General features: G+C 72.5%; 49 protein-coding genes and 2 pseudogenes (2 of these 51 only partly in view). 33 read left to right on the top strand and 18 right to left on the bottom strand.

Annotated features, from left to right (window positions below):
• Window positions 1-373, top strand: the final stretch of a protein-coding gene (locus tag OHA30_RS06760; protein WP_328912877.1) for a hypothetical protein. It extends 470 nt beyond the left edge of the window; 373 of the gene's 843 nt are visible here — the last part of the coding sequence; its start codon lies off the left edge, out of view; its stop codon occupies window positions 371-373.
• A 371-nt stretch (window positions 374-744) separates the two neighbouring features.
• On the opposite strand, the gene ybaK is transcribed toward OHA30_RS06760, so the two are convergent.
• The 3 genes from ybaK to OHA30_RS06745 form a co-directional block, all read right to left on the bottom strand.
• Window positions 745-1,242 carry a Cys-tRNA(Pro) deacylase gene (gene ybaK / locus OHA30_RS06755; protein WP_328912876.1) on the bottom strand — a complete coding sequence of 166 codons (498 nt, stop codon included), beginning with the start codon at window positions 1,240-1,242 and terminating at the stop codon, window positions 745-747.
• Window positions 1,243-1,347: 105 nt separating this feature from the next.
• Complete coding sequence (locus tag OHA30_RS06750; RefSeq protein WP_328917765.1) at window positions 1,348-2,067, bottom strand: LON peptidase substrate-binding domain-containing protein; 720 nt, start codon at window positions 2,065-2,067, stop codon at window positions 1,348-1,350.
• A 161-nt stretch (window positions 2,068-2,228) separates the two neighbouring features.
• Window positions 2,229-3,806 (bottom strand): oxidoreductase, encoded by a 1,578-nt coding sequence (locus OHA30_RS06745; protein ID WP_328912875.1) that lies wholly within the window; start codon window positions 3,804-3,806, stop codon window positions 2,229-2,231.
• Window positions 3,807-3,918: 112 nt separating this feature from the next.
• On the opposite strand from OHA30_RS06745, the gene hisD reads away from it, so the two are divergent.
• The 8 genes and pseudogenes from hisD to hisF all read left to right on the top strand — a co-directional run bounded on the left by hisD (window position 3,919) and on the right by hisF (window position 9,837).
• Complete coding sequence (gene hisD, locus OHA30_RS06740) at window positions 3,919-5,229, top strand: histidinol dehydrogenase (RefSeq protein ID WP_328912874.1); 1,311 nt, start codon at window positions 3,919-3,921, stop codon at window positions 5,227-5,229.
• Window positions 5,226-6,359 carry a histidinol-phosphate transaminase gene (locus OHA30_RS06735; RefSeq protein WP_328912873.1) on the top strand — a complete coding sequence of 378 codons (1,134 nt, stop codon included), beginning with the start codon at window positions 5,226-5,228 and terminating at the stop codon, window positions 6,357-6,359. Before hisD ends, OHA30_RS06735 begins: the two co-directional genes overlap by 4 nt.
• The gene (gene hisB, locus OHA30_RS06730) at window positions 6,356-6,949 is read left to right on the top strand and encodes an imidazoleglycerol-phosphate dehydratase HisB (protein ID WP_328912872.1); all 594 of its coding nucleotides are present in this window, start codon (window positions 6,356-6,358) and stop codon (window positions 6,947-6,949) included. Before OHA30_RS06735 ends, hisB begins: the two co-directional genes overlap by 4 nt.
• Window positions 6,950-7,001: 52 nt before the next feature.
• Window positions 7,002-7,154: a hypothetical protein gene (locus OHA30_RS06725; protein WP_328912871.1), complete on the top strand. Its 153-nt coding sequence runs from the start codon at window positions 7,002-7,004 to the stop codon at window positions 7,152-7,154.
• A gap of 12 nt (window positions 7,155-7,166) precedes the next feature.
• A complete protein-coding gene (gene hisH, locus OHA30_RS06720) occupies window positions 7,167-7,802 on the top strand; it encodes an imidazole glycerol phosphate synthase subunit HisH (protein WP_328912870.1) in 636 nt (211 codons plus the stop codon).
• Window positions 7,803-7,820: 18 nt separating this feature from the next.
• A complete protein-coding gene (gene priA, locus OHA30_RS06715; protein WP_328912869.1) occupies window positions 7,821-8,546 on the top strand; it encodes a bifunctional 1-(5-phosphoribosyl)-5-((5-phosphoribosylamino)methylideneamino)imidazole-4-carboxamide isomerase/phosphoribosylanthranilate isomerase PriA in 726 nt (241 codons plus the stop codon).
• Window positions 8,543-8,947 (top strand): annotated as a pseudogene (locus OHA30_RS06710) (Rid family hydrolase); the annotation flags it as partial. The gene priA and the pseudogene OHA30_RS06710, both read left to right, overlap by 4 nt.
• A gap of 134 nt (window positions 8,948-9,081) precedes the next feature.
• A complete protein-coding gene (gene hisF / locus OHA30_RS06705) occupies window positions 9,082-9,837 on the top strand; it encodes an imidazole glycerol phosphate synthase subunit HisF (protein WP_328912868.1) in 756 nt (251 codons plus the stop codon).
• A gap of 99 nt (window positions 9,838-9,936) precedes the next feature.
• Here hisF and OHA30_RS06700 read toward each other — a convergent pair whose 3' ends face one another.
• Window positions 9,937-10,608 (bottom strand): O-methyltransferase, encoded by a 672-nt coding sequence (locus tag OHA30_RS06700; RefSeq protein WP_328912867.1) that lies wholly within the window; start codon window positions 10,606-10,608, stop codon window positions 9,937-9,939.
• Window positions 10,609-10,715: 107 nt separating this feature from the next.
• Here OHA30_RS06700 and OHA30_RS06695 point away from each other — a divergent pair, with 107 nt between their 5' ends.
• A complete protein-coding gene (locus OHA30_RS06695; RefSeq protein ID WP_328912866.1) occupies window positions 10,716-11,330 on the top strand; it encodes a helix-turn-helix domain-containing protein in 615 nt (204 codons plus the stop codon).
• Between the two features lie 366 nt (window positions 11,331-11,696).
• Here OHA30_RS06695 and OHA30_RS06690 read toward each other — a convergent pair whose 3' ends face one another.
• Together OHA30_RS06690 and OHA30_RS06685 are read right to left on the bottom strand one after the other, a co-directional pair.
• The gene (locus tag OHA30_RS06690; RefSeq protein ID WP_328912865.1) at window positions 11,697-12,329 is read right to left on the bottom strand and encodes a TIGR03085 family metal-binding protein; all 633 of its coding nucleotides are present in this window, start codon (window positions 12,327-12,329) and stop codon (window positions 11,697-11,699) included.
• A 61-nt stretch (window positions 12,330-12,390) separates the two neighbouring features.
• Window positions 12,391-13,419 carry a hypothetical protein gene (locus OHA30_RS06685; RefSeq protein WP_328912864.1) on the bottom strand — a complete coding sequence of 343 codons (1,029 nt, stop codon included), beginning with the start codon at window positions 13,417-13,419 and terminating at the stop codon, window positions 12,391-12,393.
• Between the two features lie 125 nt (window positions 13,420-13,544).
• Here OHA30_RS06685 and hisI point away from each other — a divergent pair, with 125 nt between their 5' ends.
• Window positions 13,545-13,904, top strand: a complete 360-nt coding sequence (gene hisI, locus OHA30_RS06680) for a phosphoribosyl-AMP cyclohydrolase (RefSeq protein ID WP_328912863.1) — start codon at window positions 13,545-13,547, stop codon at window positions 13,902-13,904.
• Between the two features lie 28 nt (window positions 13,905-13,932).
• A complete protein-coding gene (locus tag OHA30_RS06675; protein WP_328912862.1) occupies window positions 13,933-15,471 on the top strand; it encodes an anthranilate synthase component I in 1,539 nt (512 codons plus the stop codon).
• Between the two features lie 57 nt (window positions 15,472-15,528).
• Here OHA30_RS06675 and OHA30_RS06670 read toward each other — a convergent pair whose 3' ends face one another.
• Window positions 15,529-16,761: a S53 family peptidase gene (locus tag OHA30_RS06670; RefSeq protein WP_328912861.1), complete on the bottom strand. Its 1,233-nt coding sequence runs from the start codon at window positions 16,759-16,761 to the stop codon at window positions 15,529-15,531.
• A 612-nt stretch (window positions 16,762-17,373) separates the two neighbouring features.
• On the opposite strand from OHA30_RS06670, the gene OHA30_RS06665 reads away from it, so the two are divergent.
• The 12 genes from OHA30_RS06665 to OHA30_RS06615 all read left to right on the top strand — a co-directional run bounded on the left by OHA30_RS06665 (window position 17,374) and on the right by OHA30_RS06615 (window position 32,878).
• The gene (locus OHA30_RS06665; RefSeq protein WP_328917764.1) at window positions 17,374-18,045 is read left to right on the top strand and encodes a TIGR02234 family membrane protein; all 672 of its coding nucleotides are present in this window, start codon (window positions 17,374-17,376) and stop codon (window positions 18,043-18,045) included.
• A gap of 120 nt (window positions 18,046-18,165) precedes the next feature.
• On the top strand, window positions 18,166-18,435 hold the full coding sequence (locus OHA30_RS06660; protein ID WP_328912860.1) for an HGxxPAAW family protein: 270 nt from the start codon (window positions 18,166-18,168) through the stop codon (window positions 18,433-18,435).
• An 81-nt stretch (window positions 18,436-18,516) separates the two neighbouring features.
• Entirely contained in the window at window positions 18,517-18,975 is a 459-nt protein-coding gene (locus OHA30_RS06655) for a DUF2752 domain-containing protein (protein WP_405785739.1), read from the top strand.
• A 159-nt stretch (window positions 18,976-19,134) separates the two neighbouring features.
• Window positions 19,135-19,944 (top strand): indole-3-glycerol phosphate synthase TrpC, encoded by an 810-nt coding sequence (gene trpC, locus OHA30_RS06650; RefSeq protein WP_328912859.1) that lies wholly within the window; start codon window positions 19,135-19,137, stop codon window positions 19,942-19,944.
• Window positions 19,945-20,148: 204 nt separating this feature from the next.
• Window positions 20,149-20,292: a tryptophan biosynthesis modulator TrpM gene (gene trpM / locus OHA30_RS33910; protein WP_405785742.1), complete on the top strand. Its 144-nt coding sequence runs from the start codon at window positions 20,149-20,151 to the stop codon at window positions 20,290-20,292.
• A gap of 97 nt (window positions 20,293-20,389) precedes the next feature.
• On the top strand, window positions 20,390-21,643 hold the full coding sequence (gene trpB, locus OHA30_RS06645) for a tryptophan synthase subunit beta (protein WP_328912858.1): 1,254 nt from the start codon (window positions 20,390-20,392) through the stop codon (window positions 21,641-21,643).
• Entirely contained in the window at window positions 21,640-22,458 is an 819-nt protein-coding gene (gene trpA / locus OHA30_RS06640) for a tryptophan synthase subunit alpha (RefSeq protein ID WP_328912857.1), read from the top strand. Before trpB ends, trpA begins: the two co-directional genes overlap by 4 nt.
• 115 nt (window positions 22,459-22,573) lie before the next feature.
• Window positions 22,574-23,416 (top strand): DsbA family protein, encoded by an 843-nt coding sequence (locus OHA30_RS06635; RefSeq protein ID WP_328912856.1) that lies wholly within the window; start codon window positions 22,574-22,576, stop codon window positions 23,414-23,416.
• A gap of 108 nt (window positions 23,417-23,524) precedes the next feature.
• Window positions 23,525-24,487, top strand: coding sequence for a prolipoprotein diacylglyceryl transferase (gene lgt, locus OHA30_RS06630; protein WP_328912855.1), 963 nt, complete (start codon window positions 23,525-23,527; stop codon window positions 24,485-24,487).
• Between the two features lie 793 nt (window positions 24,488-25,280).
• Complete coding sequence (gltB, locus tag OHA30_RS06625) at window positions 25,281-29,903, top strand: glutamate synthase large subunit (protein WP_405785745.1); 4,623 nt, start codon at window positions 25,281-25,283, stop codon at window positions 29,901-29,903.
• On the top strand, window positions 29,896-31,359 hold the full coding sequence (locus OHA30_RS06620; protein WP_328912853.1) for a glutamate synthase subunit beta: 1,464 nt from the start codon (window positions 29,896-29,898) through the stop codon (window positions 31,357-31,359). Before gltB ends, OHA30_RS06620 begins: the two co-directional genes overlap by 8 nt.
• Before the next feature lie 298 nt (window positions 31,360-31,657).
• Window positions 31,658-32,878 (top strand): hypothetical protein, encoded by a 1,221-nt coding sequence (locus OHA30_RS06615; RefSeq protein ID WP_328912852.1) that lies wholly within the window; start codon window positions 31,658-31,660, stop codon window positions 32,876-32,878.
• A 53-nt stretch (window positions 32,879-32,931) separates the two neighbouring features.
• Here OHA30_RS06615 and OHA30_RS06610 read toward each other — a convergent pair whose 3' ends face one another.
• Window positions 32,932-33,846 (bottom strand): hypothetical protein, encoded by a 915-nt coding sequence (locus OHA30_RS06610; RefSeq protein WP_328912851.1) that lies wholly within the window; start codon window positions 33,844-33,846, stop codon window positions 32,932-32,934.
• Window positions 33,847-33,944: 98 nt separating this feature from the next.
• Between OHA30_RS06610 and OHA30_RS06605 the strand changes: the two genes are divergently transcribed.
• From OHA30_RS06605 to OHA30_RS06595, 3 genes are all read left to right on the top strand, one after another.
• Window positions 33,945-34,160, top strand: coding sequence for a hypothetical protein (locus tag OHA30_RS06605; protein WP_328912850.1), 216 nt, complete (start codon window positions 33,945-33,947; stop codon window positions 34,158-34,160).
• A 49-nt stretch (window positions 34,161-34,209) separates the two neighbouring features.
• Complete coding sequence (gene pepN, locus OHA30_RS06600) at window positions 34,210-36,726, top strand: aminopeptidase N (RefSeq protein ID WP_328912849.1); 2,517 nt, start codon at window positions 34,210-34,212, stop codon at window positions 36,724-36,726.
• A 117-nt stretch (window positions 36,727-36,843) separates the two neighbouring features.
• Window positions 36,844-37,704 carry a LysR family transcriptional regulator gene (locus OHA30_RS06595; RefSeq protein ID WP_328912848.1) on the top strand — a complete coding sequence of 287 codons (861 nt, stop codon included), beginning with the start codon at window positions 36,844-36,846 and terminating at the stop codon, window positions 37,702-37,704.
• Window positions 37,705-37,788: 84 nt separating this feature from the next.
• On the opposite strand, the gene OHA30_RS06590 is transcribed toward OHA30_RS06595, so the two are convergent.
• The 9 genes and pseudogenes from OHA30_RS06590 to OHA30_RS06550 all read right to left on the bottom strand — a co-directional run bounded on the left by OHA30_RS06590 (window position 37,789) and on the right by OHA30_RS06550 (window position 47,202).
• A complete protein-coding gene (locus OHA30_RS06590; protein ID WP_328912847.1) occupies window positions 37,789-38,958 on the bottom strand; it encodes an acyl-CoA dehydrogenase family protein in 1,170 nt (389 codons plus the stop codon).
• Window positions 38,955-40,094, bottom strand: a complete 1,140-nt coding sequence (locus OHA30_RS06585) for an ABC transporter substrate-binding protein (RefSeq protein WP_328912846.1) — start codon at window positions 40,092-40,094, stop codon at window positions 38,955-38,957. Before OHA30_RS06585 ends, OHA30_RS06590 begins: the two co-directional genes overlap by 4 nt.
• Before the next feature lie 79 nt (window positions 40,095-40,173).
• Window positions 40,174-41,301 (bottom strand): LLM class flavin-dependent oxidoreductase, encoded by a 1,128-nt coding sequence (locus tag OHA30_RS06580; protein ID WP_328912845.1) that lies wholly within the window; start codon window positions 41,299-41,301, stop codon window positions 40,174-40,176.
• 61 nt (window positions 41,302-41,362) lie between these two features.
• The gene (locus tag OHA30_RS06575; protein WP_328912844.1) at window positions 41,363-42,388 is read right to left on the bottom strand and encodes an ABC transporter substrate-binding protein; all 1,026 of its coding nucleotides are present in this window, start codon (window positions 42,386-42,388) and stop codon (window positions 41,363-41,365) included.
• A gap of 80 nt (window positions 42,389-42,468) precedes the next feature.
• Complete coding sequence (locus OHA30_RS06570) at window positions 42,469-43,350, bottom strand: ABC transporter ATP-binding protein (RefSeq protein WP_328912843.1); 882 nt, start codon at window positions 43,348-43,350, stop codon at window positions 42,469-42,471.
• A gap of 2 nt (window positions 43,351-43,352) precedes the next feature.
• A complete protein-coding gene (locus OHA30_RS06565) occupies window positions 43,353-44,294 on the bottom strand; it encodes an ABC transporter permease (protein ID WP_328912842.1) in 942 nt (313 codons plus the stop codon).
• A complete protein-coding gene (locus OHA30_RS06560; RefSeq protein ID WP_328917762.1) occupies window positions 44,291-45,166 on the bottom strand; it encodes a sulfurtransferase in 876 nt (291 codons plus the stop codon). Before OHA30_RS06560 ends, OHA30_RS06565 begins: the two co-directional genes overlap by 4 nt.
• 81 nt (window positions 45,167-45,247) lie before the next feature.
• Window positions 45,248-46,156: pseudogene (locus tag OHA30_RS06555) on the bottom strand (ketopantoate reductase family protein); the annotation flags it as partial.
• Between the two features lie 8 nt (window positions 46,157-46,164).
• Window positions 46,165-47,202 carry an alpha/beta hydrolase gene (locus tag OHA30_RS06550; RefSeq protein WP_328912841.1) on the bottom strand — a complete coding sequence of 346 codons (1,038 nt, stop codon included), beginning with the start codon at window positions 47,200-47,202 and terminating at the stop codon, window positions 46,165-46,167.
• Window positions 47,203-47,892: 690 nt separating this feature from the next.
• Here OHA30_RS06550 and OHA30_RS06545 point away from each other — a divergent pair.
• Together OHA30_RS06545 and OHA30_RS06540 are read left to right on the top strand one after the other, a co-directional pair.
• On the top strand, window positions 47,893-49,278 hold the full coding sequence (locus tag OHA30_RS06545) for a pyridoxal phosphate-dependent decarboxylase family protein (RefSeq protein WP_405785750.1): 1,386 nt from the start codon (window positions 47,893-47,895) through the stop codon (window positions 49,276-49,278).
• Window positions 49,275-50,762 (top strand): lysine N(6)-hydroxylase/L-ornithine N(5)-oxygenase family protein, encoded by a 1,488-nt coding sequence (locus tag OHA30_RS06540; RefSeq protein ID WP_328912839.1) that lies wholly within the window; start codon window positions 49,275-49,277, stop codon window positions 50,760-50,762. The genes OHA30_RS06545 and OHA30_RS06540 overlap by 4 nt, the downstream gene beginning before the upstream one ends.
• Here OHA30_RS06540 and OHA30_RS06535 read toward each other — a convergent pair.
• On the bottom strand, window positions 50,731-52,557 hold the full coding sequence (locus OHA30_RS06535) for a bifunctional metallophosphatase/5'-nucleotidase (protein WP_328912838.1): 1,827 nt from the start codon (window positions 52,555-52,557) through the stop codon (window positions 50,731-50,733). The genes OHA30_RS06540 and OHA30_RS06535 overlap by 32 nt on opposite strands.
• 266 nt (window positions 52,558-52,823) lie before the next feature.
• Between OHA30_RS06535 and pyk the strand changes: the two genes are divergently transcribed.
• From pyk to OHA30_RS06515, 4 genes are all read left to right on the top strand, one after another.
• Window positions 52,824-54,260, top strand: coding sequence for a pyruvate kinase (pyk, locus tag OHA30_RS06530; protein ID WP_328912837.1), 1,437 nt, complete (start codon window positions 52,824-52,826; stop codon window positions 54,258-54,260).
• Window positions 54,261-54,845: 585 nt separating this feature from the next.
• On the top strand, window positions 54,846-56,099 hold the full coding sequence (locus tag OHA30_RS06525) for a branched-chain amino acid ABC transporter substrate-binding protein (protein ID WP_328912836.1): 1,254 nt from the start codon (window positions 54,846-54,848) through the stop codon (window positions 56,097-56,099).
• Between the two features lie 217 nt (window positions 56,100-56,316).
• Complete coding sequence (locus OHA30_RS06520) at window positions 56,317-57,246, top strand: branched-chain amino acid ABC transporter permease (protein WP_328912835.1); 930 nt, start codon at window positions 56,317-56,319, stop codon at window positions 57,244-57,246.
• Window positions 57,247-57,250: 4 nt separating this feature from the next.
• Window positions 57,251-57,671: the beginning of a branched-chain amino acid ABC transporter permease gene (locus OHA30_RS06515; RefSeq protein ID WP_328912834.1), read on the top strand. 1,460 nt of this gene lie beyond the right edge of the window; the window shows 421 of its 1,881 coding nt (coding positions 1-421); the start codon lies at window positions 57,251-57,253; the stop codon falls past the right edge of the window.

Here is a 57,671-nt window from a genome sequence, read left to right as displayed (position 1 = left end):
GGCGGGCGGCGCCCACACCGATCAGCTGATCAAGGAGCACAAGCTCAATGTCGCCTTCGACGGACCGCTGGCGCTGCGGGCCAAGAGCGCGCTGGTGGCCTGGCCGGCCGCCGCGATGCTCACGCATCTGGCTCTGACCTCGGCCTTCGGGCCGCGCGACCCCGCGCCCGCCCCTCCGCCGCCGGGTCCGCTGGGCGGGCTCCCCACCGGTTCCCCCGTCCCCTGGCCCGCGCCGCAGGGCCCGCCGCAGCCGGGTCCCGTCCCGGACTCCGGGCCGGTGCCCCTCGACAAGCCCCCGGCGGAGCCCGAGGACCGGGGGGACGACCACCCCGAGCCCCCGGACCACCCGGACAATCCCGACCGCCCGAGCTGAACGGACGGCCGCAGCGGGCCGAGCCGCCCGGCCGGTGCAGGTCGGACCACGTCCTGCCCCCGCTGGTCGGACCACGTCCAGCCGGGCAGCCCGGCCCGCGCCCGGTCAGGCCACGTCCCGCCCGCGCTGGTCGGACCACGTCCGGCAAGTCACGCCCAGACCGGCTCGCGTCCGGCGAGCCGGGCGAGAGCGGTCTGCGCCCAGAGCGCCCCGCGCCCGGAACGGCCCGCGCCCGGAAGGCCCCGCGCCGCCGGATCAGGCCCGCGCGATCCCGGCCGTCCGCGCCGACGTGAGCCGTACGAGGTCGGCCGGCCGCAGCTCGACCGGGCCTGCGCCCAGAGCCCGCGCCCAGACCGCCCCGCGCCGCCGGATCAGCTCCGCGCGATCCCGGCCGTCCGCGCCGACGTGAGCCGTACGAGGTCGGCCGGCCGCAGCTCCACCTCAAGCCCCCGCTTCCCCGCGGACACGTAGACCGTCTCGAAGCCGAGCGCCGAGGCGTCCACGACCGTCGGGAGCGCCTTGCGCTGCCCCAGCGGGGAGATCCCGCCCCGGACATAGCCGGTGGTACGTTCCGCGGCCGCCGGATCGGCCATGGCCGCGCGTTTGCCGCCCGCCGCCGACGCGAGCGCCTTGAGGTCGAGCGTGGCCGAAACCGGTACTACCGCCACGGTCAGCACCGTGTCCACCTCGGCCACCAGCGTCTTGAACACGCGCTCGGCCGCCGTACCCAGCGCGGCCGCCGCCTCCGCGCCGTACGACAGCTCGGACGCCGGGTCGTGCTCGTACGCGTGGACGGTGAACGGCACGGCCGCCTTCTCCAGGGCGACCGTGGCCGGGGTGCCGCCGCCGCTGCGTGCCTTCTTCGCCATGCCGGTCCGCCGCTTCCGTTCCGTCTCGTTCTTCCGATGAGCTGATGAGCCGCCCAGCCGATGAGCTGCCCGGCGGCAGAGCCGGCGAGCAGCCGCGGCCCCGCGTCAGTTCGCGCAGATGGGGTGCTGGGTGAGGTCCACCGCCGGGAGCGACGGCAGCTTCTCCATCACCGCGCTCTCCTGCCGCAACAGCCGCAGCTCCGCGGTGAGCCGGGTCGCGCTGTCGGCCGCTTCGAGCAGCAGCTGCTTGGCGGGCGTGGCGGCCACCACGGCGGCCGCCACCAGATAGGAGAGCACCGTCGGGTCGTCCGGGAACTCCTGCCCGGCCAGGGTGAGTTCGCGGGCCCCGGCGAGCCGCTTCTGATACGTGCGGAAGTGCCGTACGACCTCGGGGGCCAGCGCGTTCGCGCCCGACCCCGCCACGTCCGGCATCTCCTCGACCTCGCCGGTCAGATACTCGCCCGTGGCGTCCACGGACAGCAGCTTGAAGCGGACGATCCCGGTCGCGACCAGCTCGTATCCGCCGTCCTCGCGCTCGGCGATGCCCGCGGTGTCCGCGACGCACCCGTAGCCGTACAGCGCGTCGAGCGGGTCGTCGCCGAGGCCCGCCAGCGGGCCGGTGTCGCGGCCCTCCTGACCGGTGGGCGAGACCTCCTGTCCGTTCCTGATGGCGACCACACCGAACCGCCGTGCCCCGTCCTCCGGTTGGGCGAGCAGATCGCGGACGAGGGCGCGATACCGCTCCTCGAAGACGTTCAGCGGCAGCACCAGGCCGGGGAAGAGCGCCGTACTGAGCGGGAAGAGCGGAAGGCGATCGGTCACAATCAGCCAGGGTACGGGCATGGCGGCTCCCGTCGTCAGCGGCTGCGCGCACACGCCAGTGGTATGCCGCCCGTACGACCCCACGAGCCGCCGCGGGAACCGTGCGCCCCACCGCCGGGACGCCCCGGCAGGAAGCCCCCGCCACGACCTCGCTACGACCCCCGCTACGACCCCCGCCTGAGCAACCGCGACGCCCCCGCCGCCGCCGTGGTCGCCAGCATCCAGCCCAGCAGCGTCAGCCCCGACGCCACCCACTGGCTGATCCCGACCTCCCGCCACGCGTTGTCCTGCCCGAGGTCGATGACCGGGAGCAGCAGGTCGAGGGCGTACAGCGCCGGACTCCAGTGCGGCCGGTAGCCGTCGTCGGCCGCCGCGGGGGCGCCGTGCACCGAGAAGTACACCGCGCCGACCGCCCACAGCACCGCCATCCACACCGCGGCCCGCCCCGGCCGGTAGCCGTACCCGACGGTCACGTCCTGGAGCCAGCCCCACACCCGGCCCGCGGGCGGCAGCGTCTCGCGCCGCCGCCGCTGCCTGGCAAGCAGCACCTCACGGGCGTCCGCGTCCTCGCCGCCCGCCCGCAGCGCCGCCGCCAGCCGCTCGTACGGCTCCGGGCTGTACTCCGGCGTGGCCGCGCGCAGCCAGGCGATCCGGTCGCGCAGCGGGAAGGCGCCGCGCGGCGCCAGCTCGTCGTAGGTGAAGCCGGTCAGGTCCAGCCGGCCGGTGGTCGGCCAGCTGCCGTACCGGTCCACGAACCTGCCGACCTGCGCCCCGGCCAGCGAGACCGTGCCGTTGGGCGCGTTGCCGGGGGTGAAGCGCAGCTCCGGGGTGCGCAGCCGGCGCAGCGACACCTGCCGGTCGTCGCCGAGCCGGAACCGGGCGTGGTTGACGATCAGCGCGTTGCCGATCCGCCCGTCGTCCAGCCGCAGTCCGCCCTCGCACACGAAGTCCCTGGTCTGCATACCTGGCGGCGGCTGGGTGTCGCCCGGGGCGCCGTCCAGCGCGTTCCAGCCCGCGCTGAGGTAGAGGGTGTGCTCGACGGTGACCCGAGCCGCGTTGAGCGCGTAACGGCCCGAGGTGTTGCGCAGGTTCGCGCCGCGCAGACTCAGACGGCCGCCTATTCGGGCGCTGCGCAGGCTGAACTCGCCGGTGACGTCCACGAGTTCGGCGTCCATGTCCTGGCCGACGGTCAGCCCGTCGGCGGCGATCGCCCGGCTGTGCCGGTCCTGGCCCACGGTGAGCTGGTTCAGCAGCAGGTCGGTGCCGATCTGGGCGTCGGTCAGCCGTATCCCGCCCGGTATTCGGCACTGCGGCAGATGGAGATCGCCGGTGACCTGGAGCCGGGCCGCCTCGATCCGGGGGATCAGACAGCGCACCAGCCGCATGCTGCCCGCCCGGCACTCCGGCAGCATCAGCTGCTCGTCGAAGCGGCAGCTGTCGAGCTGGACGTAGGGGGTGACCGTGCCGCCCGCCAGTGTCAGCCGGCCGCTGATCCGCACCCCCACCAGTTTCAGCGCGCTGACCCGGCCCGGCGCCGCCGGGGGACCGTTGAGCAGCAGCTGGGCGACGGTCTGGGCGCGTACCGTGCGCGCGGAGCCCCACGCGGGACCCTCCAGCGGATCGTCCTCGTCACCCCGGCGCGTGCGCAGGTCGTAGGTGCGTCCGCCGCGGAACGCCCGCCACATCCCCCGCTCGGCCGATGTCCAGTCCCCCGGCGGTGTGTCATTGTCCGGCTCGGCCATCCCCGCTCCCTCCCCGTAGTCGCGCGGCCACACGCTAGCGCGTTGCCGTGGGCCGTATCACGGAGTGGAACCGCGGGACGACGCCCATGCCCGGGTCTCTACACTTGGCAGGGTGATCTCCCGAATCGATCTGCGCGGTGCCGCCTTCCCCGAGGGCGGCATCGACCGCGACCTGCTGCCCCGGGCCGAGTTCGACGTGGAGGCCGCGCTGGAGACAGTGCGGCCGATCTGCGAGGACGTGCGCCATCGCGGCACGGCGGCGGTGATCGAGTACGGGGAGCGGTTCGACGGGGTGCGGCTCGAACGGCTGCGGGTCCCGGTCCAGGCCCTCACGGACGCCCTGGCGGGGCTCGACCCCGAGGTCAGGGCCGCCCTGGAGGAGTCCGTCAGGCGGGCCCGGCTGGTCCACCGCGAGCAGCGCCGCACCGACGTCACCACCGAGGTCGTCCCCGGCGGCACCGTCACCGAGCGCTGGGTCCCGGTCGAGCGGGTCGGGCTGTACGTGCCCGGCGGCCTCGCCGTCTATCCGTCCTCCGTGGTGATGAACGTGGTGCCCGCCCAGGAGGCCGGCGTCGAGGGCATCGCCGTCGCGTCGCCCCCGCAGAAGGACAGCGGCGGGCTGCCCCACCCCACCATCCTGGCCGCCTGCGCCCTGCTCGGCGTGGACGAGGTGTACGCCGCCGGCGGTGCCCAGGCCGTCGCGATGTTCGCCTACGGCACCGAGGAGTGCCGCCCGGTCAGCCTGGTCACCGGCCCCGGCAACATCTACGTGGCCGCCGCCAAGCGCCTGCTCAAGGGCCGGATCGGCATCGACGCCGAGGCCGGGCCGACCGAGATCGCGATCCTCGCCGACGCCACCGCCGAGCCCGGCTATGTTGCCGCCGACCTGATCAGCCAGGCCGAGCACGACCCGCTGGCCGCCGCCGTGCTGGTCACCACCTCCGCCGAGCTGGCCGACGCGGTCGACAAGGAACTGGACGTCCAGGTCGCCGCCGCCCGGCACCGCGAGCGGATCACCGCCGCCCTGTCCGGCCGCCAATCCGCGACCGTGCTGGTCGACACCCTCGACCAGGGCCTCGCGGTCGTCGACGCCTACGCCGCCGAGCACCTGGAGATCCAGACCCAGGACGCGGCCGCCGTCGCCGCCCGGGTGCGCAACGCGGGCGCGATCTTCGTCGGCCCGCACGCGCCGGTCTCGCTCGGCGACTACTGCGCCGGGTCCAACCACGTCCTGCCCACCGGCGGCTGCGCCTGCCACTCCTCGGGCCTGTCGGTGCAGTCCTTCCTGCGCGGCATCCACGTGGTGGACTACTCCCGCGACGCGCTCGCCGAGGTCGCCCACCATGTGGTGACGCTGGCGAACGCCGAGGACCTGCCCGCGCACGGCGCCGCCGTGACCGCCCGATTCGGAGGCCGGCGATGACCCGGATCGACGACCTGCCGCTGCGCGACGAGCTGCGCGGCAAGTCCCCGTACGGCGCCCCCCAGCTCGATGTGCCGGTGCGGCTGAACACCAACGAGAATCCGTACCCGCTGCCCGAGCCGCTGGTCGCCCGGATCGCCGAGCGCGTCGCCGAGGCCGCCCGAAACCTCAACCGCTACCCGGACCGGGACGCGCTGGAGCTGCGCACCGAGCTGGCCGCCTACCTCACCCGTACCGCGGGTCTGCGGGTCGGCGTGGACCAGGTGTGGGCCGCCAACGGCTCCAACGAGATCATCCAGCAGCTGCTCCAGACCTTCGGCGGCCCCGGCCGTACCGCGATCGGCTTCGAGCCCTCGTACTCGATGCACGCGCTGATCTCCCGGGGCACCGGCACCGGCTGGATCTCCGGGCCACGCGCCGAGGACTTCACCATCGACGTGGACGCGGCCGTCCGCGAGATCGGCGAGCGCGCCCCCGAGGTGGTCTTCATCTGCTCGCCCAACAACCCCACGGGTACGGCCGTGGCCGCCGAGACGGTACTCGCGCTGTACGAGGCCGCGCAGGCCGCCGGGCCCTCGATCGTGGTGCTGGACGAGGCGTACGGCGAGTTCTCGCACCGGCCGTCGCTGCTGCCGCTCATCGAGGGCCGTCCGAACCTGGTGCTGAGCCGCACGATGTCCAAGGCGTTCGGCGCGGCCGGGCTGCGGCTGGGCTATCTGGCCGCCGACCCCGCGGTGGTGGACGCGGTCCAGCTGGTCCGGCTGCCCTACCACCTGTCGTCGGTCACCCAGGCCACCGCGCTGGCCGCCCTGGAGTTCACCGACACCCTGCTCGGCTACGTCGAGACGCTCAAGACCGAACGCGACCGGCTGGTCACGGAGTTGCGGGCGACCGGCTACGAGGTCGTCGAATCCGACGCGAACTTCGTCCAGTTCGGCCGCTTCACCGACAGCGCCGCGGCCTGGCAGGGCTTCCTCGACCAGGGCGTGCTCGTACGGGACAACGGTGTGCCCGGCTGGCTGCGGGTCTCCGCGGGCACCCCGGCCGAGAACGACACCTTCCTGGACGCCGCCCGCGCGGTCCGCAAAGAACAGCACAGCCCGGAACACCGTACGGAGGAGTCCGCATGACCCGCGTGGGCCGCGTGGAGCGCACCACCAAGGAAACGTCCGTCGTGGTCGAGATCGACCTCGACGGCACGGGAGCGGTGTCCGTCTCGACGGGTGTCGGCTTCTACGACCACATGCTCGACCAGCTCGGCCGGCACGGTCTGTTCGACCTCAGTGTGAAGACCGAGGGCGATCTGCACATCGACACCCACCACACCATCGAGGACACCGCCCTCGCGCTCGGTGCCGCCTTCAAGCAGGCGCTCGGCGACAAGGTGGGCATCTACCGCTTCGGCAACTGCACGGTCCCGCTGGACGAGTCCCTCGCCCAGGTGACCGTCGACCTGTCCGGCCGCCCGTATCTGGTGCACACCGAGCCGGAGAACATGGCGCCGATGATCGGCTCGTACGACACGACGATGACCCGGCACATCCTGGAGTCCTTCGTCGCGCAGGCGCAGATCGCGCTGCACGTCCACGTGCCGTACGGGCGCAACGCGCACCACATCGTGGAGTGCCAGTTCAAGGCGCTGGCCCGGGCGCTGCGTTACGCGAGCGAGCGCGACCCGCGCGCCGCGGGAATCCTGCCTTCGACGAAGGGCGCACTGTGAGCGACGCACGAGCGGCCGCCGGGCCGCAGACATACGCGGGCGGGGTCACGTCATGAACACGTACTCCTCGCTCTTCATCCTGCTCGGGCTCTTCCTCGGCGGAGGCGTCTACTCCTTCTGGCAGCAGAAGCAGTCCAAGAGCCTCATCACGCTGCTCGCCATCGGCTCCGTGACGGCCCTCGCGGTCGGCCTGCTCCAGCTCTAGGAGGTCACACCCATGACGAAGAGTGTGGTCGTCCTCGACTACGGATTCGGCAACGTCCGCTCCGCCGAACGCGCCCTGGCCCGGGCCGGCGCCGACGTCGAGATCACCGCCGACTACGAGCGGGCGATGAACGCCGACGGGCTGCTGGTCCCCGGCGTCGGCGCGTTCGACGCCTGCATGGCCGGGCTCAAGGGCGTACGCGGCGACTGGATCATCGGCCGCAGGCTGTCCGGCGGCCGGCCGGTGCTGGGCATCTGCGTCGGCATGCAGATCCTCTTCGCCCGCGGCATCGAGCACGGCGTGGAGACCGACGGCCTCGACGAGTGGCCCGGCACGGTCGAGCCGCTGCGCGCGCCGGTCGTGCCGCACATGGGCTGGAACACCGTGAAGTCCCCCGAGGGCTCACGGCAGTTCGCGGGCCTGGACGAGGACGCGCGGTTCTACTTCGTGCACTCCTACGCCGTACGCGACTGGGGCCTCGAAGCACACAACGACCACATCCGCGCCCCCCGCGTCTCCTGGTCCACGCACGGCGAGCCGTTCGTGGCAGCGGTGGAGAACGGCGCGCTGTGGGCCACCCAGTTCCACCCGGAGAAGTCCGGTGACGCCGGCGCCCGGTTGCTCGCCAACTGGCTCGACACCCTCTAGGACGTAGGACGCATCCCGATGACCAAGCTCGAACTCCTTCCCGCCGTCGACGTCAGGGACGGCCAGGCCGTACGGCTCGTGCACGGCGAGTCCGGCTCGGAGACCTCCTACGGCGAGCCGCTGGCCGCCGCGCTGGCCTGGCAGGAGGCGGGAGCGGAGTGGCTGCATCTGGTGGACCTCGACGCGGCCTTCGGCACCGGTGACAACCGTGAGCTGATCGCCCAGGTGGCCCGCACGATGGACGTCAAGGTCGAGCTGTCCGGCGGCATCCGCGACGACGACACCCTCGCCGCCGCACTCGCCACCGGCTGCACCCGGGTCAACCTGGGCACGGCCGCCCTGGAGACCCCGGAGTGGGTCGCCAAGGTCATCGCCGAGTACGGCGACCGGATCGCGGTGGGCCTGGACGTCCGCGGCACCACGTTGCGCGGCCGCGGCTGGACCCGCGACGGCGGCGATTTGTACGAGACGCTGGCCCGGCTGGACTCCGAGGGCTGCGCCCGGTACGTCGTGACCGACATCGCCAAGGACGGCACCCTCCAGGGTCCCAATCTGGAGCTGCTGGCCGATGTGTGCGCGGCCACGAACAAGCCGGTCGTCGCCTCCGGCGGCGTGTCCAGCCTGGACGACCTGCGGGCCATCTCCTCCCTCGTACCCAAGGGTGTGGAGGGGGCGATCGTCGGTAAGGCGCTCTATGCGAAGGCGTTCACCCTGCAAGAGGCTCTGGAGGCAGTGTCCCGATGACCCATGACCCCGCGGTACGGCGTACGCGGACCGACAGCCCCTGGGAAGAGACCATCGGCTCGGCACGCGCGGTGGCGGCGGGGGACCGGGTCATCGTCGCCGGGATCATGCCTGCGACGGCGGGCGGCGCGGTCCCCGGCGACGGGGAGCCGTACGAACAGGCGCTCAGCGCCTTCCGCAGCGCGCTGGCCGCGCTCGAACCCTTCGGGATCGGCGCGGAGAGCGTGATCCGCACCCGGATGTACCTCAGCCACGCCCGGGACGCCGACGAGGTGGGCAGGGCTCACCGGGAGCTCTTCGGCCGGGTGCGGCCGGCCGCGACCATGGTCGTGGTGGCCGGGTTCGCGGACTCCCGGGTGCTGGTCGAGGTCGAGATCGAGGCGTACCGGGGGAGCGAGGCCCGCGCCGGGGACCCGGAGGCCGAGGGCGCCGACACGGCCCCTGAGGCCCCCGAGGGCCCCGAGGACGGGCAAGCAGCGGACGACACGCAGGACAGTCAGCACACGCAGGACACGCAAGCCACAGGAGACCCTGAATGACCCTCGCGGTCCGAGTCATCCCCTGCCTCGACGTGGACGCGGGCCGCGTCGTGAAGGGCGTCAACTTCCAGAACCTGCGGGACGCGGGCGACCCGGTGGAGATGGCCAAGCTCTACGACGCCGAGGGCGCCGACGAGTTGACGTTCCTGGACATCACCGCGTCCTCGGGCGACCGGGAGACCACGTACGACGTCGTCCGCCGCACCGCCGAGCAGGTCTTCATCCCGCTGACGGTGGGCGGCGGCGTGCGCAGCCCGGAGGACGTGGACAAGCTGCTGCGGGCGGGCGCGGACAAGGTGGGCGTCAACACCGCGGCCATCGCCAGGCCCGAGCTGATCCGGGAGATCGCCGAGCGCTTCGGCCGCCAGGTGCTCGTGCTCTCGGTGGACGCCCGGCGTACCCCGTCCGGCTCCTTCGAGGTCACCACGCACGGCGGCAGGCGCGGCACCGGCATCGACGCGGTGGAGTGGGCGGAGCGCGCGGCCGAGCTGGGCGCGGGCGAGATCCTGCTCAACTCGATGGACGCCGACGGCACGAAGGACGGCTACGACACCGAGATGATCGCGGCCGTACGGCAGCGGGTGTCGGTACCGGTGATCGCCTCGGGCGGCGCGGGCAAGGCCGAGGACTTCGCCCCGGCGGTGGCGGCGGGGGCCGACGCCGTACTGGCCGCGTCCGTCTTCCACTTCGGTGATCTGCGGATCGGCGAGGTCAAGTCCGCGCTGCGGAAGGCCGGCCACCCGGTGCGCTGACCGGCCGGGCCGGTGAACACGCGGTGCGCTGACCGGCCGGGCCGCTGACCACGCGGTGCGCTGACCGGCCGGGCCGGTGGTCCCGCCGGTCGTACGTTCCTATGACCGGCGGGTGCAGACCAGCACGGCCAGGTCCGGGGCCAGCGGCACCTCCACCGCGCGCAGCGCCGGGTGGTCGAGCCAGTGCAGCCGGGCCGTGTCGGGCCGTCCCTCGTGCAGCGGGGGCCCGCCGGCGGCCGGGGTGAAGTCGTCGATCACCAGCACCCCGCCGGGCCGCAGCAGCAGGGTCGGGTCTGCGGGGGTGTCGTCCTGCCCGCCGCCCTCGGCTCCCATGCCTTCGGGGCCTTCCGTGCCTTCCGGGCCGGCGCTGTCCCGCCCGTGTTTCCCCTGGCCGCCGCCGTCGAGCACCAGCAGGTCGAAGGGGCCGTCCTCGGCGATGGCCGTCCAGTCGGCGCAGCGCACGGTCACCTCGGGGGCGAGGGCCGCGAAGAGCGCGGCGGACGTGGAGGCCCGGGCGGGGTCGCGTTCGACGCTGACCGCCGTGGCGCCCTCGCGCATCCCCGACACCAGCCAGGCGAGGCCCACCCCGCACCCGGTTCCGGTCTCGCCGATCCGCTCTGCGCCCGCGGCGAGCGCGTACAGCAGGCGGCCGTGCTCGGGGCGGCAGGAGTGGGCGAAGCCGAGGTGACGGGCGGTCCGGGCGGCGCGCTCCACCAGGGGTGGCAGATCGCCGGGACCGGTGAGGTGGGCACGGGTGCCGTCGAGAGACATGGCCGCCATCCTGCCGAAACGTGGCCGCGGATGCTGGCGATCCAATGAGAAAGGAAAGTTGCGCAAATAATATTGCGCAACTTTTCTTTCGTACCTACGGTGGAGAAGTGGCAGACACCGAGAAGTCCCCGGAACCCGAGGGCACCGAGCAGCGCATCACCGACCTCGACGCGCTGAAGGTGTTCACCCATCCGTTGCGCATCCGGCTCTACCGCGCGCTCTTCACCGCCCGCGAGGCCACCGCGTCCCGGCTGTCCGAGCAGGTGGACGAGGCCGTCTCGCTGGTCAGCTACCACCTGCGGAAGATGGCCGCGCACGGCTTCATCGAGGAGGCGCCGGGGCACGGCAGCGACGGACGCGAGCGGTGGTGGAAGGTCTCCGCCGAGCACGGGTTCTCCTTCCGCAGCGCGGACTTCGCGGACCGGCCCGAGGGCGTGGCCGTGCTGAGCCAGGTCACCCGGCAGCTGCTCGCCACGCGCGCGGAGCGGTACGAGCGGTATCTCGACCAGCAGGCGGCCTGGCCGCGCGAGTGGACCGACGCGTCGTTCAGCTCGGAGTACATGCCGCGGCTGACCTCGGACGAGCTCCAGGAGATGGCCGAGGAGATCGGGGCGCTGATGCGGCGCTGGATCGACCGGGGCCGATCCGCGGAGGAGGCGGGGGACACGGCGGGCCGCGAGCACGTGGCCGTCCAGATGTACGGCTTCCCTTCCCGCGAATAGCCCTGCGGGCGGCTTCCCCGACCCCCCGCCGCGCCGAGACCGGTCACCCGGGGCGCCCCTTACCGGGGCGGGTGCCGAGCGGGGCCGTCACACCCGGCAACCCAAACCGGGCTGCCCAGCCCACCACAACACCGCCGCAACGGTGGCACGTCACAACGGCGCAGACCGGCGGTGGCGAACCGACCCCGGCACGGGCACAACCCACCGGGCACGGCCCGGGGCGGCACCGCCGACAACCGGTTCGGGCTTCCCGCCGCCGCGGCGGAAAGAGGTTGCCGCGCCCGGCAGCCCCAACCGGCCGCGCAAGCCGCACCGGGCCGGGGCGCCTGGTGCGACTCCGTGTCCGCTGAGGCGGCGGGGTCGGCGTCAGACGCCCAGTTTCGCGTCGTACGCCTGGGCCACCGCGTCCTTGTCGCCCTCGGCCGTCACATCGGCCGAGCCCTGGCGGCCGAAGACGAACATCGTCAGCTCCTGCGGCTCGCCGGTGACCGTCACCACCGGGGTGCCCTTGTGCGCCACGGTGGTCCGGCCGTCAGGGCAGCGCAGCACCAGCCCCACCGGGGAGCGGCGGCCCAGCATCCGGGCCCCGCGCTCCAGCCGCGACCACAGGGCGTCGGCGAAGACCGGGTCGACCGGCCGCGGGGACCAGTCGGGGGCCGCCCGCCTGACGTCCTCCGCGTGGACGTAGAACTCCACCGTGTTGGCGGCCTCGTCGAGCTGCTTGAGGGCGAAGGGCGACAGCCGGGGCGGGCCGGTCCTGATCAGCTGGACCAGCTCCTCGTAGGGCTTCGCGGCGTACTGCCCGCGGATCCGCTCCAGGCGGTCGGCGAGCTTGGGGATCACCTGCCCGGCCGCGGCGTCGCTGCGCCGCTCGCGTACGACCACATGCGCGGCCAGGTCCCGGGTCCTCCAGCCGTCGCACAGCGTCGGGGCGTCGGGCCCCGACCGCTCCAGCAGGTCGGCGAGGAGCAGACGTTCACGCTGTGCATGGGTCGACATACCGCCAGGCTAACGCCGGACGGGCCGTACGTCCGCTCCTCACCGCCGGGTCGGCACCCGGTCAGCCGAGCTTGCTGTAGAGCTTCGTGCCGTTCGTGCCGTTGTTGCGGGTGAGCGAGCAGGTGACCGTCTTGCGGTTCTGCACCTGGTACGTGATCAGCTTCGGGAAGAGCGCGTACGGGTAGTACGTCCTGCCGTCGTGCGGAAGGTACTTCTCGGCGTCGGCCTGGCACAGGTCGAGCGCCTTGTTCTGGATCTCGGTGTCGCTGGAGAAGCTGCCGGTGAGCGTCTCGTTGGCGACCACCTGCGCGTCGTGCGCGGAGCCGCACGAACGGGTCGTCACCTTGTCCACGGACGCCGACAGGCTCGGCGCGTCGAAGCACTTGCCCGGCTCCAGCACCACGTACGGCACGAGCTTCTCGGTCGGCGCCGTGGTGGGGAAGTCGGTCGGGAAGTCGGTGGGCAGGTCCAGCGTGGGCTCGTCCGTCGGCAGCGAGTCGTCGTCCGTCGGGAGGTCCGTCGGAATGTCGGTGGGCAGATCGGTGGGCAGGCCCGACGGCAGTCCGCTGATCGTGTGGGTCGGCTTGGCGTCCGTGTCCTTCTTGTCGCTGCCGCCGACCGCCACCACCACGCCGCCGATGACCGCGGCGACCACCACGACCGCGCCGACGGCTATCCACACATTGCGCTTGCTGTTGTTCGGCGGCGGGGGCGGCGGCGGGTAACCGCCGTATCCGCCGGGCTGCTGATAGCCGTAACCGCCGGGGGGCCCGGGCGGGCCGTAGCCGGCGCCCTGCGGCGGGTAGCCGCCCTGCTGCTGCGGATAGCCGTACGGGTCCGGGTCGGCCGGCTGCTGCTGCGGGTATCCGTACGGGTCGGCCCCCGGCTGCTGCGGGTATCCGTACGGGTCTGCTCCCGGTTGGGGGCGGCCGTACGGGTCGTTCCCGCCCGGCTGTTGGGGGTATCCGTATCCGGCGTCGCCCGGCGGTGGCGGCGGAGGAGGCGGCCCGAAGCCCTGCGGGGGTCCGAACCCTCCGCCCTGGTCTGGAGGTGGTGGGGGACCGTCTGGCGGCGGAGGAGGAAAACCCATGCAGGCAGGATGCCCCATACGGGTGACATCGGCGAGCACCAACCGCATAACGGACAACCTGCTTGCCCGCTTTGCCATTTATCACGGCTTTTCTTGTCACGGACGATCAGCGGCAGAATGGAGGCATGTCCGCGACCTCGCTCGACCCCGCCATCGCCGCCCGTCTGAGGACCAACCCCGACGGCCTGGTGCCCGCCATCGCCCAGCAGTACGACACCGGTGAGGTGCTGATGCTCGGCTGGATGGACGCGGAGGCGCTGCACCGCACCCTGACCACCGGCCGCTGCACGTACTGGAGCCGCAGCCGGCGCGAGTACTGGGTCAAGGGCGACACCTCCGGGCATGTCCAGCACGTGAAGTCGGTGGCCCTCGACTGCGACGCCGACACCGTGCTGGTCAAGGTCGACCAGGTCGGCGCCGCCTGTCACACCGGCGACCGCACCTGCTTCGACGCCGACGTCCTGCTGCCCGCCTCGGGCCAGTAGGGCCTTCGGGCCAGTAAGGTCTGCGGCCATGGATCTCGAAACCTTCCGCAAACTGGCGGTGGACCGCCGAGTCGTCCCGGTCAGCCGCCGCCTCCTCGCGGACGGCGACACCCCGGTGGGCCTCTACCGCAAGCTCGCGGGCGAACGCGTCGGAACGTTTCTGCTCGAATCGGCGGACGGAGGCACCTCCCAGGCTGAAGGCGCCGGGAGCGGGGGGTCCTGGTCCCGTTACTCCTTCGTGGGGGTGCGCTCGGCCGCCACCTTGACCGCGCGCGACGGGCAGGCGCACTGGCTCGGCACCCCGCCGGTCGGCGTCCCGGTCGACGGCGACCCGCTGGCCGCGCTGGGGGCCACCGTGGAGGCCCTGCACACCCCGCGCGACCTGGCCGCCGGGATGCCGCCCTTCACCGGCGGCATGGTCGGCTATCTGGGCTACGACATCGTCCGCCGTCTGGAGCGCATCGGCGAGCACGGCGCCGACACGCTGCGGCTGCCGGAGCTGACCATGCTGCTCACCTCCGACCTGGCCGTACTCGACCACTGGGACGGCAGCGTGCTGCTGATCGCCAACGCGATCAACCACAACGACCAGGACACCGGTGTCGACGAGGCGTACGCGGACGCCGTGGCCCGGCTCGACGCCATGGAGGCCGATCTCGCCGCGCCCGTGCGCACCGCGCCCGTCGTGCTGCCCGAGTCCCGGCTGCCGGAGTACACCACCCGCTGGGGCGGCCAGGACTTCCGGGACGCGGTCGAGGACATCAAGGAGCGCATCCGGGCGGGCGAGGCGTTCCAGGTCGTGCCCTCGCAGCGGTTCGAGACGCCCTGCTCGGCCAGTGCCCTCGACGTCTACCGGGTGCTGCGGGCCACCAACCCGAGCCCGTACATGTACCTGCTGCGCTTCCCCGGCGAGGACGGCGGCGCGGAGGGCGGCTTCGACGTGGTCGGCTCCAGCCCCGAGGCGCTGGTCAAGGTCGAGGACGGCCACGCGATGCTGCACCCGATCGCGGGCACCCGGCCGCGCGGCGCCACCCGGCCGATCGACCTCGCGCTCGGCGAGGAACTGCTGGCCGACCCCAAGGAGCGCGCCGAGCATCTGATGCTGGTCGACCTGGGCCGCAACGACCTGGGCCGGGTCTGCGAGCCCGGCAGCGTCGAGGTCGTCGACTTCATGTCCGTCGAGCGCTACTCGCACGTCATGCACATCGTCTCGACCGTCACGGGCAAGGTCGCCGCGGGCCGTACCGCCTTCGACGTGCTCACCGCGTGCTTCCCGGCCGGCACCCTGTCGGGCGCGCCCAAGCCGCGGGCGATGCAGATCATCGAGGAGCTGGAGCCGTCCCGGCGCGGGCTGTACGGCGGCTGCGTCGGCTATCTGGACTTCGCCGGGGACTCCGACACCGCCATCGCGATCCGCACCGCGCTGCTGCGGGACGGCACGGCGTACGTCCAGGCGGGCGCGGGCATCGTGGCCGACTCCGACCCGGAGTCGGAGGACGCCGAGTGCCGCAACAAGGCGGCGGCGGTGCTGCGCGCGGTGGCGACCGCGAACCGGCTCTACGGCTGAACGCGGGGGAGGGGCGGCACCGGTGCCGCCCCTCCCTTACCGCGATGTGACGCCGTGTCAGCCCTGGAAGGCCGTCACGCCGTTGGGGGTGCCCAGGCCGGTCGGGCCGTCGTAGCCCGTGGCGCCCGTGCACAGGTACGAGCCGGAGCACGAACCGTTGGAGCCGCTCACCACGTCGTTGAGCGACCCGGTGTGCGCGTACGGGAAGGACGCCGGGGTCGAGCTCGAGGACGGGGTGCCGGCGAGCGCGTACACCGAGGCGATGATCGGCGAGGAGGCGCTGGTGCCGCCGAACACCTCCCAGCCCTTGTCGCCGCCGTAGGTGTCGTAGACCGCCACGCCGGTGGCCGGGTCGGCGACCGCGGAGACGTCGGCGATCGTGCGCTTGGCGCAGCCGGTGTCCTTCTGCCAGGTCGGCTTGGCGTCGTAGCGCGAGCAGCCCGAACCGGTGCCGTTCCAGACGGTGTCGGTCCAGCCGCGGGCCGTCGAGTTCTTCTTCAGCGAGGTGCCGCCGACCGCGGTGACGTACTTCGAGGCGGCCGGGTACTCGGCGCCGTAGCCGCTGTCGCCCGCGCTGACCGTGATGGCCACGCCCGGGTGGTTGAAGTACGAGCTGTCGTACGAGGTGTCCGAGGAGGACTCGCTGCCGCCGTAGCTGTTGGAGACGTACTTCGCGCCCAGCGACACCGCGGTGTTGACGGCGGTGCCGAGGTTGGCCATCGAGGAACTGGTCGCCTCGACCAGCAGGATGTGGCAGCTCGGGCAGACGGCGCTGACCATGTCGAGGTCGAGCGATATCTCCTCGGCCCAGCCCGCGTCGGCCTTGGGCAGCGAGGACGTGCCGGACTGACCGACCTTGCGGAAGCAGCCGTTGGCGGTGGTGCAGGCGGCCAGGCCGTACGTGGAGCGGTACGTGGCCAGGTCCGCTTCCGCGTTCGGGTCGTCGTAGGCGTCCACGATGGCCACGGTCGCGCCGGAACCGCCCGTGGCGGGCAGGGCGTAGGCGCTGCGCAGATCGGCCGGTCCGTAACCGGACGGGGTGGCCGCCGGCTTCACCGAACCGGTGGACACGGCCAGCGAGTTGAGACCGCCGGTCACCTTGAGGGCCTTACAGGCCATGACGCCGGCTTTGGCGCTCACCGCGCAGGAACGGGTGGTGGACACGGTGGTCGACGCGTTGGTCGCGGCTCCCGCGGACGAGGCGAGGGCGAGGCCGGAAACGGCCAGGCCCGCCGCGGCGGTGAGGGCGATCCCGGAGCGGAGGGCTACCGGGGTAAGGGTGATTCGCAAGCTACTGCCTCCTGTTGGTGGGTGCACCGGGGGCGTGCGTGAGGAGTGTGACCACTGTCATGTGTGGGATCAGTGGGACGGGCGAGAACGTATTCTGACGAGCGCACGTCAACAAGGAGGGCTTGGGAATCTATACCGCTGCTTTACCTTCGGGTGCTGCCGGGCGGCCGGTCGGGTGGGGTTCGGACCGATTCGGGGTGCGGGCGGGTGAGGGTCGGAGGAAGGGGTACCCCGGGGGCGCGGGCCGCCCCCGGGGATTGGTCCGCACGGCGGACAGGCGATAGTGGAGGGGTGAACGCGTCCTCGGCTGCGCCTGAGCAGAACCCGCCCTCCGCCCCCGCTCCGTCGGCCGGCCCCGCCCCGGCCGACGGGAAGTCCGCCGATCCGGCCGACCCGGCGGGCGCAGGCGCCGCGCCGGACGCCGGGGTCGCCGGGCAGGCCGGCCTGGCCGATGAGCGAAGTGCGCCCGCCGGTCGCGCGGAGAAGTCCGCCGATCCGGCGGAGACGGCCGTTCCGGTGGGCGCGGGCGCCGGGGCCAGCAACCCGGGCGGTGGAAGCGCAGAGCGCGGGACGCCCGCCGGTCGCGCGGAGAAGTCCGCCGATCCGGCGGAGGTGGCCGGTGGGGGTGGGGTCGTCGGGGACTCCGCGGGGAAGTCCCGTGATTCGGGCGGACGGGAGTCCGCCGAACGGCGGCGGGGGTATCGCGCGCTGGCCGGCGCGCTCGGGGGCGGCGCGCTCGGCGCGAGCCTCGTGCTGCTCGCCGCGGGCAAGGTGTGGACCCGCGGCACGGTCGCCTTCGGCCAGAACGACCTGCCCATCCACGCCACCGGCAGCCAGACCACCGCGCTGCCCGGCGCCCTCGCCCTGACCGGACTGGCCGCCCTCGTCGCGGTCTTCGCCGTCCGGCGGGCCGGGCGCTACGCCGTCTCCGCGCTGCTGACGCTCAGCGGCTTCGGCGTCGTCCTGGCCGTCCTCACCGGACGCGGCGACCGCGGCGCCCTGAACTCCGCCGCCGCCACCGCCGTCGGACTCAGCCGCGCCACCGCCGAGCACCCGGCCACCACCGGATGGCCCCTGGTCGCCGCGGTCGGCGGCCTGCTGCTGCTCCTCGCGGGCGTACTCGCCCTGCGGTACGGCCCGCGCTGGCCCGCGATGTCCAGCCGCTACGAGCGCGGCGGCGCCCGCGGACCCGCCCGCGCGCCCGTACCCGTCGACCCCGACCGGGCCGAGGACCTGTGGAAGGCGCTGGACCGCGGCGAGGACCCCACCCGGGCCGCCGACTGACGCCGGCCGGTGTGACTCCTGTCGCCACCCCCCGTGCGAGGACCGCGGCGAACACGCGCAACAATGGGTGACGAAGTGGGAGGCGAAGGACGTCCCCGACCGAGATCTCAGGGAGCACACATGGCGGCTCAGCACGACCACGGACACACGCCCGCCGCCTGGACCGGCGCGATCATCGCTTTCGTCGGCTTCTGCTCCGGCGGCGCCTTCATGGTCGCGGCGAAGCCGGTCGGTTTCTGGGCGAGCCTGGGCCTGATCCTGCTCGGCGCCGTCGTCGGCGGCGTGATGAAGCTCATGGGCCTGGGCAACAGCCAGAGCGCGCTCGTCCACAGCGACGACTCCGACGCCCGGTCGCAGTCCGAGGAGAAGCAGATCCACGCGAACGTCTGACCGCACTCACCACGCTGGCGCAGCCGCCGGGCCCCGGGTCCGCGCGCTGCGCCTTCGTACGTCCCGGGGCAGAATCGCCGTGTGACCGCCACCACACACGAGCCCGCGACCGTACCCCAGGCGCCGCCGCCCGTACGCCCGCCGCGTCTCCGGACCCGTACGGCCGTGCCCGTGGCCGTGCTGGGCAGTGTCGCCGCGGCTTTCGCGTACGTCGGCGCGGTCGACCCCAACACGCCCGGCCACTACCCGGTCTGCCCGCTGCTGCGCTACACCGGCGTGTACTGCCCCGGCTGCGGCGGCCTGCGCGGCGCCCACGCCCTCGTGCACGGCCACCTCGGCACCGCGCTGGGCTGCAACGCCCTCGCCGTCGCCGGGTACGCGGTCTTCGCCGTCGTCTGGGTGGTGTGGTTCGGCCGAGCGCTGCGCGGCAAGCCGTTCGAGCCGGTGCTGCGGCCGCCGTGGCTGTGGGCGATCGGCGCGGTCGTCCTGGCCTTCACGCTTGTCCGGAATCTGCCCTTCGGGGCAGCGCTCGCACCCTGAGCCGGGCGGGTTCCGGGGTGCATTTGTCCAGGTAGTGGGACCGGGAATCGTCGGATGCGGGCACTGTGCCCGGCGCCCGATACCATCGGACCACCGGTGGGCCACCACCACTGGCTTGATCATTTCGCTGCTCCACCCGGCCGGAAGGGGAGTTCTCGCGTGAGTGTGCTCGACGAGATCATCGACGGAGTCCGGGCTGACCTCGCCGAGCGACAGGCCCGGGTCTCCCTCGACGACCTCAAGGAGCGCGCCACCAAGGCGCGGGACGCCAAGGACGGAGTCGCCGCCCTGCGCGGCGAGGGCGTCAAGGTCATCTGCGAGGTCAAGCGGTCCAGCCCCTCCAAGGGCGCGCTGGCCGCGATCGCCGACCCCGCGGGGCTGGCCGCCGACTACGAGTCCGGCGGCGCCGCGGCGATCAGCGTCCTCACCGAGCAGCGCAGGTTCGGCGGTTCGCTCGCCGACCTCGACGCGGTGCGGGCCAGGGTCGACGTACCGGTGCTCCGCAAGGACTTCATCGTCACCGCCTACCAGCTGTGGGAGGCCCGGGCGCACGGCGCGGATCTCGCGCTGCTGATCGTCTCCGCGCTCGAACAGCCCGCTCTCGTGTCGCTGATCGAGCGGGCCGAGTCCATCGGGCTCACCCCGCTGGTCGAGGTGCACGACGAGGAGGAGGTCGCGCGGGCGGTGGACGCGGGGGCGCGGATCATCGGGGTCAACGCGCGGAACCTCAAGACGCTTGAGGTGGACCGGGGGACGTTCTCCCGGGTCGCGCCCGAGATTCCCGATCACATCGTCAAGGTCGCGGAGTCCGGGGTGCGGGGGCCGCACGATCTGATCGCGTACGCGCATGACGGGGCGGACGCGGTGTTGGTGGGGGAGTCCTTGGTCACCGGGCGCGACCCCCGGACGGCGGTCGCTGATCTTGTCGCCGCGGGGGCGCATCCTGCTTTGCGGAACGGGCGGGACTAAGCCCCATCAGGGGCGCGAGGAACTGCGCGACAAGCCCACCACCGGCGGGTGGTCCGGGAACCACCGCAAGGGGCACCCCCGGCGGCCCGCCGCAGGCGCATCGTGGCTGGCCGCGCAGTTCCGCCCCCAGGCTTCGCCCGGGGGTACCCCCAGCGCCCCTTGGGGGCGCCCCTGGCGGGGCTGGGGTGTCGTAGACTCCGGGGCGTGTCCATTGCTACTCGTCTGGGTCGCGGCTGCAAGCCGCGTGGGTGCCGTGCGCCCGCGCGGCGGGTGCTGGGGCGGCGGGTGCGGTACGTCATCGGCTGCGAGCCCGGCCAGGTGAACGGAAGGCGATGGCGTCGCGGCTGATCCGCGACCATCGCCGTGCCCGGAGGCCGTCACACACCGCCACCGGCCAGGCGCAGCACCGCACCACTCACTGACGCACACCTGCCAGGGGACACCCATGTCAGCAACACCGGAGTTCTTCCTTCCCGACCCGGAAGGTCTGATCCCCAGCGCCGAGGGCTATTTCGGCGCGTTCGGCGGCAAGTTCATCCCGGAGGCCCTCGTTGCCGCCGTGGACGAGGTCGCCGCCGAGTACGAGAAGGCCAAGGCCGACCCCGGCTTCGCCGCCGAGCTCAACGACCTGATGGTCAACTACACCGGCCGGCCCAGCGCCCTCACCGAAGTGCCGCGCTTCGCCGAGCAGGCGGGCGGCGCCCGGGTCTTCCTCAAGCGCGAGGATCTCAACCACACCGGCTCCCACAAGATCAACAATGTGCTGGGTCAGGCCCTCCTGACCCGGCGGATGGGCAAGACCCGGGTCATCGCCGAGACCGGCGCGGGCCAGCACGGCGTCGCCACCGCCACCGCCTGCGCCCTGTTCGGCCTGGAGTGCACCATCTACATGGGCGAGGTCGACACCCAGCGGCAGGCGCTCAACGTCGCCCGGATGCGCATGCTCGGCGCCGAGGTCATCGCCGTGACCTCCGGCAGCCGCACCCTCAAGGACGCCATCAACGAGGCGTTCCGCGACTGGGTCGCCAACGTCGACCGCACCCACTACCTGTTCGGCACGGTCGCCGGCCCGCACCCGTTCCCCGCGCTCGTCCGCGACTTCCACCGGGTGATCGGCGTCGAGGCCCGCCGGCAGCTGCTGGAGCGCACCGGACGGCTGCCCGACGTGGCCGTGGCCTGCGTGGGCGGTGGCTCCAACGCCATGGGCCTGTTCCACGCCTTCCTGCCCGACACCGGCGTACGGCTGGTCGGCTGCGAGCCCGCCGGGCACGGCGTGGCGACCGGCGAGCACGCCGCGACCCTCACCGCGGGCGAGCCCGGCATCCTGCACGGCTCCCGCTCCTACGTCCTCCAGGACGACGAGGGCCAGATCACCGAGCCGTACTCCATCTCGGCCGGTCTCGACTACCCCGGCGTCGGCCCCGAGCACGCCTACCTCAAGGACAGCGGCCGCGCCGAGTACCGGGCCGTGACCGACGACGCGGCGATGCAGGCCCTGCGGCTGCTGTCGCGCACCGAGGGCATCATCCCCGCCATCGAGAGCGCCCACGCCCTGGCCGGCGCCCTGGAGATCGGCCGTGAGCTGGGCCCCGACGCCCTGCTGCTGGTCAATCTCTCCGGACGCGGCGACAAGGACATGGACACCGCGGCCCGCTACTTCGGGCTGTACGACGAGAAGAACCAGGGGGCGGGCAAGTGAGCGGGCAGATCAGTCTTCTGGAACAGGTCCTCGCGGACGCCAAGGCCGAGAACCGGGCCGCGCTCATCGCGTACCTCCCGGCCGGCTTCCCGACCGTCGACGGCGGCATCGAGGCCGTCAAGGCGGTCCTGGAGGGCGGCGCCGACATCGTCGAGGTCGGCCTGCCGCACAGCGACCCGGTGCTCGACGGCCCGGTCATCCAGACCGCCGACGACATCGCCCTGCGCGGCGGCGTCCGCATCGCCGACGTGATGCGTACGGTCCGCGAGGCGCACCTGGCCACCGGCAAGCCGGTGCTGGTGATGACGTACTGGAACCCGGTCGACCGCTACGGCCCCGAGCGCTTCGCCCGGGAACTGGCCGAGGCGGGCGGCGCGGGCTGCATCCTGCCCGACCTGCCGGTCGAGGAGTCCGCGCTGTGGCGGAAGGCGGCCGGGGAGCACGGCCTGGCCACCGTCTTCGTGGTCGCGCCCTCCAGCCGCGACGCCCGGCTCGCCAAGATCACCGAGGCCGGCAGCGGCTTTGTCTACGCGGCCTCGCTGATGGGCGTCACCGGCACCCGGACCAGCGTCGGCGACAGCGCGGCCGACCTGGTACGCCGTACCCGGGCCGTCACCGAGCTGCCGGTGTGCGTCGGGCTCGGGGTCTCCAACGCCTCGCAGGCCGCCGAGGTGGCCGCCTTCGCCGACGGCGTGATCGTCGGCTCGGCCTTCGTCAAGCGGCTGCTCGACCACGACGGCGACCCGGCCGCCGGGCTCGCCGCCGTACGGGCGCTGGCCGCCGAACTGGCCGAGGGCGTCCGCAAGCGGGACTGAGGCCGTCCCGGGGCACGCCGGGAAGATCACCCGGACGGCGGGTTTTTGTCACTCCCTCGGGCGAAAAACGGTGCGGGGAGACGCTGAGCGCCTCCCCGCACCGTTGTCCACGGGCGTGAGCCAGAAGAACCGTGACGAAAAACGCAGCGCCCGCGCGGCGCTCCAGGAACAGCGCGAAAAGGACAAGGTCCGCGCCAAACGCAGGCGGACGATCATGGTGGGGTCGGCGGTGATCGTCGTCCTCGCCGTCGCCGCCGGCATCGGAGTGGCCATCGCCGAGCACAACAGCGGCAGCGGCACGGTGGCGGGCCCGGTGACCGCCCCCAAGGGCGCGACCGGGACGGACAGCCTCGTGATCCCGGTCGGGGCCGGCGACGCCCCCTCGACCCTCTCGATCTACGAGGACTTCCGCTGCCCGGCCTGTGACGCCTTCGAGAAGTCCTTCACCCCGACCGTCCACAGCCTGGAGGACAGCGGGCAGATGCGCACGGAGTACCACCTCGTGACGCTCATCGACGGCAATCTCGGCGGCTCGGGCTCGCTGAACGCAGCGAACGCCGCCGCCTGCGCCCAGGACGCCGGGAAGTTCCGCGCCTACCACGACGTGCTCTACACCAACCAGCCCGACGAGCAGGACGACAAGTTCGCCGACAAGGCCAACCTGCTCACACTCGCCGACAAGGTCAGCGGCCTGCGCACCCCCACCTTCACCGCCTGTGTGAACGACGGCACCCACAATTCCTGGGTGCGCAAGTCCAACGCCGCCTTCAACAAGGCGGGCTTCGGCGGCACCCCGACCGTCCTGCTCAACGGCAAGAACATCTACGGCTCCCAGAGCGCCCCGCTCACCCCGGACTCGCTGAAGAAGATGGTGGCGGACGCGAACAAGGGCAAGAAGGCCGGTACGGTCACCGCGCCGCCGTCCACCGGAGTCGGGACGGTTCCGCCGCCCTCCTGAGCGGCGGGGACGGGCCGCGCGGGGTCCGTCCCCGGCACGGGATGTTATTCACACGTAGCCGGGTGGGTTGCCTCATCACCCGCCCGGCACGGTAGCGTCGGCATTGCCATGGATCTCGCATTCATCCCCAGCCCGTCGCACGGAGTCGTCCACCTCGGACCGATTCCCCTGCGCGGCTACGCGTTCTGCATCATCATCGGTGTCTTCGTCGCCGTCTGGCTCGGAAACAAGCGCTGGCTCGCCCGCGGCGGCAAGGTCGGCACGGTGGCGGACATCGCCGTGTGGGCGGTGCCGTTCGGCCTGGTCGGCGGCCGGCTGTACCACGTGATCACCGATTACGAGCTGTACTTCACCAATGGCAAGGACTGGGTCGACGCCTTCAAGGTCTGGCAGGGCGGCCTCGGCATCTGGGGCGCCATCGCCATGGGCGCGCTCGGCGCCTGGATCGGCTGCCGCAGGCGCGGCATCGCCCTGCCCGCGTACGCGGACGCCATCGCGCCCGGTATCGCCTTCGCGCAGGCCATCGGCCGCTGGGGCAACTGGTTCAACCAGGAGCTGTACGGCAACCCGACCACGCTGCCGTGGGGACTCAAGATCGACGCGGCGCACCGGCCGGACGCGACGCCGGACGTGGCCACATACCACCCGACGTTCCTGTACGAGTCGCTGTGGTGCGTCGGCGTGGCCCTGCTGGTGCTCTGGGCCGACCGCCGCTTCAAGCTCGGCCACGGCCGCGCCTTCGCGCTCTACGTGGCGTCGTACACGGTGGGCCGCTTCTGGATCGAGCACATGCGGGTCGACTACGCCCACCATGTGCTGGGCATGAGGCTCAACGACTGGACCGCGATCATCGTCTTCGCGGCCGCGGTGCTCTACTTCGTCCTGTCCGCCCGCAGCCGTCCCGGCCGCGAGCCGGAGGTCGAGCCGGTCACCGCCGGGTCGGCCCCTGACGACGCCGAGCCGACTGACGAGCAGCCGTCCGTTCCGGCCGTCGACGTGCCGGAGCAGGCGCCCGAGGTCGCCGCTGTCGAGGACGCCGAGCAGCCGCCGAGGGCGGCGAACCCCCACTAGCGGGCTTGCAGCCCGAGCTTTCCGTCCGCAGGTGAGCGCAACGCCCCCGGGCTCCGCCCGGGGGTGCCTCCAGTGCCCCTGGCGGGGCCTTCCGCGGAGACCCGTCTGCGTCGCAGGGGCACATTGCCGATCGCAGGTCCGTCGTGGCTTGTCGCGCAGTTCCTCGCGCCCCTAATCGGGGCCTTCTGCCCGTGGGACGCGCAGCGCCCCTGGCGGGGCCTGCCCCGGGGACCCGTCTGCCTCGCAGGGGTACATTGCCGACCGTAGGTCCGTCGTGGCTTGTCGCGCAGTTCCTCGCGCCCCTAATCGGGGCCTTCTGCCCGGGGGACGCCCGGCGCCCCTGGCGGGGCCTGCCCCGGGGACCCGTCTGCGTCGCAGGGGTACATTGCCGACCGTAGGTCTGTCGTGGCTTGTCGCGCAGTTCCTCGCGCCCCTGGCGGGGCCCTCCGGTGCCGCCCGCGCCAGCCCCAGGCGTGGGGTGGCCCGCACGGATGTGTGGCCGACGGCGGCGGCCCGCTGCCCCGCGCCGGGGGCCCGGCAAGGGGACGGTGTGAACGACCCGTTTCAGCGGCGGCCGCACTGGGCATCAGTCGTTCACACCATCGGCGGGGCCTCACGACAGCCCTCACGGAAACCGTGCGTAACATCCGGCGGCCCGACGCGGCCTTGATCCGCCCGCTTCTGCCCCATAAGTACGTCCATATGCTGGTACCGAGTATCCGGTTCCCGAACCGCTCGGCCATTATGTAATCTGCACGAAATCGCAGAGGGCCAACGTCGTCCCTGTTGCGCAATGCCTGAGCCAAGGCAATGCATACAAGCCAATGACGACGACGGGAGAGCCATGCGTTCGCGTTTCGCGTTCATGGACGGGCACCCCGCCCCGCAGGGGATGTACGACCCCCGTAACGAGCACGACGCCTGCGGCGTCGGCTTCGTGGCCACCCTCACCGGCGAGGCGAGCCACACGCTCGTGGAGCAGGCGCTCACCGTCCTGCGCAACCTGGAGCACCGCGGCGCCACCGGCGCCGAGCCCGACTCGGGCGACGGCGCGGGCATCCTGCTCCAGATCCCGGACGCCTTCCTCCGTGAGGTGGCCGGATTCGAGCTGCCCGCCGACGGGCGGTACGCGGTCGGCCTGGCCTTTCTTCCCGTCGAGCACGAGGACCGCGCCAAGGCGGTCGACGCGATCGAGCGGATCGCCACCGAGGAGGGCCTGAGCGTCCTGGGCTGGCGCGAGGTCCCGGTCGCCCCCGACCTGCTCGGTGCCACCGCCCGCTCGACCATGCCGTACTTCTCGCAGCTCTTCATCGGCGACGCCACCGGGGCCGGGCGCTCCGGCATCGCGCTCGACCGGCCCGCCTTCGTCCTGCGCAAGCGCGCCGAGCGCGAGGCCGACGTCTACTTCCCGTCGCTGTCCGCGCGCACGGTCGTCTACAAGGGCATGCTCACCACCGGCCAGCTGGAGCCGTTCTTCCCCGACCTGTCCGACCCGCGGTTCGCCACCGCGATCGCGCTGGTCCACTCGCGCTTCTCCACCAACACCTTCCCGAGCTGGCCGCTCGCCCACCCGTACCGCTTCGTCGCGCACAACGGCGAGATCAACACCGTCAAGGGCAACCGCAACTGGATGCGGGCCCGCGAGTCGCAGCTGGCCAGCGACCTCTTCAGCGCCGCCGGGCACGCCGAGGGCCCCGCCGACCTGGAGCGGATCTTCCCGATCTGTACGCCGGGCGCCTCCGACACCGCGTCCTTCGACGAGGTGCTGGAACTGCTGCACCTGGGCGGGCGCTCGCTGCCGCACAGCGTGCTGATGATGATCCCCGAGGCGTGGGAGAACCACACCTCGATGGACCCGGCCAGGCGCGCCTTCTACCAGTACCACTCCACGCTGATGGAGCCCTGGGACGGCCCCGCCTGTGTCACCTTCACCGACGGCTCGGTGGTCGGCGCGGTCCTGGACCGCAACGGACTGCGCCCCGGCCGCTACTGGGTCACCGACGACGGCCTGGTCGTCCTCGCCTCCGAGTCGGGCGTCCTGGACATCCCCCCGGGCAAGGTCGTCCGCAAGGGACGCCTCCAGCCCGGCCGGATGTTCCTGGTCGACACCGTCTCGCACCGGATCGTCGAGGACGACGAGATCAAGGCCGGGATCGCGGCCGAGCACCCGTACGCCGACTGGCTCGACGCCGGTCTGGTCGACCTCGCCGACCTGCCCGAGCGCGAGCACATCGTGCACACCCACGCCTCGGTCACCCGGCGCCAGCAGACCTTCGGCTACACCGAGGAGGAGCTGCGGGTCATCCTCGCGCCCATGGCCAGGACCGGCGGCGAACCGCTCGGCTCCATGGGCACCGACTCGCCGATCGCCGCGCTCTCCCAGCGTCCCCGGCTGCTCTTCGACTACTTCACCCAGCTCTTCGCGCAGGTCACCAACCCGCCGCTGGACGCCATCCGCGAGGAACTGGTCACCTCGCTGATCTCCACCATCGGCCCCTCGGGCAATCTGCTGGAGCCCAGCCCGGCGTCCTGCCGCAACATCACCCTGCCGTTCCCGGTGATCGACAACGACGAGCTGGCCAAGCTCATCCACGTCAACGCCGACGGCGACATGCCCGGCCTCAAGGGCGCCACGCTCTCCGGTCTGTACCGGGTCACCGGGGGCGGCGGCGCGCTGGCCGCCCGGCTCGCCGAGATCTGCGCCGAGGCCGACGCCGCCATTGAGGACGGCGCTCGGCTGATCGTCCTGTCCGACCGGCACTCCGACGCCGAGCACGCGCCGATCCCCTCGCTGCTGCTCACCTCCGCCGTGCACCACCACCTGATCCGCACCAAGCAGCGCACCCAGGTCGGTCTGCTGATCGAGGCCGGCGACGTGCGCGAGGTGCACCACGTGGCGCTGCTCATCGGCTACGGCGCCGCGGCCGTCAACCCGTACCTGGCCATGGAGTCCGTCGAGGACCTGGTCCGCGCGGGCACCTTCCTGCAGGGCATCGAGCCCGAGGACGCGATCAGGAACCTGATCAAGGGCCTGGGCAAGGGCGTGCTCAAGGTGATGTCCAAGATGGGCATCTCCACCGTCGCCTCCTACCGCGGCGCGCAGGTCTTCGAGGCCATCGGCCTGGAGGCCGACTTCGTGGACACCTACTTCCACGGCACCGACACCAAGATCGGCGGCGCCGGCATCGACGTCATCGCCCGGGAGGTCGCTGCCCGGCACGTCAAGGCGTACCCGGTCTCGGGCATCGCCGCCGCGCACCGCCGGCTGGAGATCGGCGGCGAGTACCAGTGGCGCCGCGAGGGCGAGCCGCACCTGTTCGACCCGGACACCGTCTTCCGGCTCCAGCACGCCACCCGCACCCGGCGCTACGACATCTTCAAGCAGTACACCAGCCGGGTGAACGAGCAGTCCGAGCGGCTGATGACGCTGCGCGGCCTGTTCGGTCTCAAGAGCGAGCGCGAGCCGATCCCGCTGGACGAGGTCGAGCCGGTCGGCGAGATCGTCAAGCGCTTCTCCACCGGCGCGATGTCGTACGGCTCGATCTCCCGCGAGGCGCACGAGACGCTGGCCATCGCCATGAACCAGCTCGGCGGCAAGTCCAACACCGGCGAGGGCGGCGAGGACTCCGAGCGGCTCTACGATCCGGCCCGGCGCAGCGCCATCAAGCAGGTCGCCTCCGGCCGCTTCGGCGTCACCTCGGAGTACCTGGTCAACGCCGACGACATCCAGATCAAGATGGCCCAGGGCGCCAAGCCCGGCGAGGGCGGTCAGCTGCCCGGCCACAAGGTCTACCCGTGGGTGGCCGGCACCCGGCACTCCACCCCGGGCGTCGGTCTGATCTCGCCGCCGCCGCACCACGACATCTACTCGATCGAGGACCTCGCCCAGCTGATCCACGACCTGAAGAACGCCAACCCCAAGGCGCGGGTCCACGTCAAGCTGGTCTCCGAGGTCGGCGTCGGCACGGTCGCCGCGGGCGTCTCCAAGGCGCACGCCGATGTCGTGCTGATCTCCGGCCACGACGGCGGTACGGGCGCCTCACCGCTGACCTCGCTCAAGCACGCGGGCGGCCCCTGGGAGCTGGGCCTTGCCGAGACCCAGCAGACGCTGCTGCTCAACGGCCTGCGGGACCGTATCGTCGTGCAGACCGACGGCCAGCTCAAGACCGGCCGTGACGTGGTCATCGCCGCGCTGCTGGGCGCCGAGGAGTTCGGCTTCGCCACCGCGCCGCTGGTCGTCTCCGGCTGCGTGATGATGCGGGTCTGCCACCTCGACACCTGCCCGGTCGGCGTCGCCACCCAGAACCCGGTGCTGCGCGAGCGCTTCTCCGGCAAGCCCGAGTTCGTGGTGAACTTCTTCGAGTTCGTCGCCGAGGAGGTCCGTGAGCTCCTCGCCGAGCTGGGCTTCCGCAGCATCGAGGAGGCCGTCGGCCGCGCCGAGCTGATCGACGCCGGCCGCGCGGTGGACCACTGGAAGGCACAGGGCCTCGACCTGGCCCCGCTGCTGTACGTGCCGGAGCTGCCCGAGGGCGCCTCGCTGCACCACACCACCGCCCAGGACCACGGCCTGGACCGCGCCCTGGACAACGAGCTGATCCGGCTCGCCGCCGAGGCCCTGGAGACCGGCGCCCCGGTCCGCGCCCAGGTGGCGATCCGCAACGTCAACCGCACGGTCGGCACGATGCTCGGCCACGAGGTGACCAAGAAGTACGGCGGCGCGGGTCTGCCCGACGACACGATCGACATCACCTTCACCGGCTCCGCGGGCCAGTCCTTCGGCGCCTTCCTGCCCAGGGGCGTCACCCTGCGGCTGGAGGGCGACGCCAACGACTACGTCGGCAAGGGCCTGTCCGGTGGCCGGGTCGTGGTCCGCCCGGACCGCGGCGCCGACCACCTCGCGGAGTTCTCCACCATCGCGGGCAACACCATCGCCTACGGGGCCACCGGCGGCGAGCTGTTCCTGCGCGGCCGGACCGGTGAGCGGTTCTGCGTACGCAACTCCGGGGCCACCGTGGTCTCCGAGGGCGTGGGCGACCACGGCTGCGAGTACATGACCGGCGGCCGGGCCGTCGTCCTCGGCGTCACAGGGCGGAACTTCGCGGCCGGCATGTCCGGCGGCATCGCCTACGTCCTCGACCTCGACCCGGCGTGCGTCAACACCGGCATGGTCGGGGTCGAGCAGTTGGACGCCGACGACATCACGTGGCTGCACGATGTGGTGCGCCGCCACTTCGAGGAGACCGGGTCCACCGTCGCCGAGCGGCTGCTCGCCGACTGGGGCGGCGCCCTCACCCGCTTCGGCAAGGTCATGCCGAGGGACTACAAGGCAGTGCTCGCCGCCAAGAACGCCGCCGAGCAGGCCGGACTCTCCGAGTCCGAGACCACCGCGAAGATGATGGAGGCGGCAAATGGCTGACCCCAAGGGCTTCCTCACCACCCCGCGTGAGACCGCGCCGACCCGTCCGGTCGAGGAGCGCAAGCAGGACTGGAACGAGGTCTACGTTCCCGGCGGGCTGCTGCCGATCATCAGCAAGCAGGCCGGCCGCTGCATGGACTGCGGCATCCCCTTCTGCCACAACGGCTGCCCGCTGGGCAATCTCATCCCCGAGTGGAACGACTACGCCTACCGCGGGGACTGGACCGCCGCGATCGAGCGGCTGCACGCGACCAACAACTTCCCGGAGTTCACCGGGCGGCTGTGCCCGGCGCCGTGCGAGTCCGCGTGTGTGCTCGGCATCAACCAGCCGCCGGTCACCATCAAGAACGTCGAGGTCAGCATCATCGACAAGGCGTGGGACGCCGGTGATGTCACCCCGCAGCCGCCCGAGCGGCTGTCCGGCAAGACCGTCGCCGTCATCGGCTCGGGCCCCGCGGGCCTGGCCGCCGCGCAGCAGCTGACCCGGGCCGGTCACACGGTCGCGGTGTACGAGCGCGCCGACCGGATCGGCGGGCTGCTGCGGTACGGCATCCCCGAGTTCAAGATGGAGAAGCGCCACATCAACCGCCGTATCGAGCAGATGCGGGCGGAGGGCACCAAGTTCCGTACCGGGGTGCAGATCGGTACGGACCTGGACGCGGCGAAGCTGGCCAAGCGGTACGACGCGATCGTCATCGCGGCCGGCGCGACCGTCTCGCGCGATCTGCCCGTGCCCGGGCGCGACCTCAAGGGCATCCACCTCGCCATGGAGTACCTGCCGCTGGCCAACAAGGTGCAGGAGGGCGACTTCGTGTCGCCGCCGATCACCGCGGAGGGCAAGCACGTCGTCGTCATCGGCGGCGGTGACACCGGCGCGGACTGCGTCGGCACCGCGCACCGGCAGGGCGCGCTGTCGGTGACCCAGCTGGAGATCATGCCGCGGCCCTCCGACGAGCGGCCCGCCGGCCAGCCCTGGCCGACGATGCCGGCCGTCTTCAAGGTGAGCTCCGCGCACGAGGAGGGCGGCGAGCGGGTCTACGCCGTCAACACGGTGAAGTTCACCGGTGACGAGGAGGGCCGGGTGCGGGAACTGCACCTGGTCGAGGTCGTCTTCGAAGGCGGCAGGTTCATCCCCCAGGAGGGCACCGAGCGGGTCCTCCCGGCGGATCTGGTCACCCTGGCGATGGGCTTCACCGGTACGGACCAGGGCAACGGGCTGGTCGAACAGCTCGGTCTCGAACTGGACGGGCGCGGCAACATCGCCCGCGACGGCTCCTACGCGACCAACGTCGACGGCGTCTTCGTCGCCGGTGACGCCGGGCGCGGTCAGTCGCTCATCGTCTGGGCCATCGCGGAGGGACGCTCGGCCGCGAAGGCGGTCGACACGTACCTCACCGGGGTGGCGTCGGCACTGCACGACCCGATTCGTCCGACGGACCGTCCGCTGATGGTCTGACGGTCACGGTGTCCCGTACAACGGCGTACGGAACGCGGTAACACCCCCACCCGCGGCGCTCGCCACTCCCCGACCAAGGAGGCGAGCGTCGCGGTTTTCGTTTGCGGGGTGTTCCGGAGCCGGGGTGTTCCGGGGCACGGGAGCACAGGGCGGGACCCGGCTGGACCCGGCTGGACCCGGCGCCGCTGGGCCGGACGGGTGGCATCGACGGCGCCGGTGGTGTGGCGTGCGCGGCGCGGTGGGACCTTTCAGCGGCACAGCCGACCGCCCTCCTTCCCCTCCGAACGGAGCCCGCCGTATGTCCCGGTTCAGAGCATCCCTCGGCGCGACCCTCACCGCGGTGGCCGTCGCTGCGATCCCCTCGGTCCTGCTGTCGGCCCCGGCCGACGCCGCCGCGCCCGTCGTCGTGCGGGTCGGACCCGCCGACCTGGGCCCGAACGGCCCCTGGCTGCGGCTCCAGGACGACCCCGGCAACGCCGGCCGTCCGCCGGGCGTCCAGGAGGTCTCGCCGTTCGCCGACCCGGTGCGGTTCGACGGCAGCCTCCATCTGGCCGTCGCCGCCGCCGCCGAGGCCCAGCAGGCCCAGGCGGCGCACTACTTCACCAGCACCGTGCCGCTGTCCACCGTCGCCGCGTCCCCGCTGTCGTACGACCTGTACGTCAAGGGCTCGACCTCCACCCCCGCCGCCATCCCCTACGGCGCGAACCTCCAGCTGCCCGCGCAGTGCCAGGGCCTCTTCACCACCCTCAGCTTCCAGCCGCAGCTGGCCACCGACAGTCAGGGGCGTACCGGCGCGGTGGCCGACGCCTGGCGGCACTTCGACGCCGGCGGCTCGGCCCTGTGGCGCACCTCCCGCGCGGTGGGCCCGTTCGCCGCGCAGAGCGACCACCCGCTGAGCGACTACGTCAGCACGTGCGACGCCGCGGGTGACGGCGCGATCGGCGTGATCGCGAACGTCGGCAGGCTCGGCGACGCCACCGCGAGCCTGGACACCTATGTCGACAACCTCACCGTGAACGGCACGGTCTACGACTTCGCCGTGCCGGGCACGGCCACCGGCGGGATCACCGTCGGCGCCTCCGGCGACTGCGGCGGCCACGGTGGCGGATACGGCAGCGGCTACGGCGGTTACGGCAGCGGCAGCGGTGGCGGCCACGGCAAGCCCTGCCCGCCGGCCGACGGCACCATCACCTTCACCAGCCCCGCCGACGGCCCCGCCTTCAGCTCCGTCGGCACCCTGCTGACCTTCTCCGGGCAGGGGCTCACCCCCGGCAGCCTCACCGTGACCGCGAACGGCCTGCCCGTCACACTGACCGCCGGCCCCGACGGCACCCTCACCGCCGTGGTCACCCCGGACCCCGAGACCGACCTCGGCCCGGACGGGACGTACAGCACGACGTTCACCGTCGCGTTCAACGACGCGCGGCACGGAACGGTCACCCTCACCGCGCAACTGCTGGCCCAGGGCTACGACCCCCTCCAGCCGATCGGGGTGACGGCCTCCGCGCGGCTCGGCTGACCACAGCCGACAGCGTCACCGCGCCGGAAAGCGCCGCCCCAGGGCGGCGCTTTCTAGGTCTCGCACTCCAATTCCGTTCTGCACAGGGCGCACCTGGCACGCAGGCGCCCTGTGCAGGGCAGGCGGATGCGTTGGCAGCAGGTCGGGCAGGAGAAGGACACGCGGAGGGCGGACGGGGGACCGTCGAAGGAGTAGCCGGCCGAGGGCGGGGCGAGCCCGGCGCGGCGGTGCTTGGCGTAGAGGCGCCGAGCCGCCCACCCCGCCGCCGCCAGCGGCGCAGCCCGCTGCTCCCGCCGCGCCACCGCCAGCCCCGCCCGGTACGCGTCCCGCGCCTGCGGACTGCGGAACCACGGCTCGATGTCGTCGCCCAGCGCCAGCGCCCGCTTCGCCAGCACGTACCCGAACTCCTCCGGCGTCAAGTACCCCAGCTTGAACGCCGCCCTGGTGATCCGCTCCCCGCGCATCGCCGGCTCCTCCCGGTACGCGTCCAGCAGCAGCCATCCCGCGCCGAGATACGTCGTCGCCGTGTCGGTGAGGATCTCGTTGTCCCGGCTGCCGGGGAACTCCAGCCCGAGCCGGTGCAGATACACATGCATCACCTCGTGCGCCAGCGCCGCCCCCACATCGCGGCGGTCGGACTTGAAGCGCGTGTGCAGCTCGATGAAGTACTCCGGGCCCGCGGCCAGTTCGACGTTCCCCGCGTGGACCATGTCCCGGAAGCTCACCACCATCCGGGCGTCCGGCAGCCGGAAGTGCTGGACCATCACCCGGGCCACCCGCTGCGCGCCGAGGTACAGCTCCTCGTCGTCGGGGAAGTCCACCAGCTCGGGCCGTACGCTCGTGGCGAACCGCTCCACCCCGTCGGCGGACAGCCGCTTGTACAGCGCGGTCAGCGCGGCCCGTACCGTCTCCAGATGCGGAAAACCGTGCACGATCGGTTCGTCGCCGGCCTGCGGTGCTTCGGCCATGCCCCACCTCCCCGGCACCGAGCCTACGCGCCGGACCGCCCTGTTCGCCTCTGGCACAACACCGCCGCCCGGCCCGGCCACGGCCGTAACGTGACCTTATGGACACCGTACAAGTGACCGCCGACATCACGATGCTGCGCTTCCCCGTCGGACAGGCGTACCTCGTGCGTGTCCCGGCCGACTCCGGGCCCGCCGGCGCCCGGCTCGCCGCGCTCGACACCGGCACCGCCCTGTTCGGCCACGGCGAACCGCTGACCGGCGACGCCGGAGCGGCCCTGCGCGCGGCCGCCGGGGCGGCCGACCCGCACAATTGATCGGCAAATCGCGTACCACCGGCCCCGCCCGTTTGGCAGCATGACCCGCATGCCTGCCCTCACCCGCGCCGAGGCCGAGACCCGCGCCCGCGATCTGACCGTCCAGCACTACACGATCGACCTCGACCTCACCAGGGGAGAGGAGATCTTCGGATCGACATCCGTGATCCGCTTCACCGCTCTGCGCCCCTGCGACACCTTCGCCGAGATCCGGCCCGCCGCCCTGCGCGCGGTCCTGCTCGACGGCGCCCCGCTGGACCCCGCCCTCCTCGACGCCCTCCCCGACGACAACCGCCTTCCGCTGACCGGCCTCGCCGAGGGCCCGCACGAACTGCGGGTCGAGGCCGACATGCGCTACTCCCGCACCGGCGAGGGCATGCACCGCTTCACCGACCCCGCCGACGGCGAGACCTACGTCTACACCCAGCTGTTCATGAACGACGTCCAGCGCGTCGCCGCCGCCTTCGACCAGCCCGACCTCAAGGCCGTCTTCGAGGTCGAGGTCACCGCGCCCGAGGAGTGGACCGTCCTCGGCAACTCCCTGGCCTCCCGTACCGCCCCCGGCCGCTGGCGCACCGCCCCCACCCCGCTGATCTCCACGTATCTGCTCGCCGTCGCGGCCGGCCCCTGGCACTCGGTCCGCACCGAGCACGCCGGGCTCCCCTTCGGCCTGCACTGCCGCCGCTCGCTCGCCCCCCACCTGGACCGCGACACCGCCGAACTCCTCGAACTGACCCGCCGCTGCTTCGACCGCTACCACGAACTCTTCGACGAGCCCTACCCGTTCGACTCCTACGACCAGGCGTTCGTCCCCGAGTTCAACGCGGGCGCGATGGAGAACCCCGGCCTGGTCACCTTCCGCGACGAGTACGTCTTCCGGTCCGCGGTCACCCCCATCGAGGCCCAGTGGCGGGCGGTGGTCATCGCCCACGAGATGGCCCACATGTGGTTCGGCGACCTGGTCACCCTGCGCTGGTGGGACGACATCTGGCTCAACGAGTCCTTCGCCGAGTACATGGGCTACCAGGTGGTCTCCGAGGTCACCGCCTTCACCGGCAGCTGGAACGACTTCGCCGTCGCCCGCAAGTCCTGGGGCTACGACGCCGACCAGCGCCCCTCCACCCACCCGGTCGCCCCCGACCCCGAGGCCGTCCCCGACACCGCCTCCGCCCTCAACAACTTCGACGGCATCTCCTACGCCAAGGGCGCCTCCGCGCTGCGCCAACTCGTCGCCTGGCTCGGCCACAAGGACTTCCTCGCCGGGATCAACGAGCACTTCGCCCGCCACAGGTTCGGCAACGCCACCCTCGCCGACTTCATCGACTCCCTGGCGGGCGCCACCGACCGCGACGTCCCCGGCTGGGCCGACGCCTGGCTGCGCACCAGCGGCGTCGACACCCTCACCCCCGCCGCGCCCCCCGCGCCCGAGGGCTGGCGGCTGGAGGTCGAGCACACCGGCCGGCGCCCGCACCGGATCGTGGTGGGCCTGTACGACCGGGCCGTCGCCGACCCCGCGCGGCTCGTCCTGCGCGAACGCCTCACCCTGGACGTCCCCGCCGAGGGGGCCGCCGAACCCCGCGCGCTGCCCGGCCCCCGGCCCGATGTCGTCCTGCTCAACGACGGCGACCTGTCCTTCACCAAGATCCGCTTCGACCCGCACTCCTGGGACACCCTCGGCGAGACCCTGGGCAACCTTCCGGACCCGCTGAGCCGGGCCGTCGCCTGGAACGCCGCCCGCGACCTGGTCCGCGACGCGGTGATCGCCCCCGGCGCCCATCTGGACCTGCTCGCCCGGCATCTGCCCGCCGAGACCGACCCGGCCGTGGTCGACGGCGTGCTCACCTTCGCCCGCACCCACATCGCCGACAGCTATCTCGCCCCCGGCCTGCGCGACAGCGCGCTCGCGGGCCTGGCCGCCACCAGCCGCGCGCTGCTCGCCGCCGGCCACGACGAGACCCGGCTCACCGCCACCCGGATCCTCGTCGACTCCGCGATCGGCGCCGAGGACGCCGCCGAACTGCGCCGCTGGTACACCGGGGGCGCGATCCCCGGCGCCGCCGACCTCGACCCCGAACTGCGCTGGCGGCTGCTGCTGCGGCTGGCCGTACTCGGCGCCGCCGACGCCTCCGACATCGACGCGGAACTCGCCCGCGACCCCAGCGCCACCGGCCGCGAGGGCGCCGCCCGCTGCCGCGCCGCGCTGCCCGACAAGGCCGCGAAGGCCGCCGCGTGGGAGTCGATGTTCCACGACGACACCCTGTCCAACTACCTGTTCACCGCCACCGCCCAGGGCTTCTGGCGGCCCGAACACCAGGACCTGGTCGAGGAGTTCGTCCCCCGCTTCTACCCCGACGCGGTCGCCCTGGCCGCCCGCAGGGGACCCGCCATCGCCGAGGCCGTCGGGCGGTACGCCTTCCCCGGCACGGTCGTTGAGGCGGCCAACCTGGAGCTGGGCCGTGCCACCCTGGCTGACGCCGACCTCACCCCCGCCCTGCGCCGGGCCCTCACCGACCGGCTGGACGACCTGGCCCGCGCGCTGAACGTCCGCACCACGCACGGCGGTTGAGCATCGGGTCCGATATGTGCCGCGGGGAGCCGGGGAATCGCGCCGGCTCCCCACGGCACGGGTACCAGGACATCTCGCCGTAGGGTTCCCGAAACCGCAGGTTGGTACGCTCGCGGCATGGCCGAGGTTCTGGACATCGTCGCCCTGCGCACCTTCACCTCGATAGCCGACTGCGGCGGCTTCCACCGCGCGGCCGCCGCGATCGGGCTGTCCCAGTCCGCGGTCAGCCAGCATGTGCGGCGGCTGGAGAAGGCGGTCGGTGGGCCGCTGGTGGCGCGCGACGGCCGGACCATGCGCTTCACCCCGAAGGGCGAGACGCTGCTCGCCGAGGCCCGCAAGATCCTCACCGCGCACGACGAGGCACTGACCCGGCTCGGCCTCGGCGAGCGCGACGCGGGGACGATCGTGGTCGGCTCGACCGAGCACGCCGCCGACCGCATCCTGCCCGCGATCACCGGCGTGCTGCGCGAGCGCTACCCGTCCTACGGGGTGCGCTTCCGCCTCGACCGCAGCGCCCGCCTCAACGACGGCCTCGACCGCGGCAGCATCGACGTGGCCGTCTTCCTCGGCGACGCCCGGGAACGCGACTGCGCACTGGCCGGAGCGCTGCCGCTGTCCTGGTTCTCCGCGCCCTCCTGGCGGATGCCCGCCGAGGGGACACCCATCCCGGTCGTCGCCATCGACCACCCCTGCACGATCCGCCGCCGGGCGCTGGAGACACTCTCCGACCACGGGCTGCCGGCGGCCGTCGTGGTGGAGGCCGCCTATCTCGCCGGGGTGATGAACGCGATCCGCGGCGGCCTCGGCATCGGTCTGCTCGCCGACGTCGGCCCGCCGCCCGAGGGCCTGGAACGCCGTGACGACCTGCCCCCGGTGCCGCCCGAACTGCTGCATCTGCGCACCCGGTCCGACGCGCCGCCGCGACTGGCCGAGGTCACGGCGGCGGCGGTACGCGGCCTGCTCGGCGAGCGGGCCTGAGCCCGGAGCCGGCCGCCGGGGGAGGCCGGTCCCGCCGCGGACCGCCCGCCGCCGGGGGAGGCCGGTCCCGCCGCCGCGCCTTGTTCACGCGCCCGGCGCCGCGGCGGCCAGCACCGCCGCGCCGATGTCCAGCAGCGCGGTGTCCTCCTGGGGAGCGTGGACGCCGGCCGACTGGATGTCGCGGAAGTGGCGTTCCAGCGGGTTGTCCTGCGACAGACCGGGGTTGCCCAGCAGCCGCAGACCGGTCTGGACGGCCGCGGTGATCTGGCGGACCACCACGACCTTCGCGGCCAACGCCTCGGCGCCCGCGACCGGTTCGCCCCGGTCGAGCCGGGCGGTCGCGCCGAATACCAGCTGCTCGGCGGTCGACAGCAGCGTCTCGATCTCGCCCGCCGTCTGCTTGAAACGGTCGGTGGTGGCCAGCGGACGGCCGAGGTTGGCGGGCACCCGCTCGTGGGCGAACCGGTGCACACTGCTCTGCGCGGCCCGGGCCACCCCGATGTAGAGCGCGGACAGCAGCAGGTGCACGGCGCCGGCCGCGAGGTTGTCCTGCTGGGCGCGCGGGCCGTGCTCGGTGATGTCCAGGACATGGCCGGCCGGGATCTCGACCTCGGTGAGGACCACGTCGTGGCTGCCGCTGGCACGAAGGCCCAACTGCCGCCAGGTGGGCACGACTTCGATCCCGGGCGACTCGGCGGGCAGCACGAACGTGCCGACACGCGGGACGGGTTCGTCGGTGGCCGCCCACACCAGGAAGTAACTCAGCCCCTCCGCGCCCGTCACGAACCGCTTGCGGCCGCTGACCGACCAGCCGTCCGCCGTCCGCCGGGCCAGCGTCGCCGGCAGTCCGCCGCGCGCCGGGGAGCCCAACTCCGGCTCCACACGGGCGTTGTTGAGCAGGGTGGGCTTCTCCGCCGACTCCGCGAGCAGCTTCGCGTACAGCTCCTCCGGCCACGGCCGCCGCGCCTGGAAGGCGTGCGGGAGCAGCGTCATCGCCGTGATCAGCCCGGCCGACGGGTCGCCCCTGCCGAGCGCGAGCAGGATGCGCGCGAGATCGGTCGGGCCCGCGCCCGCGCCGCCGTAGCGGGCGTCGACGCCCGCGGTGAGCAGCCCGGCGTCGTGGATCACCCGGATCGCCGCGTGCGGGAAGGCCCCGCTGCGGTCGTACTCGGCGGCCGTCGTGGCGAGCGCCGCCGTGACCTCGTCCAGCCGGTCGAGTGCGGGCACCGGCAACCGTACGGTGGGCGCGGTCACTTGGCGGCCGTCGCGGGGATCGCGGCCGTGAGGGACGCGGTCAGCGCGTCGGTCCAGTACGACGCCACGTCGACCTTCTTCGGCAGCACCCCGAGCTGGGCGAAGGTGTCGGCCACGTCCTGCTCCTTGGCGATCGCGTCGGCGGCGCCCGGCACGATCCGGCTGGGCGTCTGCTTCTCGTTCGCCTGGAGCTGGCTGAGCGCCTGCGCCACCGGCTGCACGGTCGCGTCGGCGGTGACCTTCGCGAAGTCGGCCTCGTGGCCGTCGCGGATGTACGCGAACGCCTTGTCGACCCGGCCCAGCAGGTCCACCAGGGCCGCCGACTTGGCGGGGTCGGCCAGCAGAGCCGTGGACGCCTCCCAGGGGAAGTTCCCGGACAGGATGTCCTCCCCGGAGCCGATCACGGTCGCGCCCTTCTGCTTCAGCGCGATGACCGAAGTGCCGTACGTGGCAAGGGCGTCGACCGATCCGCTGGACAGCGCGGCCACACCCGCCTGCGGGGTGAGCTGCACCGCGTCGATGTCGCTCCACTGGAGGCCGTTCTGCACCAGCAGCTTGTAGAGGAAGAACTGCGCGGTGGTCGCCGGGACGTAGCCGACCTTCTTGCCCTTGAGCTGGGCGATGGAGGTCAGCCCCGAGTTCTTGCCCGCCAGGACGTTCTGCAGCGTGGTGCTGTTCCGCTCGATCGCCACCACCCGCCACTTGGGGGCCGGGCCCGCCGCCGCGAACACCGGCGGGATGTCGCTGGTGAGCGCCGCGTCGAGGGCGCCGCCCTGGAGGGCCTGGAGCTGCTTGTCGCCGCCGGGGAAGACCGGCCACTTGACCTTGTACGGCGTGTTGTCCAGCCCGGCGAGCTTGAGCGCGCCCTGGAGCTGGGCCCAGCCGGTCTGGCCCACCTGGAGGGTGACCGAGGACAGGTCGATGTCCTTGGCGGCGTCTGCGGCGGCGCTCACCGACGGCTTGGCGTCGGAGTCCGCCGCCTTGGACGAGTCGTTCGACGAGGAGCCGCAGGCGGCGAGCGGGAGGACGAGCGCGGCCAGGGCGCCGGCCAGCGCGGCGGTCCGCGGCCGGGAGCCGGTCCGTACGGGCGGGGTCGGGCGGGACGCGAGCGGGGGGTGCGGGTGCTGTCTGGGCATGACCGGTCCTTGTCGGTGAGTGCGGCGAAGTGAGGCGGGTGTGGTGGTGCGGGCGGCGGTACGGGTACGCGTCGGGCGGTCAGCCGGTGGCGGCCAGCGGCGTCGAGGGAGCTGCGGTGGCCGCGCGGTGGGCCAGCTCCTGGCGGACCTGCGGCAGCACGTAACGGGCGTAGTCGATCGCGTCGTTGAGCGGGTCGTAGCCCCGGATCGACAGCAGCTCGCAGCCGATGTCGACGTAGTCGAGCAGGGCCTTGGCGACGGTCTCGTAACTGCCCACCAGCGCCGTGGAGCTGCCCGCCGCGTTGGTGGCGGTCACCAGCGGTGTCCACAGCGCCCGGTCGTGGAGTTCGCCGCGCGCGGCGACGTCGAGCAGCCGCTGCGAGCCGACGTTGGCGGGCCGGCCGGCGCCGGGCGTCGGGTAGCGGGAGCCGGCCGGGGTCGCCGCGACGGTCTCCTTGACCTTGCCGAGAATCCGGTGGGCCTTCTCCCAGGCGAGTTCATCGGTGGCGGCGACGATCGGACGGAAGGACACCCAGATCCGCGGGTGCGGGCGGCCGGCCGCGTCGGCGACCGCGTTGACCGACGCGATCTGCTCGGCGGTCTCCTTGAGCGGCTCGCCCCACAGACCGAAGATGTCGCCCTGCCGGCCGCCCACCCGGTACGCCTCCTGCGACGAACCGCCCACCGAGATGGGGATGGTGTCGCCGTAGGGCTTGATGCCGGTCGAGAAGTCCTCGAACTTGTAGTACGTGCCCTCGTGGCTGATCGGCCCGGTCGCCGACCACACCTTGCGCAGGACCTGGATGAACTCCTCGGACCTGTCGTAGCGCTGACTCTTCGTCAAGTAGTCGCCCTCGCGGGCCTGTTCGGTGTCGTTGCCGCCGGAGATGATGTGCAGTCCGATCCGTCCCCTGCCGATCCGGTCGATCGTGGCGAGTGCCTTGGCGACCCGGGTGGGGAAGACGAAGCCGGGCCGGTGCGCGAGCATCGGCTTGATCCGCTCGGAGTTGTTCACGACGAACTGGGCCAATTGTTCGGCGTCGACACTGGCCGAGCTGTAGGCGACGAGCGTCCAGTCGAAGCCGCCGTCGTCCAGCGCCCGTACGAAACGGCGGGTGTAGTCGACGTCGAAACCGGTGTGCCGGCCCGGCCCGGTGGCCTCGGTGACGTTGGTGGTGTGGGTGGCGCTGATGAACTCGACGGGCATGGCCTGCTCCGAATCGGTGGGTCGGGGGTGTCGGGCGGGAGACCTCGGTCGGGCGGGGACGTCAGCCGGCGGCGTGCGGGTACAGGGAGGTGTCGACCGTGTCGGCGACCCGCACGTCGGTGGGCAGCGAGCCGATCCCGCTCATCAGGTCGGAGACGTCCTGCACCTTCGCGGTGAGGGTGGGTGAGACCGGCTGGAGGGAATTCGCCCCCTGGGAGGTGACGGTCGTGGCGACGTCGGCGGGCACGCCGTTCTTCTCCGCGAAGACCTGGGCGTACTGCTCCCTGTGCGCGGTCGTCCACGCGTAGGCCGCGGCCAGCCGGTTCAGGAAGTCCGCGATGGCGGCCTTGCGGGCCGGATCGGCGATCGAGGACTGCGCGGCGGACAGGAAGCCGACGCCGCTCGTGCGCCCGTCGCGGCCGTCGACCACGATCCGCGCGCCCTTCTGCACGGCGATGTCCTGGTAGATGCCGAAGGTCGCCCAGATCTGGATCTTCCCGGCGTTGAACGCCGCCTGGGCGGCGGTGGGCAGCAGATACTGCACCTTCACGTCGCTGTACTTCAGCCCGGCGTCGGTGAGGACCCTGGCCAGCAGGTATTCGGCGATGCTGCCCCGGGCCGAGGAGACCACCACCGTCCTGCCCTTGAGGTCGGCGACCGTCTTCACCGGCGAGTCCTTGCGCGTGATGATCGCCGTGCCGGAGCCGTTGGAGGTGGCGGCGGCGACCAGCTTGATCTTCAGACCGCCGCTGATGGCCTGGAGGGTGGGCAGGTCGGCGGCGGTGCCGGTGTCGACCTTTCCGCTCTGCATCGCCTGGAACAGCGGCGCTGCGCCCTGGAACTCGGCCCACTTGACCTTGTAGGGCGCGTCCTTGAGGGTGCCGGCGGCGGTCAGCAGGGTCTGGAGGCCGTTGGCCTGGTCGCCCAGGGTGAGGGTGACGCCGGACAGGTCGGGGGCGCCGCCGTCGGACGCGGCGGGCGCCGCGGCCTCCTTCTTCGGCGAGCCGTCGCCGCAGGCCGCCAGCGGGAAGGACAGGACGACGGTGGCGCAGAGCGCGGCGATCAGCCGCGGGACAGGGCGGGACATGGGCTTTCCTCTGGTCGGGTGGCGCCTGGAGCGTGGTTCTGGGGTACGCGGGCGGCGGTCGGCCCGCCGCCTCGGGGGTGTCAAGCGGCGGCTGCGGGGCCCGGGTCGGAGACCGCGTCGGTGGCTGTACCGTCCTCGGCGAGGCCCGTGGCGTCCGGCGCGGTGCCGGGGCCCACTCCGAGCCGGCCGAGCAGTTCGGTGCGCAGCGCCACGAAGGCGGGGGAGGCGATGTCCCGGGGCCGGGGCAGGCCGACCACCGCCTCGTGGGCGATCGCGCCGTCCTTCATCACCAGCACCCGGTCCGCGAGGAGCACGGCCTCCTCCACGTCGTGGGTGACCAGCAGGACCCCGCAGTTGTGCCGGATCCACAGCTCGCCCACCAACTGCTGTGCTTTGACCCGGGTCAGGGCGTCGAGCGCGCCGAACGGCTCGTCGAGCAGCAGCAGATCGGGCCTGCGGACCAGCGCGCGGGCGAGGGAGACGCGCTGCGCCTCGCCGCCGGAGAGCGTCTTGGGCCACACCGAGGCCCGTTCCGACAGCCCGACCTCGGCGAGATAGCGCTCGGCGAGCGCCCGGTCGGCGCGGCCCGGCAGACCGAGCACGACATTGCGCCAGACCCGCTTCCAGGGCAGCAGCCGGGGCGCCTGGAAGGCCACCGCGCGGCGCCGAGGCACCGTGACCGTCCCCTCGATGTCGCGGTCGAGGCCGGCCAGCACCCGCAGCAGCGTGCTCTTGCCGCAGCCGCTGTGGCCGAGCAGGGCGACGAACTCACCGGGCGCGATGTCGAGATCGAGCCCGTCGATCACCCGGCGCGGGCCGAACGCCCGTACCAGGCCGCGGACCCGGACCGATGTGTCCGAGTCCCCGGGAGCCGGCGCGGGAACGGCCGACGTGGGAACGGCCTGCGCGGAGGAGTCCCGCGCGGAAGCGGCCTCGGGGGGAGTGGTCTGTGCAGTGCTCATCGTCATGCTCCGTCGAAGGATGCGCGCCAGGACAGCAGATACTTCGTGCCGAGCCGGACGATCAGATCGCTGACCAGCCCGAGGACGGCGTAGACCACCAGACACACCACGATCACGTCGGTCTGGAAGAACTGCTCGGCGTTGTTCATCAGGAAGCCGACGCCGTTGGTCGCGTTGATCTGCTCGGCGAAGACCAGGGCCAGCCAGGCGCTGCCGAGGGCGTACCGCAGGCCGACGAGGGCGCCGGGCAGGGCGCCGGGCAGCACGATGTGCCGGATCTGGCCCCAGCGGCTGAGGCCCAGCACCACACCTGCCTCGACCAGTTGCGGGTCGACACCGCGGATGCCCGCGTAGATGTTGAAGTACAGCGGGAAGGTCACCGCGATCACCACCAGGGCGATCTTCGGCCGCTCGTCGATGCCGAACCACACGATGAACAGCGGGATCAGACCCACCCAGGGCAGCGCGCGCAGCATGCCGACGGTCGCGTCGATCAGGTCCTCGCCGAGCCGGAACAGCCCGGCCAGCAGGGCCAGCGCGGTGCCCGCGACCGCGCCGATCACAAAGCCCTCGATCACCCGCTGGGCCGACGCCCAGATCGCGGAGCCGAGCTTCCCGTCGGCGGTCAGCTCCCAGCCCTTGTGGAAGACCGCCACCGGGGAGGCCAGCGTGTCGGTGGAGAGGACCCCGGTCGCGCTCAGCAGCCACCACAGCAGCAGCGCGCCGATCGGACCGAAGGAGCGGCGTACCGGACGCGGTATGTGCCAGCGCGCCCGTACATGGGCCGGGCGGATCGTCTCGGTGCCGCCCCGCGACAGGTCGGGGCGCCGCGCGTGCGGCTCCTTGGCCGGCGGGTCCCCGCCGGAGCTGTCCGCCCGGGCCGGCGGCTCGGCGGCGCCCGGCGCCTGGACCGGCTGCCGCCGGGAGATCTCACTCGTACTCATCGCTCTCCCCCTGGGAGTTGGGGCGTACCGGGTTCGGGACCGGTGGCCGCAGGACGCCCGGGGTCGGACGACCACGCCGACCAGGAGCCCGGGTACAGCGCCGCGTCGACGCCCGCGACGGCGAGGGCGGCGATCTGGTGTGCGGCCGTCACCCCGGAGCCGCAGTACACGCCGACCGCCGTCTCCGGGCCGACGCCGAGCGCGGCGAACCGCTCACGGAGCCGGCCGGCGTCGGCGAAGCGGCCGTCGGCGTCGAGGTTCTGGCCGGTCGGGGCGCTGACCGCGCCGGGAATGTGGCCCGCGCGCGGGTCGACCGGCTCGCTCTCGCCGCGGTAGCGCTCCCCGGCGCGGGCGTCCAGCAGCACACCGCCGGCGGGCAGTACGGCCGCCCGCCCGGCGTCGATCACCGGCAGCCTCCCCGGGCTGAGCACGATGTCGCCGGGCCCGGCGGCGTACTCCTCGCCGGACCCCAGCGGTGCGTCCGCCGCGCGCCACGCGGCCAGCGAACCGTCCAGAATCCGTACGTCCGCCACGCCCGCCCAGCGCAGCAGCCACCAGGCGCGGGCGGCGGCCAGGCCGCCGGCGTCGTCGTAGACCACCACCGGGCGCCGCGCGGTGACTCCCCAGCGGCGGGCGTGCCGTTGGAGCTCGGCGGGGTCGGGCAGCGGGTGCCGGCCCAGCTCCGGCCGCGCGGGGGCGGCGAGTTCGGTGTCCAGGTCGACATAGAGCGCGCCGGGGATGTGGGCGTCCGCGTAGTGCTTGCGGCCGTCCGGGTCGCCGAGCGCCCAGCGCACATCGAGCAGCAACGGGGGCCGCTCGCCCGCGAGTTCGGCCCGCAGTTCGTCGACCGTGACCAGTACGGGCGGCCGCAGGCCCGGTACGGTCGCCGCGAGGTCGGCGTCGCCGAGCGAACCGGCCGCCGTGCCCTCGCGGGCCGCGCGGCGCAGGCGTTCCAGCACCGCGGCGTTGGCGGGCGCGTCCGTACCGGCGAGGCGGGCCTGGAGGACCACCTCGCCGTTGAGGAAGTCCACTTCGAGGGAGCCCGACCGGGCCAGGCTCTGCCAGGTGGACGTACCGCCGCGCGGATGGCCCGGCACGTCCCGGACGACGAAGCCGGACAGGTCCTGGGTGATACGGGCGGTACGGTCCACGACCGGCAGGCCCGCCCGCGCGAAGACCGCCCGGGCCTCGTCGGCGAGCAGCCCGGCCGCCCGCTCGCGCAGCGGGCTGCGGCGGTAGAGCGCGTCGAGGGCGTTGACGGTGTTGAGCGCCAGCTTGTCGGTCTTCCACGCGATGATGTCCGGCACGATCTGCACGGCGAAGGACGCCGCCGACAGATCGGCGGCCAGCCGCGCCAGCACGGGGTGTCCGGTGCCGCCGGGGTAGCGGCCGATCCACAGCGCCGCCGGGGTCGGGGCGGCCGGCGAGACCACCACGCCCGCCTCGACGTGCTCACCCGGCACCCACACCACCGCGCCCAGTACGGCGGCGAACCGGCGCAGCGCGATCCGTTCGCTGTCCAGACCGTTCTGGAGCGTCACCACGGGCAGCGCCGCGGCGGCGGTGTCCTGGCCGCCGTCGGCGCGGGCCACCGGGCGCCACGCCCAGTCCGCCAGGGTCTGCTCGGCGTCCTGCGACTTCACCGCCAGGACCAGTACGTCGTCCCCGGTGAGCGCGACCTCGTCGGGGCCTGCGGCGTACGGCAGGCGCAGCGTCGTCGTCCCGTCCGGCCGGGCCAGCCGCAGCCGGTCCTCGCGCAGCGCGGCGAGCTGGCCGCCACGGGCGACGAGCAGCACCTGCGCGCCGGCCCGGTGCAGGCCCTCGGCGAGGATCACGCCGACGGCGCCCGCGCCGATGATCACATAGCGCGTCACGGCCGCGGCTCCTCTCGTACGGCGGCGGTCCCGGGCGCGGCGGCGGCTTCGGGTTCGGCGGCGGCCTCGGGCACGGCGGCGGTCTCGGTCCCGGCCACGGTCTCGGGTTCGGCCACGGTCTCGGGTTCGGCGGCGGCTTCGGGTTCAGCGGCGGCCTCGGGCTCAGCCACGGCCACGTTCTCGGGTACGGGTACGGGTACGGCGACGGTCTCGGGTTCGGCGGCGGTCTCGGGCTCAGCCACGGTCCCGGGCACGGCCTCCGGTTCGGCCTCCGGTTCGGCCACGTTCTCCCGTACGGCGATGGCGGGCGCGTCGGCGCCCTCGCGGACCCGTTCGAGGAAGAGCAGCACGGTCGCCGCGCTCGTCCGGTGCGTCGCGTCGTTGAGCGCGTCGTGCCGCCCGCCGACCAGGCTGACCAACTCCAGCCGGGGCGCGGCCGCGTACCGCTCCCGGGCCGCCGCCGGCGGGCTGACCGGGTCCGCCGCGCCGTGCAGCGCGAGTACGGGCACCCGGACTGCGGCGAGGTCGGCCCGCTCGTACCAGTCCGCCGGCGGCGGGTCGTACAGCGCGCCGCGCCGCAGCAGTCCGTCCTCGGCGAGCCGGCCGCGGTGGGTCGAGCAGGCGGTACGCGACTCCAGCTCCTCGTCCCAGCCCGCGGGCGCCGGCCCGTGCGGGCCGGCGGGCAGCCCGGCCAGCACCAGCGCGTCCACGTCCACCTCACCGGCGGCGACCAGACCCACCGCGAACAGCGCCCCCGCGTCCGACCCGGCCAGCACCAGCGGCCGAGGCAGCCGCTCGTCCGCCAGCAGCGCCCTGACCTGCCCGGTCGCGGCCTCGGGCCACAGGGTCGGATCGGCCACGGCCCGCACCCGGTAGGCGTCGGCCGCCAGCCGCGCCCCGAAGCGCTCGTACAGCCGCGGGTCCTCCCCGCGGCCGGGCAGCAGCACGACCGTGCCGCGCGGGGCGAGCCCCGCAGGGGGCTCCCACGCGACGACATCGGGGACTGCGCTGACGGAAGTGCTGACGGAAGTCATGAGGCGTCCTTGTGACAAGGGACCGCCACCGTCGGCCCGGCAGCGGGCGGACGGCACGGCGGAGGGGCGCGGCCGGAGGATCACGGGCGCGAGGGGGTGTGACGCCGGCGGGCGGCGTACGGCGTGCGAGCACGGAGCGCCGACGCGCGAGCGCGGGCCGGCGGGGGAGTTCAGCTACAGCGACAGCTGGCGGACGTACCCGTCCCGAAGTCGATCACCCTGCGCTGGGTCAGTCGCGGCGCCGCCCCGGGGGCGCGCACACGACCGCGCACGGCACCGCGGGCCGGACCCCGTCCGGACCTCCCCGCGAGCGCGTGCTGTGTCATGCACCAGAGCATGCAGGACGTTGTGCTCCGGCGTCCAACGCCGATTCCTGATCGCGATCGATCACCGCATCGAATCGGTCACGCCTTGAGGCCCGGTCCGGCCGCCGGGCGTACGCCGTCGTGTGACCGACCGTCATGAACCCGCTGGCTTTGGGCCTGTTGTGTGTCGATACCGATAACTGATGGCCCAAGCAGCGTGACCGGGAGTGAGGATGTGCCCCTTCTCCCGTAAACTCCCCCTGACGCGTGCCGACTTCGGCCACGCACCCGCGGAGAGCCGGCCGCGGCGCGGCCTCTCGTACCCATTCGGCTCAAGGGTCGTTGAGCACGGCGACCCCGACCGGCCGCCGAGTGAGGAAAACCCATGCCCATGCCCGGACTCGCAGGCGGACGACAAGGGTCCGACGACATGCGGCCGTTGGTCGACACCGTACTCGCCGCACTCGCCGAAGGGGCCAAGGCGCGCGGTGGCGCGGTACCGCGCGGCGGTCCCGACGCCGTCGCCGCCGCGATCGCCGACACCGTGCGGGACGCGCTGCCGCGCGGCGGCACCGGGGAGCACGAAGCCCTGCACACCCTTGTGCACGCGCTCGCCGCGGGCTCCGCCGACCCGGCCGAGCCCTGGACCACGGCCCATCTGCACTGCCCACCGCTGGCGGTCGCCGCCGCGGCCGACCTCGCGGTCTCCGCGCTGAACCCCTCGCTGGACTCCTGGGACCAGGCGCCCGCCTCCAGCGAACTGGAGGCCCGGGTCACCACCGCGCTCGCCGCCCTGGTCTACCCCGACCTGCCCGCGCCCGAGGCCCTGGTCACCACCGGCGGCACCGAGTCCAACCAGCTCGCCCTGCTACTGGCCCGAGAACGCGCCGCCGGCGGCCCCCGGGTGCAGATCGTCTGCGGCGCCAACGCCCACCACAGCGTGCAGCGCGCGGCCTGGCTGCTCGGACTGCCCAGCCCCCTTGTCATCGACACCCCCGCGGGTGTCCTCGACCCCGCCGCCGTGCAGGGCGCGCTCGACGAACTCCCCGGCCGGCCCCTGGTGGTGGCCACCGCGGGCACCACCGACTCCGGCGCGATCGACCCGCTGCCCGACATCGCCAAGATCACCACCGCCCACGGCGCCGAACTCCACGTCGACGCCGCCTACGGCGGACCGCTGCTCTTCAGCGACCGCGAGGCCCACAAGCTCGAAGGGCTGCAGTCCGCCGTCTCCGTGAGCCTCGACCTGCACAAACTCGGCTGGCAGCCGGTCGCCGCCGGGCTGCTCGCCGTACCCGACGGCGCCGCCCTGCGCCCGCTGACCCACCAGGCCGACTACCTCAACGCCGAGGACGACACCGAGGCCGGCCTGCCCGACCTGCTCGGCCGCTCGCTGCGCAACACCCGCCGCCCCGACATCCTCAAGATCGCCGTCACCCTGCGCGCCCTCGGCCGCGACGGCATCGGCGCCCTCGTGGAGGCCGTCTGCGACCTCGCCACCGAGTTCGCCGCCCGTATCGACCGCCACCCGGCGCTGACCCTGTACGGACCCCCCACCATCAGCACCGTGCTCTTCCGCCCCACCGACGCGAGCGACGAGCAGACCGCGCAACTGCGCCGCCGCCTGCTGTACGAGGGCCGCGCCGTGCTCGGCCGGGCCCGCGCCGACGGACAGCTGTGGCTCAAGGCCACCCTGCTCAACCCGCATGTCCGCCCCGACGACCTCGACGCGCTCCTCCAGCTGACGACGGAAGGTCCCACCGAGCGATGAACGCCCCCACACCCCCCACACCCCCCGCAACACCCACCGCGCGGGACAGCTCGGCGGCACCCACCGGCCGCCCCGCCGCCTCACCCCTCGACCTGCTCGGCGTCGGCATCGGCCCCTTCAACCTCTCGCTCGCCGCCCTCGCCGACGCCGTCCCCGGTCTCACCACCGCCTTCTACGACCAGCGCCCCGGCTTCCACTGGCACCCCGGCCTGCTGATCGACGGCGCCACCCTCCAAGTCCCCTTCCTGGCCGACCTGGTGACCCTCGCCGACCCCACCAGCCGCTGGTCGTTCCTCAACTGGCTCAGGACCCGGCAGCGGCTGTACCCCTTCTACTTCGCCGAGCGCTTCCATGTGCACCGCGCCGAGTACGACGCCTACTGCCGCTGGGTCGCCGAGGGCCTGCCCACCACCCACTTCGGGCAGCAGGTCGACACCGTGCGCTGGAACCCCGGCCGCGCCCTGTTCGAGATCGACCACACCCACCTCGACGCCCAGGGCGAGGCCGAGGCGCTGGGCCGCACCCACGCCCGCCATCTCGTCCTCGGCATCGGCACCGAGCCCCACGTACCCGAACCGCTGCGCCCGCTGGCCGAGGCGCCCGCCGTGCCCGTCGTCCACTCCGCGCACTACCTGGAGCAGCGCGAACGGCTGCTGGCCGCCGACCACGTCACCGTCGTCGGCTCCGGCCAGTCCGGCGCCGAGATCTTCCTCGACCTGCTGCGGGCCCGCCCGGCCGGCCGCGAGCGGCTGACCTGGCTGGCCCGCACCCCCGCCTTCGCGCCCATGGAGTACAGCAAGCTCGGCCTGGAACACTTCACCCCGGACTACACCCGCTACTTCCACGGCCTGGACGAGGACGTACGCGACCGGCTCGTGGCCGGCCAGTGGCAGCTGCACAAGGGCATCGACGCCGAGACGATCGCCGCGATCCACGACGAGCTCTACCGCCGCACCCTCGACGGCGGCTGGCCCGACGCCGTCCTCACCCCTGGTGTGTCCGTGCGCACGGCCGGCCGGATCGGCGCCCATGGCATCGAACTCCATCTGGAACACGCCGACCAGGGCACCCGCAGCCGGCTGGTCACCGAAGCCGTGGTGCTGGCCACCGGCTACCGCGAGCGCCCGCTCGACCGGCTGCTCGGCCCCCTCGACCCCTATGTGCGGCGCGACTCCGCCGGGCGGCCGAAGATCGACGCCCGGCACCGTGTCGTCCTCGACCCGGCGGTCACCGGGCATGTCTACGTGCAGAACGCCGAACGCCACACCCACGGCGTCGGCGCACCCGACCTGGGCCTGGCCGCCTGGCGGGCCGCCGTCGTGCTCAACGACCTGACCGCGGCCCTGACCGGCGAGGAGCACTACCCCCTGCCGGACAGGACCGCCTTCACCACCTTCGGACTCGGCGGCGGCCCCCGGGCCGAGGGCTCCCAGGAAGCGGCCGGGGATGCCGCTAGCCGAACAGCGGCACTCCCGCGCGGGTGAGCCGCCACTCGTCGCCGCCGAAGGCCGCCGGGTCGATCGTCCCGTGGGCCTGCACCCAGGCGATGATCGTGTTGCGGATCTCGTCGGAGTCGGACCACACCGACTGCGCGGTCGCGATGTGCGGGTAGTTGCTGCCGCCGCTGGAGCGGTAGTTGTTGACCGCCAGTACGAAGCGGGCCGCCGGGTCGATCGGCGCGCCGCCGAAGGTGAGGTTCACGATCCGCGACCCGGCCGGCTGCGCCACGTCGATGTCGTAGGACACGCCGCTGAGCACGTCGTAGGAGTAGTCGGGCGTGTTGTTCGCGTTGGTCAGCGCGGCCGGGTCCACGGGCGCGCCGGGCGCGGTCCGTGTGTAGTAGGCCGCCGACCATTCCAGGTAGTCCTTGACCTGGGCGCCGGTGAGGATCTTGGCGTCCAGGGTGTTCTCGTAGACGTACAGGCCCGCCACGTCACGCAGCGACACCTGCCCGGCCGGGATCGACGCCGTCCGCGAGAAGCAGGACGCCTCCGAGAGCACCGGCAGATCCGCGTACGGGGTGCCCGCCAGGGCCGCCTTGACGGTGTCGGACTGCACCAGGTTCACGAAGTCGATGATCGGGGTGTCCTTGTACGTCGACTCGGTCGCGGACATCGCCTGCGTACAGGTGCCGACGACCTGGTTGACGTAGTCCACGACCTTGCGGTGCTCGGCCCGCACCAGCCGGGCGACCGCCGGGTCCTCGGGCACGGTGTTGGCATTGCGGACCTCGGCGGTGACCGAGGTGACCTGCCAGCGGCCGCGGGTGAACTCCAGGTCGATGTCGAAGACGCTCAGCCGCATCCCCCACATCAGCGGCTCGGAGAGCACCACCTTCCGGCCCGTCTCGGCGTTGGTGACCAGGGTGCAGGGCCGCTCCACATGGGTGTGCCCGACCAGGATCGCGTCGATGCCGGGCACCTGCTCGGCCACCAGCGACGAGGCGTTCTCCGGGAACGGCACCGCGTCGCCGTACGAGGTCCCGCCGTCCAGGCCGCTGTGGTCGGTACAGATCACCACGTCGCAGCCGAGCGCCCTGAGCCTGGGCACATGGATCCGGGCCTGTTCGACCAGGCCGGGGAAGGCCATCTTGCCCTGGACATTGGCCTTGTCCCACACGGCGATGCCGGGGTTGGTCAGCCCGAGCACACCCACCTTGACGTCGGGGCCGCCGGGCACCCGCAGGCGCTTGACCAGGTAGGGCGGGAAGGCGGGCTTGAGCGTCCTGGCGTCCACGGCGTTGGCGGCCAGCAGCGGGAAGTCGCACTGCTCCTGGAAGGCGCGCAGCAGCGGGATGCCGTAGTTGAACTCGTGGTTGCCGAGCGCGGCGGCGTCGTACTTCATGTGGTTCATCGCCAGCGCCATCGGGTGCCGCGGTCCGCGCCCGGCGCCGGTGATCGGCTCCACCCGGGCGTAGTAGTACGACAGCTGGGTGCCCTGGATGATGTCGCCCGCGTCGATCAGCAGGGTCCGGTCGTGGCCCTTCTCGGCGCGGGCGCGCGCGACCAGGGTGGCGATCTTGGCCAGGCCGACGTCGTTGTGGGTGGCGTCGTCGTACTCGGCGTCGGTGAAGTAGTCCCAGTTCAGGGCGTGCCCGTGCAGATCGGTGGTGCCCAGCACCCGCAGGCTGTACGTCCTCGGGCGAGGGGCCTGCCGGCCGCCGTGCCGCTCGGTCGCCTGCGCGGGGGCCGCCGCCACCGCCCCCGCCGTACCGGCGAGCGCCACACCCGCGCCGGTGGCGGCCGAACGATTGATGAAGTCCCTGCGGTTGAGCGGCATTCCGGTCTCCCTGAATGGTCGTGTGGCGCCTGAGGCGCGCGTGAGGGTGCAACGCGCGTAGATTCTGGACCACACCGGCCCCTTCGCGACACCCCTGACGCGTAAGTCGCGGTAAGTCGCGCAACCGGCCACTGAGGGTGACACATCTGCTCATCCGAGCGGGGCTCTGCACACTTCGACACTTGTCAACAAGGGTTCATCCGGCCGTCGTTGGGGAGTTGCCGGGCCCGTGTTCCCTACCAACGAGTAAGTCATACGCTCGGAACATGCGCCGAGCCAAAATTGTCTGCACTCTGGGCCCCGCCACCGACTCCTACGACCAGATCAAGGCCCTGGTCGAGGCCGGAATGGACGTGGCCCGCCTGAATCTGAGCCATGGCGGTTACGCCGAACACGAGGACCGCTACCGACGGGTCCGCAAGGCCGGCGACGAGACCGGCCGCAGCGTGGGTGTCCTGGTCGACCTTCAGGGTCCGAAGATCAGGCTCGGCCGATTCGCCGAGGGGCCCGTACTCCTTGAACGCGGCGACGACTTCACCATCACCGTCGACGACATCGAGGGTGACCAGCAGATCTGCGGCACCACGTACAAGGGTCTGGTCGCCGATGTGGCCCGCGGGGAGCGCATCCTCGTGGACGACGGGCGGGTCACCCTCGAAGTGACCGCCGTCGAGGGACCGCGGGTGCACACCATGGTCATCGAGGGCGGCATGATCTCCGACCACAAGGGGCTCAATCTGCCCGGGGTCGCGGTCTCCGTGCCCGCCCTGTCCGAGAAGGACATCCGCGACCTGCGCTGGGGACTGCGGATCGGGGCCGACATCATCGCCCTGTCCTTCGTCCGCTCCGGGCGGGACTACGAGGACGTGCTGCGGATCATGGAGGAGGAGGGCCGCCGGGTCCCGGTCATCGCCAAGATCGAGAAGCCGCAGGCGGTGGAGAACCTGGAGTCCATCGTGGACGCCTTCGACGGGATCATGGTGGCCCGCGGCGACCTCGGCGTCGAGATGCCGCTGGAGGCCGTGCCGCTGGTCCAGAAGCGCGCGGTCAGCATCGCCAGGCGCAACGCCAAGCCGGTGATCGTCGCCACCCAGATGCTCGACTCGATGATCGACAACTCCCGGCCCACCCGCGCCGAGGCCAGCGACGTCGCCAACGCCGTGATCGACGGCACCGACGCGGTGATGCTCTCCGGCGAGACCAGCGTCGGCAAGTACCCGATCGAGACGGTCAAGACGATGTCGCGGATCGTGGCCGCCGCCGAGGCGGACGTACTCGCCGCCGGGCTGCCGCCGCTGACCGATCAGAACAAGCCACGCACCCAGGGCGGCGCGGTGGCCCGGGCCGCCGCCGAGATGGGCGACTTCCTCGGCGCGAGCTATCTGGTGGCCTTCACCCAGTCCGGCGACACCGTCCGCCGGCTCTCCCGCTACCGCTCGCCGATCCCCGTGCTGGCCTTCACCCCGGAGCCCGCCACCCGCTCCCAGCTCAATCTGACCTGGGGTGTGGAGACGTTCCTCGGCCCGACCGTGCAGACCACCGACGAGATGGTCCAGCAGGTGGACGAGGAACTGCTGCGGATCGGGCGCTGCAAGAAGGGCGACGTCGTGGTCATCACGGCCGGCTCGCCGCCCGGGATGCCCGGCACCACCAACATGGTCCGCGTCCACCACATCGGCGAGGACGACTCCCCGAAGGTCTGAGGCCCGCCTCGGTCAGGCCCGCAGGGCTCTGACATCGGCATTTCTCAAGAACGTAATGCGTGAGTGCTTTTTTGGTCCTGACGGAACCCGAGCCCGAAAAGATCGCGCCTTGCCGCAAACCCCGCCCCTGTTCGGCGACCGGCCGGACGGGGGCGTTGTTTCGGAAAAGCCGAACATCGCAATTAACACTGCGTAACGTGCCCGCAATACGCATAGGGACGCCCGTCGCCGCCGCTCCCTACCCCCTGCGGAGTCCGGTAATCCTGTTCCGGCTGATCTTGTCCGATCTTCGCCCATGATCGTCCGGGAAGCCTTCACCCTGCACCGATGTACCGGTTCTCATCATGCGGACTTGCCGCAAAACGCCCAAAGTTCGCAAAAAGTTCTGCCAACCTCAATTAAAGCTCAAGAGTTTCCGATTGGCATAACAAGACAGTCACACTCTTCGCTACACCTCTGCCTGACCCCCCGTGACGCGCCTAGAGTCACCGCCAGTCACCGCGCCACCGGATTTGTTCAGTTCGGGTTCCAGCGCGCGACTCGGCCTCTCATCAGAGACGGCCGCGCCAGGGGAAAGGACTGATCGTGCGACACCGTTCCTTGCTGATTCTGACCTCCGTACTCACCACTGGAGCGCTCTCCCTCACCGCCTGCGGCTCGCGCGGCGACGACAGCAAGAAGGGCGACGACGGGGGCGGTTCGACCGCCACCACCACTACGGTCGTCATCGGCGTCGACGCCCCGCTCACCGGCCAGAACTCGGCCACCGGCCTCGGACTCCAGTACGGCGTCCAGATCGCGGTGGACGACGCCAACGCCAAGCATTTGGTGCCCGGCGTCACTTTCAAGGTCAAGGCCCTGGACGACAAGGCGCTGCCCGCCTCCGGCCAGCAGAACGCCACCGCCCTGGTGGCCGACAACAGCGTCATCGCCGCCGTCGGCCCGCTCAACTCCGGTGTGGCGCAGTCGATGCAGCAGGTCTTCGCCAACGCCAACATGGTCGAGATCTCACCGGCGAACACCAACCCCACCCTGACCCTGGGCAAGGACTGGGCGACCGGCAAGAAGGTCCGCCCCTTCAAGACCTACTTCCGTACCGCCACCACCGACGCCCTCCAGGGCGGCTTCGCGGCCGATTACGCGTACAACACCCTCAAGAAGAAGTCCGCCTTCGTCGTCGACGACAAGCAGACCTACGGCGCCGGCCTGGCGGGCATCTTCCACGACAAGTTCGCCCAGCTCGGGGGCAAGATCGCCGGAACCGACCACGTCAACACCGGCGACACCGACTTCTCCACCCTGGTCACGAAGATCAGGAACTCGCACGCCGACATCCTCTACTACGGCGGCCAGTACGACGAGTCCGAGCTGATCACCAAGCAGCTCAAGGCGGCCGGCGTCAACATCCCGCTCATGGGCGGCGACGGCATGTTCTCCGACACCTACATCAAGACCGCCGGCCAGGCCTCCGACGGCGACCTCGTCACCAGCGTCGGCGTGCCCGTCACCACGCTCCCGGCCGCCAAGGACTTCATCAACACCTACAAGTCCAAGGGCTACCCCGGCGACTACGGCACCTACGGCGGCTACTCCTACGACGCCGCCACCGCCATTATCAACGGCGTCAAGGCCGTCATGGACGCCAACGGCGGCACGCTGCCCGCCATCAACGACGCCCGCACCAAGCTCGTGGACGCCGTCCAGAAGACCGACTTCGACGGCATCGCCGGACACCTGTCCTTCGACGAGTTCGGCGACACCACCAACAAGCAGCTGACCGTGTACCAGGTCAAGGGCGGCGAGTGGGTCGCCGTCAAGAGCGGTACGTACACCGGCTGACCGCCCCACCCGCAGCACCCAGGGCCGCGCGGCTGGTCACCCCACCGACCGCGCGGCCCGCCGCGTACCCCCGCTCACCGCCCGGCGATCACCGCTCACCGCCCGACGGGCCGGACCGCTCGACCGCTCCGAGCGCGCCACCCGCCCCGCTCGCGCCACGCACCCGCTCAACGTCCCTGCCCACCCCCCTGCTCCCCAGCGACATGGAGGCCATGCGGTGCACACCCTGCCGCAACAGCTGGCCAACGGGCTGTTCATCGGCTCGATGTACGGGCTCATCGCCATCGGCTACACGATGGTGTACGGCATCGTCCAGCTCATCAACTTCGCCCACGGCGAGATCTTCATGACCGGGTCCTTCGGAGCCCTCACGGTCTGGACGAATCTCCCCCACGGCACGTCCATCTGGCTCGCGCTGCCCCTCATGCTGGCAGGCGGCGCCATCGTGTCCGTCCTGATCGCCGTCGGCGCCGAACGCTTCGCCTACCGGCCGCTGCGCAACGCGCCACGCCTGGCACCGCTCATCACCGCCATCGGCCTCTCCCTCGCCCTCCAGCAGGCCATCTTTATCTGGTACCCCGGCGCCGACAACGCCGTGAACTTCCCCCAGCTCGGCACCCACCCGTACCACGTCGGCTCCATCAGCATTCAGCGCGGCGACATCTTCCTCGTCGCCGCCGCCGTCATCTGCATGATCGGCCTGGCCTTCTTCGTCCGCACCAGCCGCACCGGCCGCGCGATGCAGGCCACCGCCCAGGACCCCGACACCGCGCAGCTCATGGGCATCGACACCAACCGCATCATCGTCATCGCCTTCGCCATCGGCGGCCTCTTCGCCGCCATCGCCGGCCTCGCCTCCGGCCTCAAGTACGGCCAGATCAAATACGACATGGGCTTCCAGGCCGGTCTGAAGGCGTTCACCGCGGCCGTGCTCGGCGGCATCGGCAACATCTACGGCGCCATGCTCGGCGGACTCGTCCTCGGCGTCGCCGAGTCCTGCGCCTCCGCCTATGTCTCCAACATCCCCGGCATGCAGCAGCTCGGCGGCGGCAGCTGGGCCAACGTCTGGGCCTTCGTCCTCCTCATCGTCGTCCTGCTCGTCCGGCCGCAGGGCCTGCTCGGCGAGCGCGTCGCGGACAGGGCGTGATCACATGACCGACATCCCCACCACCGCGCACGTCGAGGCGACCGCGCCCGTCGGCGGCCGCCGTGTCGCGCCGTACGTACCCCTGCCGCCCGCCGCCGCCCGCGCCGTCGCCCTCGTCGGCGCCGTCGCCACGATCGCCTCCACCTTCCTGTCCTGGACCTACACCACCGAATTCCCCGGCGACCTCACCGTCTCCGGCTACCCCGGCGGCCTCCAGGTCCTCACCCTCGTCGGCGGCATCCTCAGCGCGCTGTTCGTCGTCGCCGCGTTCGGCGTCAAGGGCCTGCGCGGGTTCCTGCCCAACCGCTCCCACAACGGCATCCTGCTGCTCGCCGCCGGCACCTTCGCCACCACCTGGTACACCGTCATCGCCATCGCCCAGGAACTCGGCGGACTGGCCAACCTCGACCCGGGCGGCTTCATCG

The sequence above is a fragment of the Streptomyces sp. NBC_00223 genome (assembly GCF_036199905.1).
Classification (GTDB): Bacteria; Actinomycetota; Actinomycetes; order Streptomycetales; family Streptomycetaceae; genus Actinacidiphila.
This window is presented reverse-complemented; position numbering and strand designations above follow the sequence as displayed.

Bases quoted from the DNA above. Each gene is read 5' to 3' on its own strand.
- OHA30_RS06565 (WP_328912842.1), bottom strand. From the start codon at position 44,294: ATGAGTACGAGTGAGATCTCCCGGCGGCAGCCGGTCCAGGCGCCGGGC.
- OHA30_RS06620 (WP_328912853.1), top strand. From the start codon at position 29,896: ATGGCTGACCCCAAGGGCTTCCTCACCACCCCGCGTGAGACCGCGCCG.
- OHA30_RS06725 (WP_328912871.1), top strand. From the start codon at position 7,002: ATGAACACGTACTCCTCGCTCTTCATCCTGCTCGGGCTCTTCCTCGGC.
- OHA30_RS06660 (WP_328912860.1), top strand. From the start codon at position 18,166: ATGGCGGCTCAGCACGACCACGGACACACGCCCGCCGCCTGGACCGGC.
- OHA30_RS06690 (WP_328912865.1), bottom strand. From the start codon at position 12,329: ATGTCGACCCATGCACAGCGTGAACGTCTGCTCCTCGCCGACCTGCTG.
- OHA30_RS06675 (WP_328912862.1), top strand. From the start codon at position 13,933: ATGGATCTCGAAACCTTCCGCAAACTGGCGGTGGACCGCCGAGTCGTC.
- OHA30_RS06615 (WP_328912852.1), top strand. From the start codon at position 31,658: ATGTCCCGGTTCAGAGCATCCCTCGGCGCGACCCTCACCGCGGTGGCC.
- OHA30_RS06610 (WP_328912851.1), bottom strand. From the start codon at position 33,846: ATGGCCGAAGCACCGCAGGCCGGCGACGAACCGATCGTGCACGGTTTT.
- hisI (WP_328912863.1), top strand. From the start codon at position 13,545: ATGTCCGCGACCTCGCTCGACCCCGCCATCGCCGCCCGTCTGAGGACC.
- trpB (WP_328912858.1), top strand. From the start codon at position 20,390: ATGTCAGCAACACCGGAGTTCTTCCTTCCCGACCCGGAAGGTCTGATC.
- hisF (WP_328912868.1), top strand. From the start codon at position 9,082: ATGACCCTCGCGGTCCGAGTCATCCCCTGCCTCGACGTGGACGCGGGC.
- OHA30_RS06700 (WP_328912867.1), bottom strand. From the start codon at position 10,608: ATGTCTCTCGACGGCACCCGTGCCCACCTCACCGGTCCCGGCGATCTG.
- lgt (WP_328912855.1), top strand. From the start codon at position 23,525: ATGGATCTCGCATTCATCCCCAGCCCGTCGCACGGAGTCGTCCACCTC.
- hisH (WP_328912870.1), top strand. From the start codon at position 7,167: ATGACGAAGAGTGTGGTCGTCCTCGACTACGGATTCGGCAACGTCCGC.
- hisB (WP_328912872.1), top strand. From the start codon at position 6,356: ATGACCCGCGTGGGCCGCGTGGAGCGCACCACCAAGGAAACGTCCGTC.
- pyk (WP_328912837.1), top strand. From the start codon at position 52,824: ATGCGCCGAGCCAAAATTGTCTGCACTCTGGGCCCCGCCACCGACTCC.
- priA (WP_328912869.1), top strand. From the start codon at position 7,821: ATGACCAAGCTCGAACTCCTTCCCGCCGTCGACGTCAGGGACGGCCAG.
- OHA30_RS06545 (WP_405785750.1), top strand. From the start codon at position 47,893: ATGCCCATGCCCGGACTCGCAGGCGGACGACAAGGGTCCGACGACATG.
- OHA30_RS06605 (WP_328912850.1), top strand. From the start codon at position 33,945: ATGGACACCGTACAAGTGACCGCCGACATCACGATGCTGCGCTTCCCC.
- OHA30_RS06535 (WP_328912838.1), bottom strand. From the start codon at position 52,557: ATGCCGCTCAACCGCAGGGACTTCATCAATCGTTCGGCCGCCACCGGC.
- OHA30_RS06745 (WP_328912875.1), bottom strand. From the start codon at position 3,806: ATGGCCGAGCCGGACAATGACACACCGCCGGGGGACTGGACATCGGCC.
- OHA30_RS06550 (WP_328912841.1), bottom strand. From the start codon at position 47,202: ATGACTTCCGTCAGCACTTCCGTCAGCGCAGTCCCCGATGTCGTCGCG.
- ybaK (WP_328912876.1), bottom strand. From the start codon at position 1,242: ATGGCGAAGAAGGCACGCAGCGGCGGCGGCACCCCGGCCACGGTCGCC.
- OHA30_RS06570 (WP_328912843.1), bottom strand. From the start codon at position 43,350: ATGAGCACTGCACAGACCACTCCCCCCGAGGCCGCTTCCGCGCGGGAC.
- pepN (WP_328912849.1), top strand. From the start codon at position 34,210: ATGCCTGCCCTCACCCGCGCCGAGGCCGAGACCCGCGCCCGCGATCTG.
- OHA30_RS06575 (WP_328912844.1), bottom strand. From the start codon at position 42,388: ATGTCCCGCCCTGTCCCGCGGCTGATCGCCGCGCTCTGCGCCACCGTC.
- OHA30_RS06580 (WP_328912845.1), bottom strand. From the start codon at position 41,301: ATGCCCGTCGAGTTCATCAGCGCCACCCACACCACCAACGTCACCGAG.
- OHA30_RS06595 (WP_328912848.1), top strand. From the start codon at position 36,844: ATGGCCGAGGTTCTGGACATCGTCGCCCTGCGCACCTTCACCTCGATA.
- OHA30_RS06685 (WP_328912864.1), bottom strand. From the start codon at position 13,419: ATGGGTTTTCCTCCTCCGCCGCCAGACGGTCCCCCACCACCTCCAGAC.
- OHA30_RS06735 (WP_328912873.1), top strand. From the start codon at position 5,226: ATGACCCGGATCGACGACCTGCCGCTGCGCGACGAGCTGCGCGGCAAG.
- gltB (WP_405785745.1), top strand. From the start codon at position 25,281: ATGCCTGAGCCAAGGCAATGCATACAAGCCAATGACGACGACGGGAGA.
- OHA30_RS06585 (WP_328912846.1), bottom strand. From the start codon at position 40,094: ATGCCCAGACAGCACCCGCACCCCCCGCTCGCGTCCCGCCCGACCCCG.
- OHA30_RS06540 (WP_328912839.1), top strand. From the start codon at position 49,275: ATGAACGCCCCCACACCCCCCACACCCCCCGCAACACCCACCGCGCGG.